Origin of the sequence: Microbacterium gilvum (assembly GCF_039543865.1) — a bacterium.
Taxonomy (GTDB): domain Bacteria; phylum Actinomycetota; class Actinomycetes; order Actinomycetales; family Microbacteriaceae; genus Microbacterium; species Microbacterium gilvum.
This window is the reverse complement of the sequence record NZ_BAABKO010000004.1, coordinates 170,319-226,192: the sequence shown is the minus strand read 5'-3', so window position 1 is coordinate 226,192 and position 55,874 is coordinate 170,319. Positions and strand designations below refer to the sequence as shown.

Annotated in this window: 54 protein-coding genes (2 of these 54 cut by a window edge); 23 read left to right on the top strand and 31 right to left on the bottom strand. The window is 72.1% G+C overall.

Translation table 11 applies throughout. The features are described 5' to 3' along the window. On the top strand, window positions 1-792 hold the 3' portion of the coding sequence (locus tag ABD998_RS12265; RefSeq protein ID WP_345439532.1) for an alcohol dehydrogenase catalytic domain-containing protein. Its footprint begins 231 nt before the window's first position; 792 of the gene's 1,023 nt are visible here — the last part of the coding sequence; the start codon falls outside the window, past its left edge; the stop codon is at window positions 790-792. 4 nt (window positions 793-796) lie between these two features. Here the strand turns inward: ABD998_RS12265 and ABD998_RS12260 are convergent, their stop codons facing one another. The 4 genes from ABD998_RS12260 to ABD998_RS12245 are packed head-to-tail and all read right to left on the bottom strand — an operon-like array spanning window position 797 to window position 3,458. Next, window positions 797-1,441 (bottom strand): GNAT family N-acetyltransferase, encoded by a 645-nt coding sequence (locus tag ABD998_RS12260; protein ID WP_345439530.1) that lies wholly within the window; start codon window positions 1,439-1,441, stop codon window positions 797-799. Between the two features lie 10 nt (window positions 1,442-1,451). Beyond that, a complete protein-coding gene (locus tag ABD998_RS12255) occupies window positions 1,452-2,147 on the bottom strand; it encodes a uracil-DNA glycosylase (RefSeq protein WP_345439879.1) in 696 nt (231 codons plus the stop codon). Between the two features lie 5 nt (window positions 2,148-2,152). After that, window positions 2,153-2,662 (bottom strand): phosphoribosyltransferase, encoded by a 510-nt coding sequence (locus ABD998_RS12250; RefSeq protein ID WP_345439528.1) that lies wholly within the window; start codon window positions 2,660-2,662, stop codon window positions 2,153-2,155. A 13-nt stretch (window positions 2,663-2,675) separates the two neighbouring features. Beyond that, window positions 2,676-3,458: an SDR family oxidoreductase gene (locus tag ABD998_RS12245; RefSeq protein WP_345439526.1), complete on the bottom strand. Its 783-nt coding sequence runs from the start codon at window positions 3,456-3,458 to the stop codon at window positions 2,676-2,678. A gap of 187 nt (window positions 3,459-3,645) precedes the next feature. On the opposite strand from ABD998_RS12245, the gene ABD998_RS12240 reads away from it, so the two are divergent. Further along, window positions 3,646-4,962, top strand: coding sequence for a bifunctional o-acetylhomoserine/o-acetylserine sulfhydrylase (locus ABD998_RS12240; RefSeq protein WP_345439524.1), 1,317 nt, complete (start codon window positions 3,646-3,648; stop codon window positions 4,960-4,962). Window positions 4,963-5,119: 157 nt separating this feature from the next. Next, window positions 5,120-6,325, top strand: a complete 1,206-nt coding sequence (gene metX / locus ABD998_RS12235) for a homoserine O-acetyltransferase MetX (RefSeq protein ID WP_345439522.1) — start codon at window positions 5,120-5,122, stop codon at window positions 6,323-6,325. 30 nt (window positions 6,326-6,355) lie between these two features. On the opposite strand, the gene ABD998_RS12230 is transcribed toward metX, so the two are convergent. Genes ABD998_RS12230 through ABD998_RS12205 form a run of 6 tightly spaced genes read right to left on the bottom strand, consistent with a single transcriptional unit; the run spans window position 6,356 to window position 11,634 of the window. Beyond that, a complete protein-coding gene (locus tag ABD998_RS12230; RefSeq protein WP_345439520.1) occupies window positions 6,356-6,778 on the bottom strand; it encodes an organic hydroperoxide resistance protein in 423 nt (140 codons plus the stop codon). A gap of 53 nt (window positions 6,779-6,831) precedes the next feature. After that, a complete protein-coding gene (gene cds1 / locus ABD998_RS12225) occupies window positions 6,832-7,902 on the bottom strand; it encodes an L-cysteine desulfhydrase Cds1 (RefSeq protein ID WP_345439518.1) in 1,071 nt (356 codons plus the stop codon). A gap of 32 nt (window positions 7,903-7,934) precedes the next feature. Beyond that, a complete protein-coding gene (locus ABD998_RS12220; protein WP_425562982.1) occupies window positions 7,935-9,185 on the bottom strand; it encodes an MFS transporter in 1,251 nt (416 codons plus the stop codon). 55 nt (window positions 9,186-9,240) lie between these two features. After that, on the bottom strand, window positions 9,241-9,564 hold the full coding sequence (locus ABD998_RS12215) for a thiamine-binding protein (protein ID WP_345439514.1): 324 nt from the start codon (window positions 9,562-9,564) through the stop codon (window positions 9,241-9,243). A 29-nt stretch (window positions 9,565-9,593) separates the two neighbouring features. Continuing rightward, window positions 9,594-10,811: a hypothetical protein gene (locus ABD998_RS12210; RefSeq protein ID WP_345439512.1), complete on the bottom strand. Its 1,218-nt coding sequence runs from the start codon at window positions 10,809-10,811 to the stop codon at window positions 9,594-9,596. 10 nt (window positions 10,812-10,821) lie between these two features. Further along, entirely contained in the window at window positions 10,822-11,634 is an 813-nt protein-coding gene (locus ABD998_RS12205) for an ADP-dependent NAD(P)H-hydrate dehydratase (RefSeq protein WP_345439510.1), read from the bottom strand. Between the two features lie 170 nt (window positions 11,635-11,804). On the opposite strand from ABD998_RS12205, the gene ABD998_RS12200 reads away from it, so the two are divergent. From ABD998_RS12200 to ABD998_RS12185, 4 genes are all read left to right on the top strand, one after another. Continuing rightward, complete coding sequence (locus tag ABD998_RS12200; protein WP_345439508.1) at window positions 11,805-12,890, top strand: NADH:flavin oxidoreductase/NADH oxidase; 1,086 nt, start codon at window positions 11,805-11,807, stop codon at window positions 12,888-12,890. Window positions 12,891-12,999: 109 nt separating this feature from the next. Further along, window positions 13,000-14,325, top strand: a complete 1,326-nt coding sequence (locus ABD998_RS12195; protein WP_345439506.1) for a hemolysin family protein — start codon at window positions 13,000-13,002, stop codon at window positions 14,323-14,325. Then, a complete protein-coding gene (locus ABD998_RS12190) occupies window positions 14,322-15,383 on the top strand; it encodes a hemolysin family protein (RefSeq protein ID WP_345439504.1) in 1,062 nt (353 codons plus the stop codon). The genes ABD998_RS12195 and ABD998_RS12190 overlap by 4 nt, the downstream gene beginning before the upstream one ends. Before the next feature lie 273 nt (window positions 15,384-15,656). Next, on the top strand, window positions 15,657-19,331 hold the full coding sequence (locus ABD998_RS12185; RefSeq protein WP_345439502.1) for a multifunctional oxoglutarate decarboxylase/oxoglutarate dehydrogenase thiamine pyrophosphate-binding subunit/dihydrolipoyllysine-residue succinyltransferase subunit: 3,675 nt from the start codon (window positions 15,657-15,659) through the stop codon (window positions 19,329-19,331). Between the two features lie 58 nt (window positions 19,332-19,389). Here the strand turns inward: ABD998_RS12185 and ABD998_RS12180 are convergent, their stop codons facing one another. Genes ABD998_RS12180 through ABD998_RS12160 form a run of 5 tightly spaced genes read right to left on the bottom strand, consistent with a single transcriptional unit; the run spans window position 19,390 to window position 24,615 of the window. Further along, window positions 19,390-20,691: a GNAT family N-acetyltransferase gene (locus ABD998_RS12180; RefSeq protein WP_345439500.1), complete on the bottom strand. Its 1,302-nt coding sequence runs from the start codon at window positions 20,689-20,691 to the stop codon at window positions 19,390-19,392. Window positions 20,692-20,700: 9 nt separating this feature from the next. Continuing rightward, the gene (locus ABD998_RS12175; RefSeq protein WP_345439498.1) at window positions 20,701-21,783 is read right to left on the bottom strand and encodes an ABC transporter ATP-binding protein; all 1,083 of its coding nucleotides are present in this window, start codon (window positions 21,781-21,783) and stop codon (window positions 20,701-20,703) included. After that, entirely contained in the window at window positions 21,780-22,580 is an 801-nt protein-coding gene (locus tag ABD998_RS12170; protein WP_345439496.1) for an ABC transporter permease, read from the bottom strand. The genes ABD998_RS12175 and ABD998_RS12170 overlap by 4 nt, the downstream gene beginning before the upstream one ends. Continuing rightward, window positions 22,577-23,491 carry an ABC transporter permease gene (locus ABD998_RS12165; RefSeq protein WP_345439494.1) on the bottom strand — a complete coding sequence of 305 codons (915 nt, stop codon included), beginning with the start codon at window positions 23,489-23,491 and terminating at the stop codon, window positions 22,577-22,579. Before ABD998_RS12165 ends, ABD998_RS12170 begins: the two co-directional genes overlap by 4 nt. Beyond that, complete coding sequence (locus ABD998_RS12160) at window positions 23,488-24,615, bottom strand: ABC transporter substrate-binding protein (protein ID WP_345439492.1); 1,128 nt, start codon at window positions 24,613-24,615, stop codon at window positions 23,488-23,490. The genes ABD998_RS12165 and ABD998_RS12160 overlap by 4 nt, the downstream gene beginning before the upstream one ends. Before the next feature lie 308 nt (window positions 24,616-24,923). Here ABD998_RS12160 and ABD998_RS12155 point away from each other — a divergent pair, with 308 nt between their 5' ends. Then, entirely contained in the window at window positions 24,924-26,165 is a 1,242-nt protein-coding gene (locus ABD998_RS12155) for an acyl-CoA dehydrogenase family protein (protein ID WP_345439491.1), read from the top strand. Between the two features lie 137 nt (window positions 26,166-26,302). Here the strand turns inward: ABD998_RS12155 and ABD998_RS12150 are convergent, their stop codons facing one another. The 4 genes from ABD998_RS12150 to ABD998_RS12135 are packed head-to-tail and all read right to left on the bottom strand — an operon-like array spanning window position 26,303 to window position 28,639. Beyond that, window positions 26,303-26,551 (bottom strand): hypothetical protein, encoded by a 249-nt coding sequence (locus ABD998_RS12150; protein ID WP_345439489.1) that lies wholly within the window; start codon window positions 26,549-26,551, stop codon window positions 26,303-26,305. After that, on the bottom strand, window positions 26,548-27,735 hold the full coding sequence (locus ABD998_RS12145; protein WP_345439487.1) for an inorganic phosphate transporter: 1,188 nt from the start codon (window positions 27,733-27,735) through the stop codon (window positions 26,548-26,550). The genes ABD998_RS12150 and ABD998_RS12145 overlap by 4 nt, the downstream gene beginning before the upstream one ends. A gap of 56 nt (window positions 27,736-27,791) precedes the next feature. After that, a complete protein-coding gene (locus tag ABD998_RS12140) occupies window positions 27,792-28,043 on the bottom strand; it encodes an anti-sigma factor family protein (protein ID WP_345439485.1) in 252 nt (83 codons plus the stop codon). After that, window positions 28,040-28,639 (bottom strand): sigma-70 family RNA polymerase sigma factor, encoded by a 600-nt coding sequence (locus ABD998_RS12135; RefSeq protein WP_345439483.1) that lies wholly within the window; start codon window positions 28,637-28,639, stop codon window positions 28,040-28,042. The genes ABD998_RS12140 and ABD998_RS12135 overlap by 4 nt, the downstream gene beginning before the upstream one ends. A gap of 106 nt (window positions 28,640-28,745) precedes the next feature. Here ABD998_RS12135 and aroA point away from each other — a divergent pair, with 106 nt between their 5' ends. Beyond that, entirely contained in the window at window positions 28,746-30,095 is a 1,350-nt protein-coding gene (aroA, locus tag ABD998_RS12130; RefSeq protein WP_345439481.1) for a 3-phosphoshikimate 1-carboxyvinyltransferase, read from the top strand. After that, window positions 30,092-31,138, top strand: coding sequence for a ribosome small subunit-dependent GTPase A (gene rsgA / locus ABD998_RS12125; protein ID WP_345439479.1), 1,047 nt, complete (start codon window positions 30,092-30,094; stop codon window positions 31,136-31,138). Before aroA ends, rsgA begins: the two co-directional genes overlap by 4 nt. A gap of 35 nt (window positions 31,139-31,173) precedes the next feature. Here rsgA and ABD998_RS12120 read toward each other — a convergent pair whose 3' ends face one another. Together ABD998_RS12120 and ABD998_RS12115 are read right to left on the bottom strand one after the other, a co-directional pair. Continuing rightward, window positions 31,174-32,388 (bottom strand): SseB family protein, encoded by a 1,215-nt coding sequence (locus ABD998_RS12120; RefSeq protein WP_345439477.1) that lies wholly within the window; start codon window positions 32,386-32,388, stop codon window positions 31,174-31,176. 142 nt (window positions 32,389-32,530) lie between these two features. Then, window positions 32,531-33,721 (bottom strand): MFS transporter, encoded by a 1,191-nt coding sequence (locus ABD998_RS12115; RefSeq protein WP_345439475.1) that lies wholly within the window; start codon window positions 33,719-33,721, stop codon window positions 32,531-32,533. 48 nt (window positions 33,722-33,769) lie between these two features. Here ABD998_RS12115 and ABD998_RS12110 point away from each other — a divergent pair, with 48 nt between their 5' ends. Continuing rightward, window positions 33,770-34,447 (top strand): GntR family transcriptional regulator, encoded by a 678-nt coding sequence (locus tag ABD998_RS12110; protein ID WP_345439473.1) that lies wholly within the window; start codon window positions 33,770-33,772, stop codon window positions 34,445-34,447. A 6-nt stretch (window positions 34,448-34,453) separates the two neighbouring features. On the opposite strand, the gene ABD998_RS12105 is transcribed toward ABD998_RS12110, so the two are convergent. Next, window positions 34,454-36,835, bottom strand: coding sequence for an ATP-dependent helicase (locus ABD998_RS12105; RefSeq protein WP_345439471.1), 2,382 nt, complete (start codon window positions 36,833-36,835; stop codon window positions 34,454-34,456). A gap of 170 nt (window positions 36,836-37,005) precedes the next feature. Here ABD998_RS12105 and ABD998_RS12100 point away from each other — a divergent pair, with 170 nt between their 5' ends. Further along, window positions 37,006-37,662 carry a GntR family transcriptional regulator gene (locus ABD998_RS12100; protein WP_345439469.1) on the top strand — a complete coding sequence of 219 codons (657 nt, stop codon included), beginning with the start codon at window positions 37,006-37,008 and terminating at the stop codon, window positions 37,660-37,662. Window positions 37,663-37,731: 69 nt separating this feature from the next. After that, entirely contained in the window at window positions 37,732-38,388 is a 657-nt protein-coding gene (locus ABD998_RS12095; RefSeq protein WP_345439467.1) for a GntR family transcriptional regulator, read from the top strand. Here the strand turns inward: ABD998_RS12095 and ABD998_RS12090 are convergent. After that, window positions 38,381-39,373 carry a glycerophosphodiester phosphodiesterase family protein gene (locus tag ABD998_RS12090; RefSeq protein WP_345439465.1) on the bottom strand — a complete coding sequence of 331 codons (993 nt, stop codon included), beginning with the start codon at window positions 39,371-39,373 and terminating at the stop codon, window positions 38,381-38,383. The genes ABD998_RS12095 and ABD998_RS12090 overlap by 8 nt on opposite strands. Window positions 39,374-39,488: 115 nt before the next feature. Between ABD998_RS12090 and ABD998_RS12085 the strand changes: the two genes are divergently transcribed. From ABD998_RS12085 to ABD998_RS12060, 6 genes are all read left to right on the top strand, one after another. Then, on the top strand, window positions 39,489-40,424 hold the full coding sequence (locus ABD998_RS12085) for a Bax inhibitor-1/YccA family protein (protein WP_345439462.1): 936 nt from the start codon (window positions 39,489-39,491) through the stop codon (window positions 40,422-40,424). Window positions 40,425-40,769: 345 nt separating this feature from the next. Next, window positions 40,770-41,711 (top strand): phosphodiester glycosidase family protein, encoded by a 942-nt coding sequence (locus ABD998_RS12080; RefSeq protein WP_345439460.1) that lies wholly within the window; start codon window positions 40,770-40,772, stop codon window positions 41,709-41,711. Further along, on the top strand, window positions 41,708-42,778 hold the full coding sequence (locus ABD998_RS12075) for a glycosyltransferase family 2 protein (protein WP_345439458.1): 1,071 nt from the start codon (window positions 41,708-41,710) through the stop codon (window positions 42,776-42,778). Before ABD998_RS12080 ends, ABD998_RS12075 begins: the two co-directional genes overlap by 4 nt. Window positions 42,779-42,839: 61 nt before the next feature. Next, entirely contained in the window at window positions 42,840-43,436 is a 597-nt protein-coding gene (locus ABD998_RS12070) for a DUF4956 domain-containing protein (protein WP_345439456.1), read from the top strand. Next, window positions 43,433-44,212, top strand: coding sequence for a polyphosphate polymerase domain-containing protein (locus ABD998_RS12065; protein WP_345439454.1), 780 nt, complete (start codon window positions 43,433-43,435; stop codon window positions 44,210-44,212). The genes ABD998_RS12070 and ABD998_RS12065 overlap by 4 nt, the downstream gene beginning before the upstream one ends. Before the next feature lie 22 nt (window positions 44,213-44,234). Further along, complete coding sequence (locus ABD998_RS12060) at window positions 44,235-45,809, top strand: carbohydrate-binding domain-containing protein (protein ID WP_345439452.1); 1,575 nt, start codon at window positions 44,235-44,237, stop codon at window positions 45,807-45,809. A 331-nt stretch (window positions 45,810-46,140) separates the two neighbouring features. Here the strand turns inward: ABD998_RS12060 and ABD998_RS12055 are convergent, their stop codons facing one another. After that, the gene (locus tag ABD998_RS12055; RefSeq protein ID WP_345439450.1) at window positions 46,141-47,022 is read right to left on the bottom strand and encodes a formate/nitrite transporter family protein; all 882 of its coding nucleotides are present in this window, start codon (window positions 47,020-47,022) and stop codon (window positions 46,141-46,143) included. Window positions 47,023-47,159: 137 nt separating this feature from the next. Between ABD998_RS12055 and ABD998_RS12050 the strand changes: the two genes are divergently transcribed. From ABD998_RS12050 to ABD998_RS12040, 3 genes are all read left to right on the top strand, one after another. Continuing rightward, window positions 47,160-47,537 (top strand): MmcQ/YjbR family DNA-binding protein, encoded by a 378-nt coding sequence (locus tag ABD998_RS12050; RefSeq protein WP_345439448.1) that lies wholly within the window; start codon window positions 47,160-47,162, stop codon window positions 47,535-47,537. 78 nt (window positions 47,538-47,615) lie between these two features. Then, window positions 47,616-48,230, top strand: a complete 615-nt coding sequence (locus ABD998_RS12045) for a ClpP family protease (protein ID WP_345439446.1) — start codon at window positions 47,616-47,618, stop codon at window positions 48,228-48,230. After that, window positions 48,227-48,814, top strand: a complete 588-nt coding sequence (locus ABD998_RS12040; protein ID WP_345439444.1) for a ClpP family protease — start codon at window positions 48,227-48,229, stop codon at window positions 48,812-48,814. Before ABD998_RS12045 ends, ABD998_RS12040 begins: the two co-directional genes overlap by 4 nt. Before the next feature lie 6 nt (window positions 48,815-48,820). Here ABD998_RS12040 and ABD998_RS12035 read toward each other — a convergent pair whose 3' ends face one another. Next, a complete protein-coding gene (locus ABD998_RS12035) occupies window positions 48,821-49,141 on the bottom strand; it encodes a helix-turn-helix domain-containing protein (protein WP_345439442.1) in 321 nt (106 codons plus the stop codon). Between the two features lie 72 nt (window positions 49,142-49,213). Next, window positions 49,214-50,401, bottom strand: a complete 1,188-nt coding sequence (locus tag ABD998_RS12030; protein WP_345439440.1) for an MFS transporter — start codon at window positions 50,399-50,401, stop codon at window positions 49,214-49,216. 75 nt (window positions 50,402-50,476) lie between these two features. Between ABD998_RS12030 and ABD998_RS12025 the strand changes: the two genes are divergently transcribed. Further along, window positions 50,477-51,025, top strand: coding sequence for a TetR/AcrR family transcriptional regulator (locus ABD998_RS12025; RefSeq protein WP_345439438.1), 549 nt, complete (start codon window positions 50,477-50,479; stop codon window positions 51,023-51,025). 363 nt (window positions 51,026-51,388) lie between these two features. Here the strand turns inward: ABD998_RS12025 and ABD998_RS12020 are convergent, their stop codons facing one another. From ABD998_RS12020 to ABD998_RS12000, 5 genes are all read right to left on the bottom strand, one after another. Then, entirely contained in the window at window positions 51,389-52,666 is a 1,278-nt protein-coding gene (locus tag ABD998_RS12020; protein WP_345439436.1) for an alpha/beta fold hydrolase, read from the bottom strand. 77 nt (window positions 52,667-52,743) lie between these two features. Then, entirely contained in the window at window positions 52,744-54,321 is a 1,578-nt protein-coding gene (gene guaA, locus ABD998_RS12015) for a glutamine-hydrolyzing GMP synthase (protein WP_345439434.1), read from the bottom strand. Continuing rightward, the gene (locus ABD998_RS12010) at window positions 54,318-54,827 is read right to left on the bottom strand and encodes a DUF3817 domain-containing protein (protein WP_345439432.1); all 510 of its coding nucleotides are present in this window, start codon (window positions 54,825-54,827) and stop codon (window positions 54,318-54,320) included. Before ABD998_RS12010 ends, guaA begins: the two co-directional genes overlap by 4 nt. Before the next feature lie 109 nt (window positions 54,828-54,936). After that, window positions 54,937-55,836 carry an SURF1 family cytochrome oxidase biogenesis protein gene (locus ABD998_RS12005; RefSeq protein ID WP_345439430.1) on the bottom strand — a complete coding sequence of 300 codons (900 nt, stop codon included), beginning with the start codon at window positions 55,834-55,836 and terminating at the stop codon, window positions 54,937-54,939. Next, window positions 55,836-55,874, bottom strand: partial view of a GuaB3 family IMP dehydrogenase-related protein gene (locus ABD998_RS12000; RefSeq protein ID WP_345439428.1) — the end only. The gene runs 1,080 nt beyond the window's last position; 39 of the gene's 1,119 nt are visible here — the last part of the coding sequence; its start codon lies off the right edge, out of view; it ends in the stop codon at window positions 55,836-55,838. The genes ABD998_RS12005 and ABD998_RS12000 overlap by 1 nt, the downstream gene beginning before the upstream one ends.

The following is a 55,874-nucleotide window of genomic DNA, read 5'->3' as shown; positions in this document are numbered from 1 at the left end:
GCGCAGGTCGGCGACCGCGTCGTGTGGAGCCCGGCCGTCGGCTGCCGTCGCTGCGACCGATGCCGCGACGGGCGGCCCACGGCGTGCCGCCGACCGCGCCGCGTCGGCCGCGAGCCGTGGAGCGGCCCCTGGTCGCTCTCCGGGACGTTCGCCGCCCACCTCCTCCTCCCTGCGGGCGCCGCCGTCGCGCACGTGCCCGGCGAGCTCTGCGACGCGGTCGCGGCCCCCGCCGGATGCGCGACCGCAACGGCCATGGCCGCGCTCGACACGGCAGGCGACGTGGCCGGGCGCCGCGTGCTCGTCGTGGGCGCGGGGATGCTCGGCCTGACGCTGGCCGCGGCGTGCCGCGTGCTCGGGGCATCCGACGCGACGATCGTGGATCCGGACGCCGCGCGCCGGTCCCTCGCCACGGCGTTCGGCGCGACGGCCGTACGCGCACCCGACGACGCCCTCGACGAGGTCGACCTCGCGTTCGCATGCGCAGGCGCGGATGCCGCGCAGGCCGCGCTGCCCGCCCTCGCACATGCCGGGCGCCTCGTGCTCGTGGGCGACGCCCGCCCCGACGAGGTCCTCGCGGTGCCGACGGCGCTGCTCGCCAGGCGGCGGCTCTCGTTCGCGGGCGTGCACGACGGCGAGCCGGAGCACCTGGCCGCCGCGCTCGACTTCCTCCTCCGCACGCGCGGGCGGTTCCCCTGGGAGCGGCTCGCGGCCCCCGCATTCGGGCTCGACGCCCTCCCGATGCTCCTCGCGCAGCCGCCGATGCTCGCGCCGCGTCAGGCGATCGCACCCTAGGGCGTCAGCCGGCGGCGTCCGCCTCGTCGGCGCCGCCGAACAGGCGGGAGAGCACGCCGGGGCGCTTGCGCGGCTGCAGCTTCTTCTCCATGTAGATCGTGCCGAGCCAGCGCCCGAACTTGAACCCGACGCGGCCTCGTCGCCCCGTCTCGACGAACCCGTAGCGCTCGTGGAGCGCGATCGAGCCCTCCGCGCCCTTGTCGCTGATGACAGCCACCAGCTGACGGATGCCCTTCTCCTCGCAGGCCTCGATGAGCGCGCCCAGCAGCGCCGCCCCGAGGCCCTTCCCCGTGGCGGCGTGGCCGAGGTAGATCGAGTTCTCCACGGTGTGCCGGTACGACGTCTTTCCCGCCCACGGGGAGACGAGGGCGTAGCCGAGCACCTGCCCCGTCGGGGCGACCGCGACGAGGAACGGCAGGCCGAGCCGCTGCAGGTACAGGAACTTGTCCTTCCACTGCTTGTGCGTCCAGCGCTTCTCGTCGAACGTCACGACGGAGTTCGTGACGTAGTGGTTGTAGATCTCGCGGATGTCCTCGATGTCGGCGGCGACGGCAGCGCGGATCTCGTAGCTGAAGGGCCGTTCGGGCTCGGGCGGCCTCCGGAGGTGCCGCGGCAGCGCGCGGCGCTTCTGGTATTCCTCCTCGAGCATGACGCCCAGCCTACGCGGGGACGGTCCAGTCCACGGGGGCCGCTCCCTGTTCGGCGAGCAGGGCGTTCACGCGGGAGAAGGGCCGCGAGCCGAAGAAGCCGCGGCTCGCGGAGAGCGGAGACGGGTGGGGCGATTCGACGACGGGCGCGTCGCCGAGGAGCGGGCGCAGGTTCGCCGCATCCCGCCCCCACAGGATGGCCGCGAGCGGGCCCCCGCGTGCGGCGAGCGCGCGGATGGCCGTCTCCGTCACCCGCTCCCATCCCCAGCCGCGGTGCGACGCCGGCGCGCCCGGCGCCACCGTGAGCACGCGGTTGAGCAGCATGACGCCCTGGTCGCTCCACGCCGACAGGTCGCCGTGCGCGGCGGGCGGGATGCCGAGATCGGCCTCGAGCTCGCGGTAGATGTTCTGGAGGCTGCGCGGCAGGGGGCGCACCGATCGGTCGACGGCGAACGACAGCCCGATCGGATGGCCCGGCGTCGGGTACGGATCCTGCCCCACGATGAGGACGCGCACGTCCGCGAGCGGACGCTGGAAGGCGCGCAGCACGCGCGACCCCGCGGGGAGGTACGACCGGCCGGCCGCGGTCTCGGCGCGCAGCCGGTCGCCGAGCGCCGCGATGTCCGCGGCGACGGGTTCGAGCGCGGCGGCCCATCCGGCGTCGATGAGGCCGGCGTCGGCGAGCTCGACGAGAGACCTCCCGGCCACGTCGGTCACGCCGTGGGGGCCAGGCCGAGGTCCTCCTCGCGGACCGTGCCCTTGTACGACCACGGGAAGTCGATCCACAGATCGGTGTCCTTCCACGCGAAGTCGGGCTGGATGATCGTCGACGGCTTCGTGTAGATCGTCACGGAGCGCACGTCGGCGCCCTTGTCCTGCAGCAGCCTCACGGCGAGCGCCAGCGTGCGCCCGGAGTCGGCGACGTCGTCGACGAGGAGCACGCGCCGTCCGTCGAGGTACTCCATGTCGAGCGCGGGCGGCAGCACCTCCGGCGCGTCGAGGACCGTGCCGATCCCCGTGTAGAACTCGACGTTGATGGCGCCGCAGTTCTTGGCGCCGAGTCCGTACGCGATCGCCCCGGCGGGGAGCAGCCCGCCGCGCGCGATCGCGACCACGACCTCGGGTGCGAACCCGCTGTCGAGGATGCTGCGGGCGAGGTCGCGGGTGGCGGCGCCGAAGCCGTCCCAGGTGAGGGTCTCGCGATCGAGGGGCGCGTCGGTCATCGGTGGTCCTTCGTCAGTTCGAGCGGGTCGCGAGCGGACCGCGGTGGAGGAGGTACTGCGCCGACTGCGCCACGGGGCGCATCGTCACGAGGTCGAGGTTCACGTGCCCCGGCGCGTCCAGCGCGTAGGCGATGACGTCGGCCACGTCGTCGGCCGTGAGCGGGTTCTCCACGCCGGCGTAGACGGCGTCGGCGGCGTCCTGGTCGCCGCCCAGGCGCGTGAGCGTGAACTCCTCGGTGCGCACCATCCCCGGCGCGATCTCGATGACGCGCAGCGGCTCGCCGTTGAGTTCGAGGCGCAGCGCGTTCGCGAGCATCGACTCCCCGGCCTTGGCGGCGTTGTACCCCGCTCCTCCGGGGTACGCGAGCTGGGCCGCCGTGGAGGTGAGGAAGACGAGATCGCCGTGCCCCGCGCCGCCGTCGACGGCGGCGCGCACCTGGGGCAGCAGCGCCTTGACGACGCGCTGGGTGGCGAGCACGTTGACGTCGAACATCCACGTCCAGTCCTCCGCCCTCCCCGTCTCGACGCGATCGGTGCCGCGGGCGCCCCCGGCGATCTGGACGACGGAGTGCAGCGGACCGCCCGCGGCGACGTGGTCGGCGAGGGCGTCGACGTCCTCCTGCCGTGTGAGGTCGGCGGCGAACACGTCCGCTCCGTTCTCCTCCGCGAGGGCGGCGAGCCGGTCGGCGCGGCGCGCGACGCCGACGACGTCCCACCCGCGCGTGCGCAGCGCCCGCACGGTCGCCTCCCCGATCCCCGAGCTCGCTCCCGTCACGACCGCGCGTCTGTTCGCCATCCGTCCAGTATGCCGTCCCCGCCGTGTCGTCGTGTGACGCCCGGTGACGCCCGGGGACAGGCGATATGACGTCGCATGTCCCGTGGATTGCCCGGTCGGACGGGGTTCCGTACTGTCGCTGATGTGCCCGAAGGCGGGCGCCCCGAGACATCGCATCCGACCATCCTTCGACCCGAGGAGCTGCACCATGACCGACACCTGGCGGTTCGAGACCACACAGATCCACGCCGGCGCGCAGCCCGACCCCGTGACGGGCGCCAGGGCCACGCCGATCTACAACACGACGTCGTACGTGTTCAAGGACGCCGACCACGCGCAGAACCTGTTCGCGCTGGCCGAGTTCGGCAACATCTACACGCGCATCCAGAACCCCACCCAGGACGTCGTCGAGCAGCGCGTCGCCGCGCTCGAGGGCGGCACCGGCGCGCTCCTCGTCGCCAGCGGCCAGGCGGCCGAGACGTTCGCCGTGCTCAACATCGCCGAGGCGGGAGACCACATCGTGTCGTCGAGCTCGATCTACGGCGGCACGTACAACCTCTTCAAGTACACGCTCGGCAAGCTCGGGATCGACGTCACGTTCGTCGAGAACCAGGACGACCCCGAGCAGTGGCGCGCCGCCGTGCGCCCCAACACGAAGCTGTTCTTCGCCGAGACGATCGGGAACCCCGCCGTCAACGTGCTCGACATCCAGACGGTCGCCGACATCGCGCACGAGAGCGGTGTGCCGCTCATCGTCGACAACACGATCGCGACGCCGTACCTCATCCGGCCGTTCGAGCACGGAGCCGACATCGTCGTGCACTCGGCGACGAAGTTCCTCGGCGGGCACGGCACCGTCATCGGCGGCGTCATCGTCGACGGCGGCCGCTTCGCGTGGTCGCAGAACGTCGACCGGTTCCCGGGGCTCACCGTCCCCGACCCGTCGTACCACGGCGCCAGCTACACCGCGGCGGTGGGAGACGAGCTGGCCTACATCATCAAGGCGCGCGTGCAGCTGCTGCGCGACCTCGGCTCGTCGATCGCCCCTGCCAGCGCATGGCAGCTCATCCAGGGGATCGAGACGCTGTCGCTGCGCGTCGAGCGCCACGTGCAGAACGCGCAGGAGATCGCGGAGTGGCTCGAGTCGCACCCCGACGTCGCGACCGTGAACTACTCCGGGCTGCCCTCGTCGCCCTGGTACGCGGCAGCCAACCGCTACGCACCCCGGGGCGTCGGCGCCGTGCTGTCGTTCGAGCTGAAGGGGGGCGTCGACGCCGGCCGAACCTTCGTGAACTCGCTGACGCTGTTCAGCCACCTCGCGAACATCGGCGACGTGCGCTCGCTCGTCATCCACCCCGCGTCGACGACCCACTCGCAGCTGACGCCGGAGCAGCAGCTGACGAGCGGCGTGACGCCCGGTCTCGTGCGCCTCTCCGTGGGCCTCGAGAACGTCGAGGACCTGAAGGCCGATCTCGAGCAGGCGCTCGTCGCCGCGCGCGAGGCGTCCGCCGCCGCCCGCGCCTGATCGCCTCACCCGAGATGGCCCGGACCGCACGGTCCGGGCCATCCGCGCGTCCGGGGCGACGCTCCGCCGAGACCGGCCCCGGCGCACGACGACCCGTGTGACGCGCCCGGATGTCACAGTGGCGCGGGCAGTCCGCGCGACACGGGAGAATGGACCGATGGACTGGCAGATCTCCGAGGATACGGTGCCGTCGGCTCCCGTGACGGAGGCCGACGCCCGCTCCATGGCCGGGCGGCCGCGCGCGACGGGCGCCTGGCGCGACGGCGACCCCGCCGGCGACCGCGCCTTCGCGGCGTTCGGTCCGCTCCGGACCGAGGCGGGCGGCGTGCTGCCGGCCTTCCGCATCGCGTACGAGACCTGGGGCGAGCTCTCGCCCGCACGCGACAATGCGATCCTCATCCTGCACGCGCTCACGGGCGACAGCCACGTGCGCGGCGCCGCGGGCCGCGGCCATCCCACGGCGGGATGGTGGGAGGAGCTCGTCGGGCCGGGGCTCGCCATCGACACCGACCGATGGTTCGTCGTCGCCCCGAACGTGCTCGGCGGCTGCCAGGGGTCGACGGGCCCCGCGAGCATCCACGCGGACGGCGAGGCGTGGGGGTCGCGCTTCCCGTACCTCACGATCCGCGATCAGGTCGCCGCGCAGGTGCGCCTCGCCGACGCCCTCGGCGTCGACCGCTGGGCCGCCGTCGTCGGCGGATCGATGGGCGGGATGCACGCGCTGGAATGGGCCGTCGGGCTGCCCGATCGGGTCGCGCGCCTGGCCATCCTGTCGTCGCCGCCCATCAACACCGCCGACCAGATCGCGCTCAACTCGGTGCAGCTCGAGGCGATCCAGATGGACCCGCGGTTCGCGGGCGGCGACTACTACGACGCCGCACCGGGAGAGGGCCCGCACCGCGGTCTCGCCCTCGCGCGCCGGATGGCCCTCCTCAACTACCGCAGCCCCACCGAGCTCAACCAGCGCTTCCAGCGGTCATGGCAGTCTGGCGTGAGCCCGCTGGGCCACGGCGGCCGGTTCGCCGTGGAGTCGTACCTCGACTTCCACGGCAACAAGTTCACGCGCCGGTTCGACGCCAACAGCTACATGCTGCTCGTCGAGGCGATGGACTCGCACGACGTCGGCCGTGATCGCGGCGGCGTCGAGGAGGCGCTCGCGCGCGTCACCGCGACGACGCTCGTGCTCGGGGTCGACAGCGACCGGCTCTTCCCCGTCGACGGCCAGCACCGCATCGCGCGCAGCATCCCGCGCACGCTCGACGGGCAGGAGTCGGTCGTCCTGCACAGCGACTTCGGGCACGACGGCTTCCTCATCGAGACGGAAGCCGTCGCGCACCACCTCCGGCGCCTGCTCGACGCCTGAGACCGCCTGAGACCGCCTGAGACCGGTCTGTCAGTCGTCGACGACGCTCACGCGCACGTCGATGTTGCCGCGCGTCGCGTTGGAGTACGGGCACACCTGGTGCGCGGCGTCGGCGAGCTCCTGGGCCGCGGCCGGGTCGAGCTCGGGGATGACGACCTCGAGGTCGACGGACAGCACGAACCCGCCATCGCCGTTCGAGCCGATGCCCACGCGCGCGCCGACCGAGGTGCCAGCGAGGGAGACCTTCCTCGCGCGTGCGACGGCCTGCAGCGCGGAGTGGAAGCACGCCGCGTATCCGGCGGCGAAGAGCTGCTCCGGGTTGGCGCCGTCGCCGGAGCCTCCCATGGCCTTCGGCACGGCGAGGTCGAAGTCGAGGTCGGTGCCCGCGACGACGACGCGGCCGTCTCGGCCCGCTCCCGTCGCGAGTGCTTCCGTGGTGTAGATCGCTTCCATGCCTTCGAGGCTATGCGCCGCCGCCGGCGCCGCGGCCCGACCTGGACGGATTCTCAGGCGTCCCACTCCCCCGTCGCGAGGAACCGCTCGAGGCGGGCGCGATGGGGGGCGAGGTCGAGCCCCTGCGCCGCGATCCACGCGTCGTCGTAGTAGGTGTGCGCGTACCGGATGCCGCCGTCGCAGATGAGCGTGACGACGCTGCCGGTGCGCCCCTCGGCGCGCATGCGCGCGATGAGCTGGAACGCGCCGACGAGGTTCGTGCCCGTCGATCCGCCCGCCCAGTGCATCGTGCGCTCCCGCAGCAGGCGGATGGCCGCGAGCGACGCCGCGTCGGGGATCGGCAGCACCTCGTCGATGACGCCGGGGATGAACGACGGCTCCACCCGCGGGCGGCCGATGCCCTCGATGCGGCTGGGGAGCCCGGTGACGATGTCGTCGCGTCCGCTCAGCCATCCCTCGTGGTAGGCCGAGTTCTCGGGGTCGACGACGGCGATGCGGGTGGGATGGCGCCGGTAGCGCACGTAGCGCCCGAACGTCGCGCTCGTTCCTCCCGTGCCCGCGCCCACGACGATCCAGCTGGGAACCGGGTACCGCTCGGCGGCGAGCTGCTGGAAGACGCTCTCGGCGATGTTGTTGTTGCCGCGCCAGTCGGTCGCGCGCTCGGCGTAGGTGAACTGGTCGAGGTAGTGGCCGCCCGTCTCGGCCGCCAGCCGCGCCGCTTCGCCGTCCATGTCGCCCGGCGCGTCCACGAAGTGGCAGCGCCCTCCGTAGAACTCGATGAGGGCGATCTTCTCGGCGCTCGTCCGGCGCGGCACGACCGTCACGAAGTCGAGGCCCAGCATGCGGGCGAAGTACGCCTCCGACACGGCCGTCGATCCGCTGGAGGCCTCCACGAGAGTGGTCCCCTCCTCGATGCGGCCGTTCACGAGCCCGTACAGGATGAGCGAGCGCGCGAGCCGGTGCTTGAGCGATCCCGTGGGATGCACCGACTCGTCCTTGAGGTACAGGTCGATCCCCCACTCGGGCGGGAGCGGGAAGACGTGCAGGTGCGTGTCGGCGCTGCGGTTCGCATCCGCCTCGAGCAGGCGGATGGCGTCGCGCACCCAGGCGCATCGGTCGGTCACGCCTCGAGCCTAATTCGCCGCGCCGAGCCGGATCAGGCCGTCGGGATGGGGGAGGTCCCTGTGTCCTCGGACGAGGCGTCCTCGGACGAGAACGCCTCGTCGAACGCGCGCGCGGGCATCCGCCGCTCGACGGCGAACGCCGTCACGGCGATGGCGGCGCCGACGACGGCCAGCACGACGCCCACCCACACGGGCGCGACGTAGCCCCAGCCCGCGGCGATCACGGCGCCTCCGAGCGCCGCGCCGAGGCTGTTGCCGACGTTGAGCGCGGAGTGGTTGAGAGCCGCTCCGATCGCCTGGTGGTCGCGGGCGACGTCGAGCAGGCGCAGCTGCACCGTGGGCGTCGCGGTCGCCGACACCGTCGCGAAGACGAGGAGCGCGACGACGAGCAGCCACGGCACGTGCGAGACGACGCCGACGAGCGCGGACGCCGCGGCGAGCGCGACGAGGCCGTAGACGAGCGTCTTCTTCACGCTGAGGTCGGCGAGGTACCCGCCGAGGAAGTTGCCCACCGTCATGCCGAGCCCGATGGCGACCAGCGCGATCGGGACCATCCGCTCGTCGGCGCCCGACACCTCCGTGACGAGCGTGGCGACGTAGCTGTACACGGCGAAGAACGAGCCGAAGCCGATGGAGCCGATCGCGATCGTGAACCACACCTGCGGGATGCGGAAGACGCGCAGCTCGTTCCGGAACGTGCGGCCGGGGTCGCCCGCCTGCGCGGGCACGAAGAAGGCGATCATCAGCAGCGCCGCGAGGAAGACGGCGCCGACGACGAGATAGGCGGCGCGCCATCCGAGCAGCTGCCCGAGGAGGGTTCCTCCCGGCACGCCGACGAGGTTCGCGATCGAGAGCCCGCCCATGACGACGGCGATCGCCCGCCCGCGCTTCTCGGCGCCGAACAGATCGGCGGCGACGACGGCGGCCATCCCGAAGTAGGCGCCGTGCGGGAGCCCGGAGAGGAACCGCGACAGGCCGACGAGCTCGAAGGTCGGCATGACGACCGTGAGGGCGTTGAAGAGGAGGAGCGCGAGGGCGAGGGCGATGAGCACGCGATGCCGCGGGTACCGCGACACGACGGCCGCGATCGTCGGCGCGCCGACGACGACGCCGAGCGCGTAGAGGCTGATGAGCACGCCCGCCTGCGCGACGGCGTCCTCCGGGCTCGCCGCGTACACGGTCGGGAGCAGATCGCCGGCGATGCCGGGGAGCAGGCCCATCGACACGAACTCGGTCATGCCGATGCCGAAGGCTCCGATGGAGAGCGAGAGGAGCGCCCACATCGCCGCACCCCTCGACGTGGTGGTCGAGGTGGTCACCCGTCGAGTCTAGGGGCGATCAGGAGACCCGATCGCCGCGCTCGTCGATCGCCTTCTCGAGCCGGGCGATCTTGCCGTCGATCTCGCCCTCGTAGCCCGGGCGGATGTCGGCCTTCAGCACGAGCGAGACGCGCGATCCGAACGGCAGGACGGCCTCGGTCGCGCTCTTGACGACGGCCATCACGGTGTCCCAGTCCGGCCCCTCGATCTCCGTGAACATCGAGGTCGTGCGGTGGGCGAGACCCGATGCCCGGACGACGGCGACGGCGGCGGCGACCGCGTCGTGGACGGATCCGTCGGCGCGGCCGTCTCCCGACGGCGCGACGGAGAAGGCGACGAGCATGGCGGTTCCCTTCGTTCGGATGACCCGGGTCAGCGCCCGGAGAGGAGGACGGGGGCACGCCGTCGGACCGGGAGCCGCACGAGGCGCGCGACGACCCATCCGAGCAGCACGACGAGCATCGCGTTGCGGAGCGCGAGCACGATCACGGGGCCGGGATCCGCCGTCATCACCCCCATGTAGAGCAGCGGGTAGACGAGCTGGGTGAGGAGCGCGCATCCGAGCGCCACGAGCGCCGGCCCGCGCGCCGCCGCGCGGTCGACCACGATCCACAGCACGAGCGGCGCGATGAGCCAGTCGTGGAACTGCGGCGACCCCACCTTGTTGAAGACCATGAGGACGAGGACGAGGGAGAGCGCGAGCGGCGGCACGAGCGACCGGTACGACGCACCGGCGCGCGCCTTCCAGAACCCGACCCCCAGCACCGCGAGGACCGCGACGGCGAGCAGGGGCGTCATCGCGCCGATGACGGCGTCGACGTTCGGGCCCGTCACCTGGAAGGTGAGGATCTCGCGGTCGTAGAAGATCCACCAGTCGGGGATGCCGAGCATGGCGCCCCAGAGGTAGGCGGTGCTCACGGGCGCCTCGAGCTGCAGCCCTCGGCCCGTCTGCATCGTGACGAACCCCGCGAGGTGCGCCGCTCCCCCGCTCACGAGCACGAGCGCCACCACGACGCCCGTCGTGACGACCGCTCCCACGGCGACCGCACCGCGCCGCCCGCGGAGCGCGACGAACGCCGTCGCGACGAGCGCGGCCGGCCAGACCTTGACCCAGGCGCCGGCCGTCAGCACCGCCGACGCGACGGCGGGCCGCGTCGCGAGCACGAGCAGTCCCGTGATCGCGATGGGCACGGTGACGGCATCGAGCCGGTACATGCCGACGGGTCCGAGGAGCAGCTGGAAGGCGAGCCAGAACGCCGCGGCGCCGACGCGCGCCCGGGAGCGCCCCCGCCCGAGCAGGATCGCGAACGCGACGGCGTCGAGCGCGGTCACGAGCAGGGCCCATCCGAGGTCGTATCCCCCGATCCCCGCGAGCGCCTGGGCGAGCATCATGGGGGCGAGCGCGAGCTGCGGGTAGACCCACGACTCCGTGACGCCGACGATGCCGTCGCCGGACAGCGCGCGGATGGACCACGGGTCGTACACGAGGTTCACGTCGCCCATCGGCTGGTTCGGCATCCAGAACCCGGCGGCGGCGACCCATGCGTGCACGGCGACGAACCCGGCCCACAGGACGACGCGGTTCGGCACGCGCCCCATCCTACGGAACCCGCGCATGGGCGAACGCGTCAGGCAGCGCCTCCGCGACGTCGAGGGCCGTGATCGGACGCCCGGGTCCGCCGCCTGCCAGGGGCGCCTGCCCCGCGGCGATGCGCCCCGCCGTGCCGTGCAGCCACACCGCCGTGGCGGCGACGGGACCCAACTCCTCCACGTCGAGCTCGCGCCCCTCGACGCGCGCCGCTGCCGCCGCCCCCGCGAGCACCGCGCCGAGCGCGCCGGCGAGGACGTCGCCCGTGCCGGCCGTGGCGAGCCATGGCGTTCCGGCGCGCACCGTCGTCCACCATCCCCCGGGCGTCGCGACGATCGTGGCGGCCCCCTTCAGCACGACGACGCCGCCCAGCGCGACGGCCGTCTCGCGCACCACGAGGACGCGCTCGGCGAACGCGCCGCTCAACCGCGGCGCGAGCGGGTCGTCGTCGACGTCGTCGATCCCGAAGCCCAGCGGGATGCGCACCTCGCGCAGCTCGCCGTCGTGAGGGGTGACGACGAGGGGCACGCGCGCCTGCGCCGCGAGGTCGAGCGCTCCCGCATCGACGACGACCGGCGCGCCGCCGCGCAGCACGGCCTGCAGGCGCGTCGTGAGCGCGTCGTCGCGCGCACGCGCGTCGATGCCGGAGCCGATGACGTGGGCGTCCGCCCTCCCCGCGCCGACGACCGTCTCGGGCCTGCGGGCGAGCACGAGCCCTGCGACCTCGCGGGGGCCGTCCCACCGCACCATCCCGGATCCCGCGCGCCACGCCCCCTCCGCCGAGAGCACGGCGGCACCCGGATACGCGCGCGATCCGGTGTGCAACGCGACGATACCGCGGGAATACTTGTGGTCCGAGGCGGTTGGGACCCGGAGCACGCGCGCCGCGTCGTGCCCCGTCCACTCGTCCGAGTGCGCTGCATGTCCTCCCGGCATGCCGCCACCCTATCCGCGCCGCCGTCGCCTCGGCCCGGCGACCGCCGAAAGGATCCGCCGTGAGCCTGCTCTTCAGCCCCCTCTCGATCCGCGACACGACCATCCCCAACCGGCTGTGGGTGTCGCCCATGTGCATGTACAGCGCGGAGGACGGCGTGCCGGGAGACTGGCATCACGTCCACCTCGCGCAGTTCGCCTCCGGCGGGGCGGGCCTCGTCATGAGCGAGGCGGCCGCGGTCTCCCCCGAGGGGCGCATCTCGCCGCGCGACGCCGGCATCTGGAACGATGCCCAGCGCGACGCGTGGGCGCCCGTCGTCCGGTCGATCCGGGCGAGGGGCGCCGTCGCGGGCATCCAGCTCGCGCACGCGGGGCGCAAGGCATCGACCTGGTGGCCCTTCGCGGACGCGTCGGGGAGCGTGCCGGCGCCGGAGGGCGGCTGGACCACGGTGGCGCCGTCGCCCGTCGCCTACGAGGGCTTCGCCGAGCCGCAGGAGCTCGATGCCGACGGCATCGCGCAGGTCGTCGCCGACTTCCGCGCCGCGGCGCGCCGCGCCGTCGACGCCGGGTTCGAGGTGCTCGAGGTCCACGCCGCCCACGGCTATCTCCTGCACCAGTTCCTCTCGCCGCTGTCGAACCTCCGCGACGACGCGTGGGGCGGCTCGCTCGAGAACCGCGCGCGGCTCGTGCTCGACGTCGTGCGCGCGGTCCGCGCGGAGGTCGGCGAGGCCGTCCCGCTGTTCGTGCGCTTCTCGGCGGTCGACTCCGCCCCGGGCGGACTGGAGGTCGACGACGTCGCGACGGTCGCGGGCTGGGCCGCGGACGCCGGCGCCGACCTCTTCGACGTCTCGGCGAGCGGTCTCGTCGCGCACCAGCGCATCGAGGTGGGCCCCGGGTACCAGGTCCCCTACGCGGAGCGCGTGCGCGAGCGGACGGGCGCCCTCACGGCCGCTGTCGGCATCATCACGAACGGCCGCCAGGCGGAGGAGATCCTCGCGGCGGGCAGCGCCGACGCCGTGTTCGCCGGGCGCGAGTTCCTCCGCGACCCGCACTTCGCCCTGCGGGCAGCAGGCGAGTTGGGCGTGGAGCCCGAGCGCGTCTGGCCGCCGCAGTACATCCGCGGCTACCGCGCCGCCGCGTTCGCCTGAGCCAGCGCATCGGCCCGTGCCGTAGGATGACTCGCACGATGGACGACCCTCCCAGTTGCAGACGTTCGCCCCACAGCCCGCACTCCGAGCCCCTCGGAGGTGATGCGTGATGGATTACGTTCTCATGGGCGTGGGGCTCATCCTGACGATCGGCACCGGCCTGTTCGTCGCGAGCGAGTTCGCCCTCGTGAACCTCGACAGGGCCGACCTCGAGGCGAGGCAGGCGCGCGGGGAGACGCGGCTCGCGCTCACCATCCGAGCGCTCCGCCACACCTCGACGCACCTCTCCAGCGCGCAGCTCGGCATCACCCTGACGACGCTCCTCACGGGGTACACGCTGGAGCCCGCGTTCTCGAACGTGCTGCGCCCCCCGCTCACGTCGTGGGGGGTGCCGGAGGCGGTCGTCGCGCCGGTCTCGACGGTCGTCGCGATGGCGGTCGCGACGATCCTGTCGATGATCCTCGGCGAGCTCGTGCCCAAGAACTTCGCGCTCGCGCTCCCGCTCGCGACCGCCAAGGTCGTCGCACCGTTCCAGATCGCGTTCACGGCCGTGTTCCGCCCCGTCGTCGCGGTGCTCAACGGCAGCGCGAACGGCGTGCTGCGCGCCATGGGCGTCGAGCCCAAGGAGGAGCTGTCGGGTGCCCGCTCGGCGGAGGAGCTGTCGAGCCTCGTGCGGCGGTCGGCCCTCGCGGGTGTGCTCGAGGAGGACACCGCCACCCTGCTCGACCGCAGCCTGACGTTCGCGCGGCACAGCGCCGCCGACGTGATGACCCCGCGCCCCCGCGTGCACGCGATCGCGGCGGACGACTCCGCCGACGCCGTCGTGCAGCTCGCCCGGCAGACGGGGCACAGCCGCTTCCCCGTGTTCGGCGAGTCGATGGACGACATCGTCGGGATCGTGCACCTCAAGGCCGCCGTCGGCGTGCCCCGCACCCGCAGGGCGGACGTCCCGGCGGGTGCGCTCGCGAGCGAGCCGCTCCGCGTGCCGGAGACGGTGCGGCTGGACGCGCTCATCTCCGAGCTGCGCGCCGGCGGCTATCAGATGGCCGTCGTCGTCGACGAGTACGGCGGCACGGCCGGCGTCGTGACGCTCGAGGATCTGGTCGAGGAGATCGTCGGCGAGGTGTCGGACGAGCACGACCGCCGTCTCGCCGGCGTCGTGCGCCACCGCGACTCCCTCACGTTCCCCGGTCAGCTCCGCCCCGACGAGCTGCGCGACCGCGCCGCCGTCGAGGTGCCGGAGGACGACGCCTACGACACCGTCGGCGGATTCATCATGAGCGTGCTCGAGCGCATCCCGCAGACCGGCGACGCCGTGCCCGTCGACGGCGGCGTGCTGCGGGTCGAGCGCATGGACGGGCGCCGTGTCGACCGCGTGCGCTTCACCCCCGATCCGCTCCCCGAGGGCGCCGACGACGAGGAGGACGCCCGATGAGCGACTGGGCGGGGCTCGCGTGGCTCGTCGTGCTGCTGCTCGCGAACGCCTTCTTCGTGGGAGGGGAGTTCGCCGTCATCTCGGCGAAGCGCTCGCAGATCGAGCCCCTCGCCGAGAAGGGCTCGCGCGCCGCGAAGACGGCGCTCTACGCCATGGAGCATGCGACGCTCATGCTCGCGACGTCGCAGCTCGGCATCACGATCTGCTCGCTGCTCATCCTCAACGTCTCCGAGCCGGCGCTGCACCATCTGCTTGCGGAGCCGCTCGCCCTCACGGGGATCCCGGAGGCCGCCGTCGACACGGTCGCGTTCGTCATCGCGCTGGTGTTCGTGTCGTACCTGCACGTCGTGTTCGGCGAGATGGTCGCGAAGAACCTCGCGTTCTCTGTGCCCGACCGCGCCGTGCTGCTGCTCGCGCCGCCGCTGGTGTGGGTGTCGAAGGTGTTCCATCCCGTCATCTGGGTGCTCAACTGGATCGCGAACGCGGTGCTGCGCCTCTTCGGCGTCGAGCCGAAGAACGAGGCCGCCTCGACGTTCACGCTCGAGGAGGTCGCGACGATCGTGACGCAGTCGCGCAGGGAGGGCGTCCTCGACGACGCCGCCGGCACGGTCGCCGCCGCGGTCGAGTTCACCGACAAGAAGGCGAAGGATGTCGCGGTGCCGCTCTCGCAGATCGTGACGCTCCCCGAGCAGGTCACTCCCGACGAGGTCGAGCGCGCCGTCGCCAAGCACGGCTACTCGCGCTACGTCATCGTCGACGACGAGGACGAGCCCGTCGGCTACGTGCACCTCAAGGACATCCTGCGCGCCGCGGAGGGCGACGACGTCGAGGAGAAGGCGGCCCGCCCCATCCCGGCCAAGCGCATCCACCACATGGTGCCCGTCCAGGAGACGACGGACCTCGAGGACGCGCTCGCCATCATGCGCCGCGCCGGCCGGCACCTCGCGCGCGTGCGCGACGGGCACGGCGAGACGACGGCCGTCCTCTTCCTCGAGGACATCATCGAGGAGCTCGTCGGCGAGGTGCACGACGCGACGGAGCGCGGCCGGCGGCGGTGACGACCGGGGGCGCGTACGCCCCGGGCCCACCGGCTGACGGGGAAGGGGCCTTGCCCTCCTCGTCAGCCGGCCGCCGCCCTCGCCCGCCGGGGGTGCGCACGGGCCGGAACGACGAGGGGCGACGGCCGGCTCGAGCCGCTCGGAGCCGGGTCGGAGGCCGCGCGGATTGGGATAGGCTGGTTGCCCGAACGCACGCGCAGAGACCCGTCGCCGCGAGAACGCCTCGGGAGCCGGCGTGCCAACGATTCAGGGACGAAAGTGGGCGATCCTGCCGTGTCAAGCCAGGTGACGGGCGTCGGTGCATCGAGCGAGGGCGAGTTCGGTGCCAACGAGTGGCTCGTCGAAGAGCTCTATGAGCAGTTCAAGGTCGATCGGAACTCCGTCGACAAGGAATGGTGGCCCATCCTGGAGGCGTACGGCTCGAACGCCGGAACGAGCGCCGCTGCGCCAGCCACGACGGCGCAGGCCTCGACGGAGGCGCACCCGCCGACCGCTCCCATCCCCGTGATCGGCCAGCAGCCCGTCGCGCGGACGACGGCCCGGCCGGCCAAGCCCGCCCCGATCCCGGCCGACCAGCCGGTGGCGAAGCCGAGCGCGGCGCAGCCCGCGGAGTCCGAGGAGGACAAGGTCACCGTCCTCAAGGGCATGACCAAGACCCTCGCGAAGAACATGGACGAGTCGCTGACCGTCCCGACCGCGACGAGCGTGCGGACCATCCCCGCGAAGCTGATGATCGACAACCGCATCGTCATCAACAACCACATGGCGCGTGCGCGCGGCGGCAAGGTCAGCTTCACCCACCTCATCGGATGGGCGCTCATCCAGGCGCTCAAGGAGTTCCCCAGCCAGAACGTCTTCTACGCCGAGATCGACGGGAAGCCGTCGGTCGTCGCGCCCGCGCACATCAACCTCGGCATCGCGATCGACCTGCCCAAGCCCGACGGCACGCGCGCCCTCATGGTGCCGAGCATCAAGAAGGCCGACACCCTGACCTTCAACGAGTACCTGTCCTCGTACGAGGACCTCGTCAAGCGGGCGCGCGGCAACAAGCTCACGGCCGCCGACTTCGCCGGCACCACGATCTCGCTCACGAACCCCGGCGGCATCGGCACGGTCCACTCCGTGCCGCGGCTCATGAAGGGACAGGGCGCCATCATCGGCGCCGGCGCCCTCGAGTACCCGGCCGAGTTCCAGGGCGCGAGCCCGAAGACGCTCAACGAGCTCGCGATCGGCAAGACGATCACGCTGACGAGCACGTACGACCACCGCGTCATCCAGGGCGCGGGCTCGGGCGAGTTCCTCAAGAAGGTGCACGAGCTGCTCATCGGGCAGCGCGGCTTCTACGAGGACATCTTCGCGGCGCTGCGCATCCCGTACGCGCCCATCCGCTGGAACCCCGACGTCGCCGTCGACCTGTCCGAGCGCATCGACAAGACCGCGCGCGTGCAGGAGATCATCAACTCGTACCGCGTGCGCGGCCATCTGATGGCCGACGTCGACCCGCTCGAGTACCGACAGCGCGAGCACCACGACCTCGAGATCGAGTCGCACGGCCTCACCTTCTGGGACCTCGACCGCGAGTTCGTCACGAACGGCTTCGGCGGCAAGCGCCAGATGAAGCTGCGCGACGTGCTGGGAGTCCTGCGCGACTCCTACTGCCGCACGACCGGCATCGAGTACATGCACATCGCCGACCACGAGCAGCGCGAGTGGTTCCAGGAGCGCCTCGAGGTCAAGTACGTCAAGCCCGACCACGACGAGCAGCTGCGCATCCTCAGCAAGCTCAACGAGGCCGAGGCGTTCGAGACCTTCCTGCAGACGAAGTACGTGGGCCAGAAGCGCTTCTCGCTGGAGGGCGGCGAGTCGCTGATCCCCCTCCTCGACCGCATCCTGCAGGGCGCGGCCGACGCCGGCCTGGAGGGCGCGGCGATCGGCATGCCGCACCGCGGCCGCCTCAACGTGCTCACGAACATCGCCGGCAAGGCGTACGGCGAGGTGTTCCAGGAGTTCGAGGGCGCGCTGCCGGGCAACAAGCGCGGCTCGGGCGACGTCAAGTACCACCTCGGCACGCAGGGAACCTTCCGCTCCGACGCGGGCGCCGAGCTCGACGTCCTCCTCGCGGCGAACCCCTCGCACCTCGAGACCGTCGACGGCGTGCTCGAAGGCATCGCGCGCGCCAAGCAGGACCGCGGCCCCATCGCCTCGTTCGCGTGGCTGCCGATCCTCGTGCACGGCGACGCCGCGTTCGCCGGGCAGGGTGTCGTCGTGGAGACGCTGCAGATGTCGCAGCTGCGCGGCTACCGCACGGGCGGCACGGTGCACGTCATCGTGAACAACCAGGTGGGCTTCACCACCCTGCCGAACGACTCCCGCACGTCGATCTACGCGAGCGATCCGGCCAAGACCATCCAGGCGCCCATCCTCCATGTGAACGGCGACGACCCCGAGGCCGTCGTGCGCGCCGCGGAGTTCGCGTTCGAGTACCGCGAGCGGTTCCACCGCGACATCGTCATCGACCTCATCTGCTACCGCCGTCGCGGTCACAACGAGGGCGACGACCCCTCGATGACGCAGCCGCTCATGACCGACCTCATCGAGGCGAAGCGCTCCGTGCGCCGCCTCTACACCGAGGCGCTCGTGGGCCGCGGCGACATCACCGAGGAGGAGTACGACCAGGCCAAGGCCGACTTCCAGAACCGCCTCGAGGTCGCCTTCGCCGAGACGCACGCCGCCGAGACGGGCGCGAACCCCGTCGTGACGCCCGACGCCCCCGCCGAGCTCGTCGTCGGAGCGCCCGAGTCGACGGGCGTGCCCGTCGAGGTGGTGCAGCAGATCGGCGACGCGCACGCCAACAAGCCCGACGGCTTCACGGTGCACCAGAAGCTGCAGCAGCTGCTCGACAAGCGCGTGCAGATGAGCCGCGACGGCAAGATCGACTGGGCGTTCGGCGAGCTGCTCGCGTTCGGGTCGCTGCTCCTCGAGGGCACGAACGTGCGCCTCGCCGGGCAGGACTCGCGCCGCGGGACGTTCGTGCAGCGCCACGCAGCGTTCCACGACCGCGTCAACGGGCAGGAGTGGCTGCCGCTCGTCAACCTCTCGGAGAACCAGGGGCGCTTCTGGGTGTACGACTCGCTCCTCAGCGAGTACGCGGCCCTCGCCTTCGAATACGGCTACTCCGTCGAGGCGCCGGAGTCGCTCGTGCTGTGGGAGGCGCAGTTCGGCGACTTCGTGAACGGCGCGCAGTCGGTCATCGACGAGTACGTGTCGGCCGCCGAGCAGAAGTGGGGCCAGGAGTCGGGCGTCGTCATGCTCCTCCCCCACGGCTACGAGGGTCAGGGGCCCGACCACTCGTCGGCGCGCATCGAGCGATTCCTGCAGCTGTGCGCGCAGGACAACATGACCGTCGCGCGTCCCTCCACGCCCGCGTCGTACTTCCACCTTCTTCGCCGCCAGGCGTACGCGCGCCCGCGCAAGCCCCTCATCGTGTTCACCCCGAAGGCGATGCTGCGCCTGCGCGGCGCGACGAGCGAGGTCGCGGACTTCACGAGCGGACGGTTCGAGCCGGTCATCGACGACGGCCGCGCGATCGACAAGAACGCCGTCCGCAAGGTGCTGCTGCACTCCGGCAAGATCCACTGGGATCTGCGCGGCGAGCTCGAGAAGAAGCCCGACGACTCGATCGCCCTCGTGCGCGTGGAGCAGTTCTATCCGATGCCGGTCGCCGAGCTGAAGGCCGTGCTGTCGGAGTACCCGAACGCCGAGGTCGTGTGGGTTCAGGACGAGCCGGAGAACCAGGGCGCCTGGCCGTTCATCTCGCTCGAGATCGCGAACCGCAGCGGCAAGCGCATCTCGGTCGTGTCGCGACCCGCGGCGGCGGCGCCGTCGACGGGCTCCTCGAAGATCCACGCTGTGGAGCAGGCGGACCTCATCGCCCGAGCCCTCGCCTGACGCGCGGCTCGACGGAAGCGGCCGGCCATCCCTCGGGAGGGCCGGCCGCTTCCGTCGGTCAGTACCAGATGCCGAGCACGGGAGGCTGCGCGGGGCGCAGCGCGAGGTCGAGCGCCGCGGCGACCTCGGGCGATCCCGTCACGCGTCCGGCCGCGAGCAGACCCGTCAGCGGCACCCCGCCCAGGTACGCGGCAGACAGCTGCGCGACGTCGAGCCGCAGATCGGGTTCGACCGTCGTGCGCTCCACGTGCGCGCGGCCGTCCGCCCCGATCTCGACCCGCCATGCGCCGCTCGTGAGGTCGAGCGGATCCGTCAGGGCGATCGTCGCGGCCGCCGCGGCCGAGTAGGTGCGCGCCGTGAGCGCACGCGACACGTCGAGGATGCGCAGCCATCCGTGATCGCGGATGGTCTGGACGGCGCCGCGCTCGTCGTGCACGAGCCAGCGCACGGGATCGTCGATCGGCCGCAGCTGCGCCGTCACCTCGCCCACCAGGTCGTGCTGCACGGCGAAGCGCCAGAGCGCCGCCGTCGCATCCGCCGTGTCCGCGAAGAGCATGCGGATGGCGAGCCTGGCTCCGGCGAAATCGCCCTCGCTCTCGAAGACGCGGTACGCCATGGCGCCGCGGACACCGCCGTCGGCGTCGACGACGCGGACGCCGCGCACGTGGTCGCCGTCCTTGTCCTCGATCGTCAGACCCGCCGCCTGCTGCCAGCGGCGGCGCCATCCGGGCAGCTGCCCCGCGCGCTGCGTGCGCGCCCGCTCGTGCACCTCGCCGAGGTCGGCGGCGAGCTGCTCGCGCGATACGAACTCGATGCGCCCCGACGGCTCGTACCCGGCCCAGCCGGCACGGCGCGTGTCGATCGTCCACGAGCTCATGGGCACGGCGGAGCCGAAGCCGTACCGGCCGTAGATCGTCGTCTCGCTGACCGTCAGGCCTGCCATCGCCACGCCTGCCGCCACGGCCGACCGCAGCTCGCCCTCGAGCATGGCTCGCGCGATGCCGCGTCGACGGTGCGTCCCCGCCACCGTCACGCCGCTGATCGCCCACGTGTCGAGCTCTCCGCCGGGAACCGTGAGGGGCGTGATCCACGAGTCGACCGTCGCGACCGGCACGTCGTGCTGCGCCGAGGCCGCGTCGAAGACGCCCGTGAAGCGCCGGTGCCCGAGGGCCTCGCGCTGCTCCTCGGACGACGTCTCGGAGACCTCGGGGCCGAGGAACCCGCGGGAGACGGCCTGGATGGTGCGCCGGAACGCCGCGCTGTCGGCCGCGTCGATCGCGCGGTAGTCGAGCCCCGCGTGGGCGAGCCTGTCGTGGGAGATCCGGTCGGCGGGGATGTCGCGTGCGTCGAGGGTGCTCACCCTCTCACCCTATGCGGGCCGCACGACCACCGGCACGGGGTCGATGGCGAGCGTCACCCGCTGGTCGAACGCCAGGCGCTCGGACGCGGCGTGCTGCACGTGCAGCAGCGCCGCGCCATCCGGCGTCGGCACCCGCACGACCGAGCGGCGCACGCTGCCGAGGAACGTCGACTCGACGACGGTCCCCTGGACGGGGCCGCCCAGTCGCACGTTCTCGGGACGGATGAAGGCCTCGGCCGCGCCGTCTGCGGCCTCCCCGACGACGGGCAGGACGGTGCCGAGCACCGTCGCGAGCCCGCCCGCCACGACGGCGGGCACCACCGACGACAGGCCGACGAACGCCGCGACGTGCGCTGTCGCGGGCCGCAGGTAGAGGTCCTCGGGCGAGCCGACCTGGTCGATGCGTCCGGCGTCCATGACGGCGATGCGGTCGGAGACGGCGAGTGCCTCCTCCTGATCGTGCGTGACGAACACCGTCGTGATGCCCAGACGCAGCTGCAGCCGTCGGATCTCGTCGCGCAGCTGCACGCGCACCTTCGCGTCGAGCGCCGAGAGCGGCTCGTCGAGCAGCAGCACGCGCGGCTCCGTGACGATCGCGCGGGCGAGGGCGACGCGCTGCTGCTGCCCGCCGGAGAGCTGGTGAGGGTACCGGTCGGCGAGGTGCGCGAGGCCGACGAGCGCGAGCGCGTCGGACGCCCGGGAGGCCGCCGCCCGCTTCTCGACGCGTCGGCGCTCGAGCCCGAACGCCGTGTTCTGCCGCACGGTGAGGTGCGGGAAGAGCGAGTACGCCTGGAACACCATCCCGAGGTCGCGCTTGTTCGTCGGCACGGCCGAGACGTCGGCGCCGCCGATCCGCACGACGCCGCCTGTGGCCTGCTCGAGCCCGGCGAGGATGCGCAGCAGGGTCGTCTTGCCGCAGCCCGACGGACCGAGGAGCGAGAGGAACTCCCCCGGGCGCACGTCGAGGTCGACGCCGTGGAGGACGCGCGTCGTGCCGAACTCCTTCACGACGCCCTCGAAGGCGACGGGGACGCCCTCTCCGCGGGCGGAGAGCACGGCGTTCTCCTCGGTCTCGATGGCGTCGAGGGTCATGAGCGGGTCCTTCCGGGGCGGGCGCGGCCGGCGAGGCCGATGACGACGAGCAGGGCGAACGCGAAGACGAGCGAGAGCAGGGAGAGGATGACGGGCGCCCACGGGTCCTGCTTCCCGACGACGACGAGCGCCGTCTGCAGGTTCTGCCGCCCCAGGATGGAGGCGATCGTGTACTCCCCCAGGACGACGGCGATCGAGATGAGCGACGCGGCCAGCAGCCCCTGCCGGAGATTGGGCGCGATGACGCGGAGCATCGTGGTCGCCCATCCCGATCCGAGCGTGCGCGCGGCCTCCGACAGCGTGGGGAGGTCGACGGCGTCGACCGACGCCTGGATGGCGCGGTACGCGAAGGGCAGCACGGTGATGCCGTACGCGAAGGCGAGCGTCCACACGCCCGTGCCGACCGCGCGCCCGATGGACTGGTAGATCGGCGCGAGCCCCACCACGACCACGATCGCGGGGATCGAGATCGGCAGGAGCACGACGAACTCGAAGATCCGCCGCAGACGCGGGAACCGCAGGTTCACGAGCACGACCGTGGGCGCCACGAGCACGAGGACGATGCCGACCGTCACCGCCGCGAGCGCGGCCGAGTTCGCGAGCCCCGTCCATATCGGCCGGTACGTCGACGCCTGCGCGGGGTCGAGCAGCGCCGCCCAGTGCACGGCGGAGTACCCGTCGCCGTCGCGCAGCGAGTACTCGACCATGGAGACGAGGGGGATGGCGAAGACGGCGAGGATGGCGAGGCCGATGGTCCAGCGCACGGCGGCGCGCGGGGCGAAGGACGCCGCGCTCACCGCTGCCACCTCGCCGCTCGGCCCTGGATGGCGGAGTACCCCCACATGCAGACGGAGACGACGACGATCATCCCGAGCGCGAGCGCGCCGGCGAGGTTCTCGCGACCGAGCACCGTCTCGCTCGTGAGCGCGGCACGGATCTGCAGCGGGACGATCTGCGCCCCCTGGCTCGCGAGCGCGGCGGCGGTGGCGTACGACGAGAAGGCGTTCGCGAAGAGCAGCAGCAGGCTCGCGAGGAAGGCGGGCGCGAGCACGGGGATCCCGATCAGCCGCCAGAAGCCGAGGCGCGTTCCGCCCAGCGTGAGGTTGGCCTCCGCCCACGCGGGCTTGAGCGCCGTCATCGCCGGCATGAACGTGATGATCATGAGCGGCACCTGGAAGTATGTGTAGACCGGCACGAGCCCCGGCAGCGCGTAGAGCCAGTTGCCGCCCGCGTGGATGTCGACGCCCGTGGCATCCAGGATGAGCGAGGTCACGAGGCCCTGGGCGCCGAGCGTCGCGATGAAGGCGAACGCGAGCATGACGCCGCCGAACTGCGCGAGCACGCTCGCCGCGGCGTCGACCGCGACCCGCACCCGACCGCCCTCGGGCAGCCCGAGCATGGCGTAGCAGGCGAGGGCGCCGACGACCGACCCGACCAGGGCCGTCAGGGCGGAGAGCCACAGCGAGTTGCCGAAGGTGCGCAGGATGGTCGGCTCGGCGAGACCGGCGAGGTTGTCGAGGGTGAACGCCCCCTCGCCATCCACGAACCCCGTGCCGAGCGCGATCCCGGTCGGGACGAGCAGGAAGACGATGACATAGACGGCGAACGGCACGAGGCCGATCGCGGCGGGATCGAGGCGGCGGCGCGCACGGGCGCGAGGCGCCGGCGGGACGGCCGGAGCCTCGCGCTCGAGCAGGGCGGTCGTCACTCGACGGCCGACGCCCACGACTCGCCGAGCAGCGTGCCGGCGTCGGCCGACTGCTGCTCGGTCGGGACGACCGTCTCGGCCGGCGCCTCGGGGAGCGCCGCGTAGAGCTCCTCGTCGATCGTGCCGGCTGCGGCCATCGCGTCCGCGCGGACGGGACGCGCGCCGCCCTTCAGCCACAGGTTCTGCACCTCGTCGCTGTAGAGGAACTCCTGCCAGAGCCTGGCGGCGGCAGGATGCGGGGCGTCGGCGTTGATGGCCTGGTTGTAGTAGCCCGCGTACCCGGTGCCGTCGAGAACGACCGTCTTCCAGTCCGGGTTCTCCGCGCTGTGCGCGGCGTTGAGGTAGTCCCAGTCGAAGACGACCGGCGTCTCGCCGGACGCCACCGTGGCCGACGTCACGTCGACCTTCAGCAGGTTGCCCGCGGCGTTGAGCTCCGAGAAGAAGTCGATGCCGGGCTGGAAGTCGTCGAGCGTGCCGCCCGACTGCACGGTCGCGAGTCCGACGGCGGCGAACGCGGCGCCCGCCTGCGTCGGATCGCCGTTGATCGCGACGGACCCTGCGAAGTCGGAGCCCAGCAGGTCGTCGAGCGACGTGGGCTCGTCGAACTGCGCGGAGTCGTAGCCGATCGACATGTACCCGCCGTAGTCGCCGACGAAGAGGCCGTCGGGGTGCTTCAGCTCCTCGGGGATGTCGTCCCACGTCTCGACCTGGTACGGGGCGAACGCGTCGGTGTTCTGGAGCGCGACCGTGAGGCCGAGGTCGAACACGTCGGGCGCGGTGTCGAGCCCCGCGTTCGCCTCGGCGGCCTGGATCTCCTCGGCGCTCGAGACGTCGGGCGACTGCTCCTCGATCGCGATCTCGGGGTAGCGCTCGGCGAACAGGTCGAGGATCTCGCCGTAGTTCGCCCAGTCGCGCGGCAGGGCGATGACGTTGAGCGCACCCTCCGCCTTGGCCGCCTCCTCGAGCGCCTCGAACGACCCGAAGTCCTCCAGGCTCGTCGCGGCCGCGGCGTCGACGCCGTCCGAGGCCGCCGCGTCGGACGAGGCGGCGGAGGCGCAGCCCGCGAGGGCGAGGGATGACGCGGCCAGCAGGCCGAGCGAGGCGAACACGTGACGACGTGACATGGGAGATCCTCCGGTGCGGGTGGGACGGCGCGCTCGGGCGACGCGCACGAGCGGCGAAGCTACGCGGGCGCGGTGACGGCCAGGGCCCCGCGCGGTGTCGTGTCGCGAGCGCTCCGGTGTCCGCGGGGTGAACGCCATCCGATCGGTGCCCATCACGATCGCCGATCGTGCCGGCAATCCCGCGTCATCCTCGCGCGCGGCGGCTCGTCCACTGCTTCACTGATCGGCACCCGCCGGCTCATCGGCACCCGCCGGCTCATCGGCGCCCGCCGGCTCATCGGCACCCGCCCGCGAAAGGAGCACTCACGATGACCCTCATCGCCCCCGACCCCACGACGCACCGACACCCCGCCTGGGCCGACACGCCGCGCGACGCCGGCGGATGGATCGCCCGAGCCCGCGAGGTCGCCGCCGTCCTCGCCGACGACGCGCTCGCGCGCGACCGCGCCGGCGCGCCTCCCGCGGCCGAGGTCGCCCTGCTCAAGGAGAGCGGCCTCGTCACCCTGCTCGGGCCCGCCGCGCACGGCGGCGGCGGCCAGACCTGGGAGACCGCCTACCGCGTCATCCGCGAGATCGCGCGCGGCGACGGCTCGATCGGGCAGCTCCTCGGCTACCACTACCTGTGGGCGTGGGCCGTGCGCCTCGTCGGAACGGATGCCCAGATCGCCGCGGTCGAGCAGCTGTACACGGAGGGCCGGCTCCTGTTCGGAGGCGCCGTCAACCCTCGCGACGCCGACCTCGTCGTCACGGAGGACGGCGACGAGCTCGTCTTCTCGGGACGCAAGTCGTTCTCGACGGGCGGCGTCGTCTCCGACCTCACGGTGCTCGAGGGCGTGCTCCAGGGGACGGACACGCACATCTTCGCCATCGTGCCGACCGACCAGGAGGGCATCGTGTTCGCCCGCGACTGGGACAACCTCGGCCAGCGGCTCACGGAGTCGGGGTCGGTCGAGATCCGCGATGTCCGCGTCGACTGGAGCGGCGCGGCCGGCTTCGTCGACAGGGTGTTCCAGCCCCTCGTCTACAACACCCTGAACGTCCCGGCGATCCAGCTCGTGTTCGCGAACTTCTACCTCGGCATCGCCCAGGGCGCCCTCGACCAGGCCGCCGGCTACACCCGTGAGCACAGCAGGGCCTGGCCCTACGGCGGCGACGACAAGGAGCGCGCCGTCGACGAGTGGTACGTGCTGGAGGGCTACGGCCAGATCCAGTCGAAGCTGTGGGCCGACGAAGCGCTCGTCGACGCCGCGGGAGCCGAGATCTCCGCCGCCCTGCACGCGCCGCGGGAGGAGCTCACGCCGGAGCGTCGCGGTCGCATCGCCGCCCGCATCGCCGCCGCGAAGCTGCGCATCGCGGAGGACGGGCTGGAGGCGGCGACGAAGGTGTTCGAGCTGACGGGGGCGCGGGCGACGGCGAACGCCGTCGGGCTCGACATCCATTGGCGGAACCTGCGCACCCACACGCTGCACGACCCGATCCCGTACAAGAAGCGGGAGGTGGGCCAGTACGCCCTGCTCGGCAAGGATCCCGAGCCGACCTGGTACACCTGATCCTCCTCGGACCCGGGGCGCCGGGCGGCCATGCGGCCGCCCGGCGCCCCGGTGCGCGGGTCCAGCCCCGGTGCGCGGGTCCAGCCCCGGTGCGCGGGTCCAGCCCCGGTGCGCGGGATCAGCCCCGGTGCGCGGGATCAGCCGCCGAAGATCGCCTTGCCGAAGACGATGACGACGATGCCGGCGACCGCCGCGACGATGCACAGCGCGAAGCACGTCCAGGCGCCCGCGCGCGCCGGCGCGGGTCCGTGCTCGGGGGCCGCGGCGAGCAGCCGCATGCCGAGGGCGAAGAGGGCCGGGAGACCCGCTCCGAGGAGCAGGCCGACGACGAGCACCTGCAGGACGGACCCGAGGATGCCGGGCAGATCGATCGACACCGCGGTCACCGCCCGACCTTGACGACGCTCGTCACGTTGGCGGTGTCGAGGGTCACGGCGCCGTCGGGCCAGTCGTCGTTGACGTTGCGATGCGAGACCTCGGTCTTCTTCGAGTGCCAGTACATGTAGCCGGAGAGGGCCACGAGCAGCGCGAACACGATGAGCACGCCGACGAGGCCGGGGAACGCGCTGCCGATCCACCAGCACACGCCGCCGACGACGGCCGCCGCGGGCAGCGTGATGACCCAGGCCACGGCCATCCGGCCCGCGAGCTTCCAGCGCACCTCCGCGCCCTTGCGCCCGAGCCCCGTGCCGAGGATCGAGCCCGTCGCGACGTGCGTCGTCGACAGCGGCAGGCCCAGATGGCTCGACGTGAGGATGATGGCCGCACTCGAGGTCTCGGCGGCCATCCCCTGCGGAGCCGACAGCTCGACGAGGCCCTTTCCGAGCGTGCGGATGATGCGCCAGCCGCCGAGGTAGGTGCCGAGCGCGATCGCGAGCGCGCAGGTCAGCTTGACCCAGAACGGCACGTCGTCCTCGGGGCTCACGGCGCCGTAGGCGATGAGGGCGAGGAAGATGACGCCCATCGTCTTCTGCGCGTCGTTCGTGCCGTGGGCGAGCGAGACGAGCGATGCCGATCCGAGCTGGCCCCAGCGGAAGCCGCCCTCGGTCTTCTTCTCGGGCGCCGTCGCCGTAATCCGGTAGACGAGCCACGTGCCCACGCCCGCGATGAGGGCGGCGATGAACGGCGAGAGGATGGCGGGGATCAGCACCTTGCCGATGATCCCGCCCCACACGACGCCGTTCGCGCCGTTGACGACGCCCCATACGAGGGCGGAGCCGACGAGGCCCCCGAAGAGCGCGTGGCTCGACGACGACGGCAGGCCGAAGAGCCACGTCACGAGGTTCCAGATGATGGCGCCGACGAGGCCGCAGAACACGATGAGCATGAGCTCCTCGCCCTGCGCCTGGCTCAGGTCCACGACGTCGCCGCCGACCGTCTTCGCGACCTCGATGGAGAGGAACGCGCCGACGAGGTTCAGCACGGCCGACAGGGCGACGGCGGCCTTCGGCCTCAGAGCTCCCGTCGCGATCGACGTCGCCATGGCGTTCCCGGTGTCGTGGAACCCGTTGGTGAAGTCGAAAGCGAGTGCGGTGACGACCACCAGCAGGAGGACGAAGAGCTCTTCCACACCTTCTATTGTCCACCCGCGCGCGTCGCGCGCGTCACCCCCGGTTCAGCGTCTGTTCAGGAGACGCTGTGCGGCGTCCGGAGCTTCGCGAGGACCTCGTCGCGCAGCGTCTCCGGCGCGACCTCCTCACGGCAGGAGCGCTGGATGGCATCCGTCAGCGTGCGCTCGACGAGGACCTCGTCCTGGCAGCTCGGGCAGCCGTCGATGTGCTCGGCGATGTCGGTGTGACGCGTGTGGCAGAGCTCGATCGCTCCGCGGAGGTACGCCTCCAGATCGCGCCGGGCTTTCTCGCAGCCGCAGTCAGTCATTTCTTCACTCCTGTCTGGGCGGCCTGGATGCCTCGCTCGGCCGCGTAGTCCGCCAGCAGTCCGCGCAGGAGCCGCCGGCCTCGGTGCAGGCGGCTCATGACGGTGCCGATCGGCGTCTTCATGATGTCGGCGATCTCCTGGTAGGCGAACCCCTCGACGTCCGCGAGGTACACCGCCATCCGGAAGTCGTCGGGGATGGACTGCAGGGCGTCCTTCACGACCGATGCGGGCATGTGGTCGATCGCCTCGGCCTCGGCCGAACGGCTGCTCGTCGCCGTGGTCGACTCCGCACCGCCCAGCTGCCAGTCCTCGAGCTCGTCGATGGTGCCCTGGAACGGCTCCCGCTGCTTCTTGCGGTACGTGTTGATGTACGTGTTCGTCAGGATGCGGTACAGCCACGCCTTGAGGTTGGTGCCCTGCGTGAACGACGCCCACGACGCGAACGCCTTGACGAACGTCTCCTGGACGAGGTCGGCGGCGTCCGACGGGTTCCGCGTCATGCGCATCGCGGCGCCGTAGAGCTGGTCCATGAACGGCAGGGCCTGCTCCTCGAACTGCGCGCGCGCATCGGCGGAGGATGATGGTGCGTCGCTCATGAAGAGTGATTCTAGGCCCGCGACCTCCGCGGCCACCTCCGCATGCGCGCGATCCAGCGTGGCGATCATCCGACTCCCTCCGTACCTTTCAGTAGGGTGGAACGCGATGACTGCGCGAGGGTATTCCCCCGACGGCCGTGACGCCGTGACCAGACCTCAGGGCGCCTACGCGGCTCCCGTGTCCGACGGCGCCCTCGAGGCGACCCTGACCATCCCCGGCTCGAAGTCGCTGACGAACCGCGAGCTCGTCCTCGCCGCGATCGCCGACGGGCCGAGCACGCTGCACCGGCCGCTGCACTCGGACGACTCCGCTCGGATGGTCGAGGGCCTGCGCGCGCTCGGCGTGGGCATCGAGGAGGTCGAGGGCGACAGCCCGTTCGGCCCCGACCTGCACGTCACGCCCGCCCTGCCGCTGCGCGGCGGCAGCACGGTCGACTCGGGCCAGGCCGGCACCGTCATGCGCTTCATCGCACCGCTCGCGGGCCTCGCCGACGGCGAGGTCACCGTGACGGCTCACGAGAGCGCACTGCACCGCCCCATGGGCGCGATGATCAAGGCGCTCCGCGACCTCGGACTCGACATCGACGACGGAGGGCACTGGGCGCTCCCCTTCCGCGTGCACGGGCACGGGCACATCCGAGGCGGGGAGATCGACATCGACGCGTCGGCGTCGAGCCAGTTCGTCTCCGGGCTGCTGCTCGCCGCCCCGAGGTTCGACGTCGGGCTCCGCCTGCGTCACGTCGGCGACCGGCTTCCGAGCGTTCCGCACATCGACATGACGATCGAGTGCCTGGCGCGTCGCGGGGTGCTCGTCGAGCGCGCGGGCCACGGCGAGTGGATCGTGCCGGCGGGACCCGTCCGCGCCAAGGACATCGCCATCGAGCCCGATCTGTCGAATGCGGCGCCGTTCCTCGCGGCGGCGATGATCGCGGGCGGTCACGTCACGGTGACGGGATGGCCCCCGCACTCGACCCAGCCGGGCGCGCAGCTCACCGAGATCCTCGCGCACATGGGAGGCCGCGTCAGCCGTCGCGCCGGCGCCCTGACGGTGTCGGCGGGCAGGGCCATCCACGGCGTCGATCTCGATCTCTCGGCCGTGAGCGAGCTCACCCCGACCCTCGTGGGCCTCGCCGCCTACGCCGACGGGCCGTCGACCTTCCGCGGCGTGGCGCACATCCGCGGCCACGAGACCGACCGGCTCGCGGCGCTCGCCGAGAACATCCGCGCCGTCGGCGGCGAGGCCGAGGAGCTGCCGGACGGCATCCGGGTGTTCCCGCGCCCTCTCACGGGCGGCCCGTGGAAGGCGTTCCACGACCACCGGATGGCCACGACGGGTGCGCTCGTCGGGCTGCGCACCCCGGGCGTCGTCGTCGACGACATCGGGACGACGGCGAAGACGCTGCCGGAGTTCGTGCAGCTGTGGGGCCGACTCGTGCACGGGGGCGCTCCGGCGTGAGCTGGCTCGACGACCAGGACGACGACCTCGACGACGCGTACGACGAGTCGGACGTCCGCGTCCGGCCGAATCCGAAGGCGAACCGACCGCGCACGAAGCGGCGTCCCGCGCACGAGGACGCCCGGATCGCGCGCGTCCTCGGAGTCGACCGCGGCCGCTACACCGTGCTCGTCGACGAGGACGGGCCCGACGAGCACGAGGCGACGGCGGCGCGCGCCCGAGAGCTGAGGCGCACGCCCATCGTGACGGGGGACCTCGCACGCGTGGTCGGCGACACCTCGGGAGCCGAGGGGACGCTCGGGCGCATCGTCGGCATCCAGGAGCGCACATCGCTGCTGCGGCGCAGCGCCGACGACACCGACCAGGTCGAGCGGGTGATCGTCGCGAACGCCGACCAGATGCTGGTCGTCGTTGCCGCGGCCGATCCCGAGCCGCGCCCGCGGCTCGTCGACCGCTACCTCGTGGCGGCGCTCGACGCCGGGGTCCGGCCGCTGCTCGTCGTGACGAAGACCGATCTCGCCGACCCGTCGGCGTTCCTCGCGCACTTCGACGGCCTCGCCGATCTGCGGGTGTTCCGCAGCGCGCGCGGCGAGGCGCCCGTCGACGAGATCGGCCGGGCGCTCGTCGGTCATTCGACGGTGTTCGTCGGCCATTCGGGCGTCGGCAAGTCGACGCTCGTGAACGCGCTCGTGCCGGGGGCCGGGCGTGCGACGGGCCATGTCAACGAGGTCACGGGCCGCGGCCGGCACACGTCGTCGTCGACGGTCTCGCTCCGCTATCGCGGGGCGGATGGCGCGGGCTGGGTCATCGACACCCCCGGCGTGCGGTCGTTCGGGCTCGGGCACGTCGATCCCGACAACATCCTGCGCGCGTACCCCGATCTCGACGCGGTCGCCGAGGAGTGCCCGCGCGGCTGCACGCACCTCGCCGACGCGCCGGACTGCGCCCTCAACGACGCCGTGGCCGCGGGCACGCTGCCCGCTGCGCGCGTCGACTCCCTGCAGCGCCTGCTCGAGACGTTCGGCGGCCGCGCGGACTACTGACCGCTCGGGCCGCGGAGGCCCGGCAGCCGGAGCGGCTACTCCGCCAGGGCGAGCACAGGCGCGAGCTCCTCGCGCGTGAGGGTGATGAGCGGGCCGGCGGGGTCGATGAGCAGGCCCCCGAGCTCGGGGTGCTCGCGGAGCATCTTGGCGAGCTTGTCGACCTGGATCGGGAGCGCCTTCTCACCGCGCCCCTGCGCGACGACCTCGAGGGGGTGCGAATGCACCTGCACGAGTCGCGTGCCGTCGGCGAGGCGGGCCTCGGCGATCCCCATCTTCGAGTCGTCCGTCGCGAGCGCGCCCACCGCGACCCAGAGCGGCGGCTGCTCGGCGAGGAGCGCCGCCACCCGATGCGGGGTGTCGGCCTCTCGGGGAGCCGTGATGAGCGCCTTCAGGCGGAACTCGGGGTCCGCCTGCGTGACGGCCTGCTCCACGATGTCGCGCGGCAGCACGACGCGGTGGGGCGCGGAGCTGTTGTCGATGATGATGCCGCCGAAGTCGCCGTCGAGCAGCTGAGTGAGGAGCGAGGCGACGGGCTGCGCGACGGCCGAGGTCGCGGTGTCGCCGTCGGCCTGCACGGCGTCGCGCAGCGCCTTCCCCGAGCTGTACGCGAGCATGAAGTTCTTCTCGCCGACGCGGGCGATGCCGAACGTGACGGGCTTGCCCTCCGAGATCTGCTGGCGAGCGTCTCCCTTCACCCGCAGGAACACGTGCCCCTGCAGCAGCTGGCGCAGCACGCCCATGACCTGCGGCCCGGTCGGCTTCTCGGGCAGCGCCGCGAGCGCATCGCGCAGCAGGGCGTTGTCGCGGAGCCCCGGCACCGACTCGAGCACGGTCGGCGGAGCCGCCGGCGCCTTCGGCAGCTCGGGACGCGCGGGCGGCGACGGCTGCGGAGCGGGTGTGCGGGTCAGCGGCGGCTGCGCGGAGGGAGCGGGCACTCCGGTCGCGGCCGGCTGCGCGGATGCGCCGGGCCGCGTCGTCCCGGTTTGGGTCGTGCCGTGCCGGGTCGTGCCGGGCTGCCCGGATGGCCCCGATGCGTCGGACGCGGTCGGCTGCGACCCCGGGTCGGTCGGAGCCGCGACCTCCGGTCCGGCGGCGCCGACGCCGCGGAAGGCCGAGAACGAGATGTTGACCTGCGGGGCCGCGTCGGCGGCGGCCGCGGGCTCCGCCTGCTCCGCTGTCTCCTCCGCGGCGGGCGCGACGGCCTCATCCTGCGCGGGGTCGGTCTTCTTCTTCCTCGAGAACAGGCCCATGCGCCCAGCCTACGGTGCGGCGGACGGGCGCCCGGCCGCTTCGCACCCACTGGCCAGGTTCGCCGCCGGACATCCCTCACGTGCTGCGGACAGCGCCCCGGCACGAGAACATCCGCACGATGCGAGCGGACGCGGGCGCCCTTCACTCCGCGTGCACGTCGTCCCGCGGGATGAGCGGCAGCGACGCGAGCGGCAGCAGCGCCGTCAGCGCGAAGGCGATCGGGAAGCCGACGGCGGTGATCAGCGCGCCCATCGCGGGGCCGACGGCCGACGCCGCGAGAAATTGACCCGTGTTCTGGATACCGAGAGCCTTGCCCGACCAGCCGGGTCCCGCGGCCTCGGCGACGGAGGTGAACGCGAGGCCGTTGTCGGCGACCGTCACGGTCGAGGCGATGACGAGGACGATCGCGGCCGGGATGCTCCAGGCGACCGCCGCGACGATGGCCAGCACGGCCATCACGACGACGCCGCTCACGGCGACCCACCTCAGCACCCGCACGCGGCTCCCGAGGCGATCGCTGAGCGCCCCCACGGCGATGCGGCCGAAGGCGCCGACGAACTGCGAGACGGCGATGAGCGCGCCGGCAGCGGCCGCGTCCCACGCGAGTCCCGCGACGAGCCAGACCATCCCGAAGGTCGACAGCAGGAACTGCGGCACGACGAGCAGCACCGACACGGCGTGGATGCGCAGGAGGAACCCGCTGCCCCGATACGGATGGACGGCCGCCGGGCGCGCAGCGGCGGCCGCAGGGCGCGGCGGGTTCGCGATGCCGATCGCGCACAGCACCGCGAGCACGCCGGTCGCCGCCGCCGCGACCACGAGCGGTGCGGCCATCCCGCCGAGTTCGGCGAGCCCCGGCACGATGAGCGCAGCCGCGGCGACCCCGAGCGGCTGCGACATCTGCCGGATGCCCATGGCGGTGCCGCGGCGCTCGCGCGGGAACCAGCCCACGACGATGCGCCCGCTCGCGGAGTTCACGCTCGCCGACGCTCCCCCGGCGAACGCGAGGAGCACCCCGAAGGCGACGATGTCGGACATGGCCGACGCCGCGAGAGCGAGAACGGCCGTGAGCGCGAGGCCGCCCGCGATGACCCAGCGCTCGCCGTACCGGTCCGCGAGGTGTCCCCACGCGACGAGAGTCGCCACCATCCCGATCGTCGGCGCGGCCGCGAGGGCGCCCGCTGCCGCGAGCGGGACGCCGCGCTCCAGGTGCAGGAGCGGGATGAGGTATGCGGGAGTGCTGACGAGCATCGTCCCGGCGGCCTGCGCGAGCACGCCGAGGACGAGCATCCGCCAGGCTCTCGTCGGGGTCCGGACGAGGGTGCCGGTCATCGCGCCTCCTAGTGGTGTACCGTCTTGGTATACCACCTCGGAGGTCCCATGCCGCAATCCGACGACCGCGCTGCCTATGCGACCCTGCGCGCTGCCATCCTGTCGTTCGATCTGCTCCCGGGCGAGGCGCTCAGCGAGAGGGGCCTGGAGCCGCTCACGGGCGCGTCGCGGACGCCCGTGCGCGCGGCGCTCATGCGCCTCGAGAACGAGGGCCTCGTCCGGCGGGATGGCCGCGCCTGGCGCGTCTCGCCCATCGACGTCGCCGAGGTGCGCGCCGTGCTCGAGTTCCGGGCGACGGTCGAGGCCGGTGCCGTCGCCCTGGTCGTGGAGCGGGCCGACGGCGAAGGCATCGCGGCGCTGCGCGCGTTCGTCTCGCATCCGGACGAGGACGGGCCCGAGGCGGGCCTCCGCGACGGTGGCGACTTCCACGTCGCGCTCGCGCGGCTCTCCGGGAACCCGTTCTTCGCATCCGCCATGGACGACGCCATGACGCGCCTCAGCCGTACGCGCTGGCTCGAGGTGCGCACCGAGCAGTCGCGTGCCCAGGCCCGCGCCGAGCACCTCGCCATCGTCGACGCCGTCGCCGCACGCGACGCACCACGTGCGGTCGCGCTCGTCTCGGCCCACAGCGCGGGCACGCGCGACCGTCTCGTCGGCTTCCTCGAAGAGGAGCGGCGGCGCCTGCGCGGGCGCGGGATGGCCGTGGTCGACGACGCGTCGGCGTGACCCGCGCTACACCTTGGCGATCGGCGCGACCTTGATGAGCAGCTTCTTCGCACCCGCGGAGTCGAAGCGGACGTGCGCGATGCGCTTGGCGCCCTCGCCCGTGACGGCGTCGACCGTGCCCTCGCCGAAGTCGTCGTGGCGGATGCGGTCTCCGGCGGCGAGCTCGAGATCGCCGTTGTCGCGCACCTTGTTCGTGACGAGACCGGGGAACTTCTCCATCGCGGTCGATTTCGGCTTGAGCCCGCCACCCGCGGGCAGGGGCTTGACGCCCCAGCGGTCTCCGGCGCTCCCGCCGGGTCGGCGGGCGTTGAGCGCGCGGGACTGCAGCCCGCCACGCGAGTTGACGTCGCCGGGCGACTGCTTCCAGTCGATGAGCAGCGACGGGATCTCCTGCAGGAATCGGCTCGGCATCGCGACCGTCACCTCGCCGAACTGCGCACGCGTCATCGCGAGCGACAGGTACAGGCGCTTGCGCGCTCGCGTGATGCCCACGTAGAACAGGCGCCGCTCCTCCTGCGGGCCGCCGGGCTCGTTCGCCGAGATGCGGTGCGGGATGAGGTCCTCCTCGACGCCCGTGAGGAAGACGGCGTCGAACTCCAGTCCCTTCGCCGTGTGCAGGGTCATGAGCGAGACCGCGCCCGACTCGTCGTCGAGATCGTCGGTGTCGGCGACGAGCGCGACCTCCGTGAGGAAGTCGACGATCGTCCCCTCGGGATTGTTGCGCGCGAACTCGCGCGTGACGGCCACGAGCTCGTCGAGGTTCTCCACGCGCGCCTCATCCTGAGGGTCGCGGCTCATCCGGAGCGCATCGGCGTAGCCGCTCTTGTTGAGCAGCACCTGCAGCCCCTCGGTGACGGCCGTCGGCGGCGCGGGCTCTCCCGACGCGGGCAGCAGCACGGCTGTCGCCTCCCGCAGCACCGCGTCGAGGTGCAGGATCGACTTCTGCAGCTTGGGGCCCAGACCCATCTCCGCGGGGTGCGCGAGGGCATCGCGGAACGACATCCCGTTGTCCGCTGCGAACCGCGCGATCGCCGTCTCGGTCACGTCGCCGATGCCCCGTTTCGGCCTGTTGAGGATGCGCCGGACGGCCATCTCGTCCGCGGGGTTCGCCACGGCGACGAGGTAGGCGAGCGCGTCCTTGATCTCGGCGCGGTCGTAGAACTTCGTGCCGCCCATGATCTTGTACGGCACGGCGGCGCGGATGAAGATCTCCTCGAGCGCTCGCGACTGCGAGTTCGTGCGGTAGAAGACGGCCATCTGCTGGTAGTCGACGCCGCTGCGACGGAGGGTCTCGATCTCGTCCGCGACGAACTGCGCCTCATCGTGCTGCGAGTAGCCGGTGAACCCGACGATCTGCTCGCCGGGCCCCTGGTCGCTCCAGAGCTTCTTGTCCTTGCGGTCGAAGTTGTTCCGGATGACCGAGTTCGCGGCGTCGAGGATGTTCTGGCTCGAGCGGTAGTTCTGCTCCAGCAGCACGACCCTGGCTCCGGGGAAGTCGCGCTCGAACTCCGTGATGTTGCGGATGTCCGCCCCGCGGAAGGCGTAGATCGACTGATCCGAGTCGCCGACGACCGTGAGCGAGGCGCCGGGCGCATCCTCGAAGACCATGCCGCCGCCGGCGTCACCCTGGATCGGACGGGTCAGCTCGCGGATGAGCTGGTACTGCGCGTGGTTGGTGTCCTGGTACTCGTCGACGAGGACGTGGCGGAAGCGCTTGCGGTACACGTCCGCGACGTGCGGGAAGGCGCGGAAGAGGAAGACCGTCTGCGCGATGAGGTCGTCGAAGTCGAACGCGTTCGCCTTCTGCAGCTCGCGCTGGTAGTCGCCGAAGATCTCGACGAACTTCCGTTCGGCGGGATCGCTCATGTTCGCGTCGCGCGCGTACGACTCGGCGTCGGCGAGCTCGTTCTTGAGCTTGGAGATGCGCGACTGCACGCCAGCCGGAGTCAGGCCGAGGGAGTCGGCCTCGCGATCGCGCACGAGTCGCTTGAGCAGCGCGCGCGAGTCGCCGGAGTCGTAGATCGTGAATGCCTTCGTGAATCCGAACTGCTCGGCCTCGCGCCGCAGGATGCGGACGCACGCGGAGTGGAACGTCGAGATCCACATGCCCCGCGCGCTGTCGCCGACGATCTGCTCGACGCGCTCGCGCATCTCGCCCGCCGCCTTGTTCGTGAAGGTGATCGCGAGGATCTGGCTCGGCCACGCCTCGCGGCTGCGCAGCAGCGAGGCGATCCGGTGCGTCAGGACGCGCGTCTTCCCCGAGCCGGCGCCCGCGACGATGAGCAGGGCGGGGCCGCGGTACTCGACGGCCTCGCGCTGCGGGGGGTTGAGCCCTCGCAGCAGGTCGTCGTCCGCCGCTGTCGGGAGGGAGAAGAGCGCGTCTGTCATGGCCCCTCGAGTCTAGGCGGGCCCCCTGACACGCGGATGGGCCCGGACTCCCGCAGGGTGTCCCGGGTGACGCCGCGGGTGGTCCCCGAGCACGCGCCGGAGGAACACCGGTCTGATCTCAGGATTCCGGAGTAGTGTGCATCCGTTCGCATCGATCTGGGGAGGTTATGATGCCGAATTTCACGGGAAAGCTCGATCTGTCGCCGGCGCGTCTGGGAGACGCCGTCTACAGCCGCATCGCCGCGGCGATCGTCGAGGGCTCGCTCGCGCCCGGCGAGCGCATCCGAGACGTCGACATCGCCGAGAGCCTGGGGGTCTCGCGCATGCCGGTCCGCGAGGCGCTGCAGCGGCTCGAGCGCGAGGGGCTCATCGAGATGTCCGCGAGCCGGTTCACGCGGGTGACCGAGATCACCGACGACATGGTCGCCGCGTCGATGGAGTTCGCGCGCCACCAGACCGGGATCGCTGCGCGCATCGCGGTGGAGCGCATGTCGCCCGCCGAGCGCGAGGAGGCCGTCGAGCTGCTCGATGGCCTGCGCGCCGCTCTCCTCGACGGCGACCGCGAGGGAGTGCGCGAGCGGTACTTCGCGTGCTTCGCCTTCCTCGTCGACAAGACCGACAACCCCGTCTTCCGCACGGTGACGAGCGATGCGCGGTTCGGCCTGGAGCGCAACATCCGCACGGGTGCCTTCGCCCTGCCGCACACGCCGGGGGTAGAGGCGCTCTTCGCCGAGCTGCGCGCGGCCATCCTGAGCGGCGACGCCGAGGTGTCCGAGCGCGCCATCCTCGACATCTTCGACGCCACCACGGCGACGCCCGCTCCATGACGACGGCGTCGCGGCCGCGCTGGCCGCGACGCCCTCCCTCCGGCTACGGTGGGTCGCGGGAGGGACGCCATGGACCGCAGCACCCACGTCTTCGCGCTCGATGTTCCGCAGTCGGACGCCTTCGCCCACCTGCGCAAGGCCATCCTCACGGGCGCGATCGGTGCACGGTCGCGCATCCGCGACGCCGAGGTGGCTGCGCGGCTCGGCGTCGAGCGCTCCGACGTGCGGCGCGCCCTCGCATCGCTCGAGCGGCTCGGGATGGTCGTCCGCACGCGCACCCGATCCTTCCGCGTCGCGCTCGATGGCGACGACGAGCTCGAGGTCGCAGCCGAGTGCCTCGGCATCGAGTGCGGTGTCGCCATCCGCCTCGGCGTGCCGCGGATGCTCGACGAGGAGCGCGCGCTCGCCTCGGCGCTGTGCCTGGAGGCCGCCGCCGCGTGCCAGGCGGCGCCCCTGTCGATCGCGCTCGTGTACGAGGCGGCCTTGGCGGCTTTCGGCCACCTCGTCGGGGCCGCGGCCAATCCGTATCTGCGCAACTCGTACGAGGCCGCTTGCGCCGCTCTCCTCCAGAGCACGCGCGGCGAGCACCGGCTGCTGAACCCGCCGGCCTTCGTCGCCGCCCGGTTCCGCGAGCTGGCGGCGCACCTCGCCGCGGGGGACGCCCGTGCAGCGGAGCACGCGGCAGGACGCCTCTTCCGGGTCGAGGTCGGCGAGACCGTCAGGTGATCGGGCGGAAGACGTCGACGCCGAGGTCCGGGTGGTCGACGAAGACGCCGTCGACGCCGCTTGCGCGCAGCTCCTCCCACTCGCCCGCGTAGTCGCCGAAGGCGGCCCTCCCGCCCGCGCCGCGGTAGCGGCGATCGAGGAAGGCGTTCTCGGGCCGGCATGTCCACGTGTAGACGAGGAGCCCTTGCTCGTGCGCGTCCCGGACGAGCGCGCCCCTGTCCGCGAGGATCATCCGCTTGTCGACGCTGACACCGTCCACGACGCCGACGAGCGCCGCGAGCCCCTCGGGCGTGGCCGACGCGGCGTATCCGACGGCGGCGTCGCCGTCGCGTGCGATGAGATCCGCCGGCTTCCCCTCCGCTTCGAGCAGGTAGACGTACGTCGCGCGGACTCCCGCCTCGCGCAGCCGGGAGAGAGCGGTCGGCTCGAACGACTCCACGACGAGCGGCGGGCCGCCATCCGCCCAGCCCGTCGCGACGAGGTCGCGCGCCACGAGCGGGACGAGATCGAGGCCAGCGGCGGCGAAGTGGGTGGCGTGCTTGATCTCGAGCACGACGCCGATCTCGGGTCCGTGCTCGAGCGAGGCCTCGCGCACGAGGCCGAGCAGGTCGACGAGCCGCAGGATGGGCTCGGAGCCGTCGAAGGATGCGCTCGACGGGCGGATGTCCGGCAGCCGTTCGCGGGTGCGGAGCGTGGCGAGCTCCTCCCACGTGAAGTCCTCCGTGAACCAGCCGGTCTGCCTGCCGCCGTCGACGACGCGCGTCGTGCGGCGGCCGGCGAACTCGGGATGGTCGGCGACGTCGGTCGTGCCGGAGATCTCGTTCTCGTGCCGCACGACGAGGACACCGTCGCGCGTCGCGACGACATCGGGCTCGACGGCGTCGACCCCCATCGCGAAGGCGAGCCGGTAGGCCGACTCCGAGTGCTCGGGGCGGTAGCCGGAGGCTCCGCGGTGGCCGATGATGAGCGGTGTGCGGCGGGGCATGCACGACAGGCTAGTTCGCCCGGGGTGAACGCCTGGCGAATCACAGGCCCTCCATAGCCTGCCGTGACTAGGGTGGAGGGACCGCGCCGTCCCATCCATCAGAGGAGTGACCATCATGGCCAGCCCCGGTTTCAACAACCCCGTCTTCTCTCAGGATCCCCGCGCGGTCCAGACCTATCCCGGCGGTCCGCAGGCCGCGCAGTACGGAACGCCCACGACGCCACCGGCTGCGGGCGGCTACGCCCAGGCCGGGCAGTTCGCCCACATGGGCGTCGACGCCGCCGCGAACGCCAGCATGGAGGGCATGCTGGCCGCTCCCCCGGCGGGCGCGCGCGAGACCGGGCGCATGACGGTCGAGGACACCGTCTGGAAGACGGTCGGCCTGTTCGCCGTCATGCTCGTCGTCGCGGTGGTCGGCTACCTGTGGACGCTCGCGCCCGCGCTCGCGACCAACAACATCCAGAACGTCACGATGGTGCCGTGGATCGTCGGCGCACTCGGCGGCTTCGTCCTCGGCCTCGTCAACTCGTTCAAGAAGTCGCCGAGCGTTCCGCTCATCTTCGGCTACGCCGTGTTCGAGGGCCTCTTCGTGGGCGGCATCTCGGCGTACTTCGAGGCCGTCTGGCCCGGCATCGTCATGCAGGCGACGCTTGCGACCGTGTCCGTCGTCGGCGTCACGCTCGCGCTCTTCGCGAGCGGCAAGATCCGCGCGTCCGCGCGTGCGACGAAGATCTTCATGATCGCCATGGTCGGATACCTCGTCTTCTCGCTGCTGAACCTCGTGCTCTCGGCGACGGGCCTCATCCAGGGCTCCTTTGGCCTGTACTCGTCGACGATCATGGGCATCCCGCTCGGCCTCATCATCGGCGTGCTCGTCGTCCTCATGGCGGCGTACTCGCTCGTGCTCGACTTCGACATGGTGCAGCAGGGCGTCCGCAACGGCGCCCCCCGCATCTTCGGCTGGCAGGCCGCGTTCGGCATCATGGTCACGGTCGTGTGGCTGTACGTCGAGATCCTGCGCATCATCGCCATCCTGCGAGGCAACGACTGACGTCACCGCGCTGACGAAGGCCGCCCCGGTTCACCGGGGCGGCCTTCGTCGCTCCCGGGTGTAGTGCGCCGTGCGCCTTCGCCGCCACCGTTCGCCAGTGCGGATGTCAGCCAGCGGGTACGCCGTGGAGACTCGCCAGTGCGGATGTCGACCAGCGGGCACGCGCAGCGATTCGCCAGTGCGGATGTTGCTGAGAAAGCGCTTCCACACCGACATCCGCACTGGCGAACGGCGCCGCCACCGACATCCGCACTGGCGAACGGCGCCGGGATCGACCGCGGGATCGACGGCGGGATCAGGAACGCGTCATAGCCGCCCCATAGCGGCTCCCGCGACGCTCGATCCATGACCGATCGACGCTTCCTCACCCGCAGGGCCTTCCTCATCGGCGGGGCCACCGCCGTCGCGGGCGCCGGCGCCGCCGCCTGGTGGGCAGCCGACCGCTTCCTCATCCCCCATGTCGAGGTCGCGGACGTGTCGGAGGCCGAGGAGGCCGCCGGCACCACCGCGACCGATGCCATCGCCACGATCGACGAGGGGGAGCAGAGCGCGACGAGCGCGGCCGCCGCCGTCTCCATCGACACCGTCACGACCGGCTCCGGCAGCGACACCGTCACGTACTTCGTCGCGAGCGTGACGCTCGACGATCCGACGGCGCTGCGCACGGCCTTCGCAAACGACCAGTTCGGCGAGAACGTGACGCAGCTCGTGTCGGAGATGGCGGAGGCGAACGGTGCCGTGTTCGCCGTGAACGGCGACTACTACGGCTTCCGCGACACCGGCATCCAGGTGCGCAACGGCGTCGCGTACCGCGATGCCGGCGCGCGCGAGGGACTCGCCCTCTATCGCGACGGGCACGCGGAGATCTACGACGAGACGGCGACGACCGCTCAGGCGCTCGTCGACGCCGGGGTGTGGACGACGCTGTCATTCGGCCCTGCGCTCGTGAAGGACGGCGCGGCCGTCGACGGCGTCGACGAGGTCGAGGTCGACACGAACGTCGGCAACCACTCCATCCAAGGCCAGCAGCCGCGCACCGCCATCGGCGTCGTCGACGCGACGCACGTCGTGTTCGTGGTCGTCGACGGACGGGAGGAGGGCTACAGCCGCGGAGTCACCCTGCCCGAGCTCGCCGACATCATGGTCGGGCTGGGCGCGCAGACCGCCTACAACCTCGACGGCGGCGGATCGAGCGAGATGTGGTTCGACGGCGCGGTCGTCAACCGGCCGTCGAACGGCGGGGAGCGCGCGACGAGCGACATCCTCTACATCGGCGGCGCATCGTGACCGTCGTCGCCATCCCCGCCTACGAACCCGACCACCGTCTCGTCGACCTCGCCGATGCCATCCGCGAGCGCGACCCCGAGCTCGGCATCGTCGTCGCGGACGACGGCAGCGGGGTCGCGTCCGCTCCGGTGTTCGCGTCGCTGGAGGCCGCGGGGATCACGGTCCTGAGCCACGGCGCGAACAGGGGGAAGGGCGCGGCGCTGCACACGCTGTTCCGGTACGTCCGCACGGCTCATCCCGGCGAGGCGGTCGTCACGGCCGACGCGGACGGGCAGCACGCGCCGGACGACATCGTGCGGATCGCCCGCGAGACGGAGCAGGCGGATGACGCCATCGTCCTCGGCGTCCGCGACTTCGGCGGGCGCGACGTACCTCTGCGCAGCCGGTTCGGCAACGCCGTCTCTGCGCGTCTGTTCGCGCTCGCGATCGGCGAGCGCATCGTCGACACCCAGACGGGTCTGCGAGGGCTGCCGCCCCGCGCGCTCCCATGGGCGACGCGCCTGCCCGGCGACCGATTCGAGTACGAGGCGATCATGCTGTTGAACGCACGGCGTGCCGGCTTCCGCCTCGCGCAGTCGCCCATCGCGACGGTGTACATCGAGGAGAACCGGTCATCGCACTTCCGGCCGCTGCGCGACTCGCTGCGCGTGATGGCCCCGCTCGCCGGCTTCCTCGCGTCCTCGCTCATGGCTGCCGCGATCGACGCCCTGCTGCTGTGGCTGCTCGTCACCACGACGGGATGGCTGCAGGGCTCGATCGTCGCGGCCCGCCTCGTGAGCGCGACGATCAACTTCGCGGTCAACCGGCATTGGGTCTTCGGCCGCGACCGCGAGCGCAAGCCCCTCCGCGTCGAGCTCGCCCGCTACGCCGCGCTCGCGCTTGCGGTCCTCGCCGCCAACGTCGCGCTCATGACGATGCTCGACGCGCTCGGCGTCGGCCTCGTCGCGGCCAAGGTCTGCACCGAGGCGGCGCTGTGGGCAGCGGGCTTCGCCGTGCAACGCGCGTGGGTGTTCACCCACGCGCGCAGCTCCCGCCGCGCGCCCGCGAAACCCTACGTCCTCGCCTAACGGCGGCATAGGGACCCCATAGGGACGGCCCGTTGACTGAGGTGAACGAAAGGTGAACGACATGCCCGATCTCACGATGCTCCTCGTCGACCTGGCGGCCATCACGCTGCTGACGGTCGCCGTCTACTTCCAGCGGCACCGACGGCGCGACCTCGTGGTCGCCTTCTACGGCGTCAACATCGGCGTCTTCGCGGTGTCGTACGTGCTCGCATCGGCAGAGGTGGCCGTCGGACTCGGCCTGGGACTGTTCGGCGTGCTCTCGATCATCCGGCTGCGCTCGAGCGAGATCTCGCAGCGAGAGGTGGCGTACTACTTCGCGGCGCTCGCCATCGGCCTGCTCACGGGGCTCTCGCAGACGTTCAGCGCGATGTCGACCGTGCTCGTCGCGGTCGTCGTGCTGTCTCTCGCCGTCGTCGACCATCCGGCCCTGTTCGCGTCGTACCGGCACCGCACCGTGCAGCTCGACGAGGCCATCGGCGACGAGGACGTTCTGCGCGCCGTGCTCGAGGAGCGCCTGGGTGGCGAGGTCCGCACTCTGTCCGTCCAGCACATCGACTTCGTCAACGACACGACGCTCGTCGATGTGCGCTACCGCGTACGCCGCGGCTCGACGACGACGACCCGCGCGGCGGCCGTCCGAGAGCAGGTGGCGGCGTGAACCTCTCCGACCGCTTCGCCGGACGCTTCGAGACGGTCTCGCTCGCCGAGCTCGTGTCCGAGGCCGAGCTGCTCACGCGCGTCGACCGCAAGTACCTGCTCCGCGCCAATGACGCCGTGCGCGTGCTCGACGGCGTGGACGCGACGGCCCGCGTGCTCGAGATCGACGGCGAGCGCGCCTCGCTCTACGGCACGATGTACTTCGACACCCCCGAGCTGCTGAGCTACCGCCTCGCGGCGCTCGGCCGCCGGCGCCGGTTCAAGCTCCGCTCCCGGCACTACGTCGAGACCGACGCCGCGTTCCTCGAGATGAAGACACGGGGCGCGCGCGGCACGACCGTGAAGGAGCGCATCGAGCAGCCGTCCGACGCCGTCGACCGTCTGACCGACGAGGGCCGCGCGTACGCCGCCGAAGCGGTCGAGTCCCTCGGTCTCGGCGCCGAGGTCGCCGACGAGCTGGAACCGACGCTCCACACCGGCTACCGCCGCACCACGCTCCTCCTTCCCGAGGGCGCACGGGCGACCGTCGACACCGACCTCGAATGGCTCGACGCCTGGGGCGGGCGCATGAGCCGTCCCGATCTCGTCATCGTCGAGACCAAGTCGGCGGCGCGCGCCTCCTCGCTCGACCGACTGCTGTGGCGTGCCGGCATCCGCCCCGTCGGCATCAGCAAGTTCGCCACGGGCCTCGCCGCGATGCGGCCCGAGCTGCCCTCCAACAAGTGGAGCCGCGTGCTCCGCACCCACTTCGACGCGCAACCCGCGCTGGCCGCCTGACCTCGTACGACGGGAGACCCCCATGAACGCACCCCGCACACCCCGCACCCCCCGCCCCTCCGCGCGGGCCCGCGCCGGGCTCGGCCTCGCCTTCGCCCTCGCCGTGGCGACCGTCACCGGCTGCACCGCCGTCGCGGCATCCGAGACGGCGTCCGCCGGCTCGTCCTCCTCCGCGTCCGGAACCTCATCCGAGACGACCAGCACGACGACCGCGGAGACGCCGTCGAGCGTCACCGAGGTCGTCGAGGCGAACTCCGACCAGACCGTCGTGAACGACGACGAGTGGTCCGAGGACGACGCAGCCGACATCGTCCTCTCGGGGACCTCGGCGGAGACGACCGCGACGGGCGTGAGCGTATCGGACGGGACCGTCACGATCACGGAGGCCGGCGTCTACCGGCTGTCGGGGGACCTCGACGGCTCCGTCGTCGTCGCCGCAGCCGACGACGCGCAGGTCGTGCTCATCCTCGACGGCGTGACGATCACGGCCGACGGCGCCCCGGCCATCCAGGTCACGACGGCCGACGACGTCGCGATCTTCCTCGCCGAAGGGTCATCGAACGCGGTATCGTCCACCGGGTCGTACGCGGAGGATGCCGACGCGAACGCGGCCATCTGGGCCGACACCGACCTCACGGTGTCGGGCACGGGTTCGCTCGTCGTCGACGGCTCGGCCGAGGACGGCATCACGAGCAAGGACGACCTCGTCGTGCTCTCGGGCACGATCGACGTCACCGCGGCCGACGACGGGCTCAAGGGCAACGACTCCCTCACGTTGCGCGGCGGCACGATCACCGTCGACGCGGGAGGCGACGGCCTGGCGTCCGACCAGGACGCCGACGACACGCAGGGCTGGGTCCTTGTCGAGGGCGGCACGCTCGACATCACCGCGGGGAGCGACGGCATCGACGGCTTCACCGACGTCGTCGTCACGGGCGGCGACGTCGTCATCTCGTCGGAGGAGGGGATCGAGGCCGGCACCGTCGCGATCGGCGGCGGCACGATCGACATCACGGCGACCGATGACGGCATCAACGGATCGGCGGGCACGTCATCCGACTCGGCATCGTCGGACGACGGGCAGGATGCGTTCGGAGGCGGAGGCGGAGGCGGCGGCATGTCGGACAGCGGCGAGCTGGTGCTCATCGCAGGCGGCACAATCACGGTCGACGCCCAGGGAGACGGCCTGGATTCGAACGGCTCGATGCAGATCACGGGCGGCACCACGGTCGTCTACGGTCCGACCGGGTCGGGCAACGGCGCGCTCGACACCAACGGCGAGTTCACGATCTCGGGCGGCAGCCTCATCGCGCTCGGTTCGTCGGGGATGGCCGAGTCGCCGTCGACGTCGTCCGCGCAGGCGTGGGTGGCTGCCTCCGTCAGCGGCTCGGCGGGCGCCACGGTGGAGATCGTCGCGTCCGACGGCACCGTCCTCGCCTCGACGACGGCGGAGAAGGAGTTCGCGACCGTCGTGTTCTCGAGCGCCGACGTCGTGGCGGGCGAGACCTACACGGTGACGGTCGACGGCACGTCGGCCGTCTCCGCGACGACCGGCCAGGCCCTGTCGGGCGGCATGGGCGGCGGCGGCCGCCGCTGACCCGCCGCATGCCGGCGGCATCGGAGGGTTGGCCGGCGGCTCCGGAGGGTTGGCCGGCGGCTTCGGAGGGTTGGCCGGCGGCTTCGGAGGCGTGGCCGGCGGCTTCGCCAGTGCGGATGTAGGTCGGGAGGCCCGATCTGACCGACATCCGCACTGGCGAATGCGCCTCGGCCCGGGCGAATGCGCGCAACGCCGACATCCGCACTGGCGAATGCGCGCAACGCCGACATCCGCACTGGCGAATGCGCCTCGGCCCGGGCGACGCGCCGTACGCCTCAGCCGTGGCGACGCGCCGCACGCCTCGGCCGTGGCGACGCGCCGCACGCCTCGGTCAGCGCCGCTCGAGCATCCCCTCGGGAACGCGCGTCGGCGACGCGGCGAACCGCTTGCCGTTCGGCTTCACGAGAGCGACGCGCTTGGGCGCCGTGCGGCCGTGCGTGGCGTAGATCGTGAGGCCGACGAAGCTGAGCCCGCCGACGAGGTTGCCGAGCACGGTGGGGATCTCGTTCCAGACGAGATAGTCCCACAACGTGAAGTCCGCGCCGAGCAGCAGTCCCGACGGGAACAGGAACATGTTCACGATCGAGTGCTCGAAGCCCATGTAGAAGAACAGCATGATCGGCAGCCACATCGCGATGACCTTGCTCGCCACGCTGTCCGACATCATGGCGGCCACGACCCCGGTCGAGACCATCCAGTTGCAGAGCACACCGCGCACGAACAGCGTGAGCATGCCGGCGGCGCCGTACTCCGCGTACCCGACCGTGCGGCCGTGGCCGATCTCGGCGATCGCCTGGCCGATCGCATTCGGCTCGGCCGCGAAGCCGTACGTGAACACGATCGCCATGAGCACGGCGACCGTGAACGCGCCGAGGAAGTTCCCGACGAACACGAGCCCCCAGTTGCGCAGCACGCCGCCGCCCGAGACGCCCGGTCGCCTGTCGAGCCACGCGAGCGGGGCGAGCGTGAAGACACCCGTGAGCAGGTCGAAGCCGAGCAGGTAGAGCAGCACGAACCCGGCGGGGAACAGCAGCGCCCCGAGGAGCGGCTGACCGGTGTTCGTCGAGACCGTGACGGCGAAAGCGGCGCCGAGCGCGAGGATGGCTCCGCCCATGAACGCGCGGATGATCGTGTCGCGCGTGGACAGGAGGATCTTCGACTCGCCGGCGTCGATCATTCGCGTGACGAGGTCGGCGGGCTTCACATAGGACATGGCTGCTCCGTGGGTTCGAGGGTCGTGCTCCAGGATGGCGGGAGGCCGTTTCGCGCGGTGCGCCGCGGTGTTACGCCGGGGGACCGAATCGCTCACCGGCGCGGGAGGCGCGGTGTGAGTCCGTCTACTCTGGGATCGTGGACGGACGCGAGCTGCACGACGCGGCGACGGCCGCGGCCCAGGAGCTGCCCGGCATGGCGCTGGAGTACCCGTTCGGCCCCGACTGGGACGTGTTCAAGGTGCGCGGAAAGGTCTTCCTGCTGCAGACCGTCCTGCGGGGCTCCGAGCTCGTCACGGTGAAGGCGCATCCCGACGACGCCGTGGCGCTGCGTGCCGAGTTCCCCGAGATCTCCTCCGGCTACCACATGAACAAGCGGCACTGGATCTCGCTGCGCCCGGGGCCCTCCCTCTCGGAGCCGCTCGTCCGCGAGGTCGTCACCGAGTCGTATCTGCGCGTCGTCGAGACGCTGCCCCGCGCCATCCGCCCCGTCGACCCGGCCAGGTTCGGGCGCTGACAGGCGCATCCGCCGAGGGCGGATCCGCCTGCCGCGGATTCTGAGGCGCGACCCGGATGGCGGGCGCACGCTGGGTGCATGGCAGACGAATCGAAGGTCCCGCAGTTCACCGCCCAGGCACGGCATGAGCTGTTCCACCGGCGCGTGCTCGTGCTCGACGGCGTGCTCGACGACGACAACGGCATGCTCCTCGCCACCCAGCTGCTCGCGCTCGCCGCGGAGGACCCGCACGCCGACATCGCGCTCTGGATCCACTCCCCCGGCGGCTCCGTGCCGTCGATGCTCGCCATCCGCGACGTCATGCGGCTCGTGCCCTGCGACGTGTCGACGCTCGCGGTCGGCCTCGCGTGCAGCGCCGGGCAGTTCCTGCTCTCCGCCGGCACTCCGGGCAAGCGCCGCGCGCTGCCGCACGCGCGCATCCTCCTGCACCAGGGCTCCTCGGGGATCGGCGGCACGGCTGTCGACGTCGCGCTGCAGGCCGACGACCTGCGGCAGCTGCGCGACACGGTGCTCGGGATCATCAGCGCCGACACGGGTCAGCCGCTCGAGCGGGTGTTCGACGACTCGCTGCACGATCACTGGTTCACAGCGCATGAGGCGCTCGCCTACGGTTTCGTCGACGGCATCGTCTCGGGATTCGACGAGGTCATGCCCGCGCACCGATCGCGCATCGGGATCGGAGCGGGCGCATGAGCACGTACACGATCCCCCATGTCATCGCGCGGGATGGCCGCGGCGAGCGCGTGATGGACGTGTACTCGCACCTGCTCGCCGAGCGCGTCGTCTACCTCGGCACGCCGATCGACGCCGGCGTCGCGAACGCGCTCATCGCGCAGCTGCTGCATCTCGAGGCCGTCGCACCCGACCGCGACGTGCAGCTCTACATCAACTGCGAGGGAGGCGACCCGGCGGCGATGCTCGGCGTGTACGACACCGTGCGCCACATCCGGTCCGACGTCGCCACGACGTGCGTCGGGCAGGCGATCGGCGTCGGCGCCGTGCTGCTCGCGGCGGGCGCCGCAGGCAAGCGCGCCGTGCTCCCGCACGCCCGCGTCGTCCTGAACCAGCCCGCCGCACAGGGCCGCGGGGCCATCCCGGATCTCATCCTGCACGCCGACGAGCTCGTGCGGGTCCGCGGAGACATCGAGGGCATCCTGTCGCATCACACGGGTCGCCCCCTCGAGCTGCTGCGGCGCGACACCGACCGCGATCGCGTGCTCACGGCCCGGGCCGCCGTGGAGTACGGGCTCGCCGACACCGTGCTCGCGCCGCGGTGAGCGCGCTCAGGCCGCGAGGGCGAGCGCCTGCACGCGGGCGGGGGCCGACGGTGTCGCCGCCCGCAGGTCGTCGGCGATCCCCGCCGTCAGGTCGAGGAGCGATCCCTCCAGAGCACCGAGGACGGCCGCGACGATCTCGCTCGATGCCTCCTTGAGCCCGCGCTCCACCTCGGAGAGGTACTGCACCGAGACGCCCGCGCGGCGCGCCACGTCCGCGAGCGTCTCGCCGCGCGCGTGCCGCATTCGCCGCAGGCGATCGCCGACGAGATGCCGCCAGAGCGGGTCGGGCAAGGCGATGCGCGGACGGAGCGGAAGCAGTTCGGCCATGCCCTCACGCTAGGTCGCGCGCCGCCGCCCGTACAGGGCCTTCCGCCGAGGGCAGAACGCGACGGCCATCCCTCAGGAGCGCCGCCGACCGAGCACGCCCGACAGCGCGACGATGACGACACCCGCGATCGGCACGATGAGCAGGCTGACGCGCAGCTCGGTCGCGTCGGACACGGCGCCGATCACGAGCGGCGAGATGAGGAAGCCGAGGCGCATGAGCCACGTCACGACGGTGAGCCCCGTCCCCGGACGCAGGCCCGGCAGGTCGTCGGCCGTGTGCATGGCCGCGGGGATGAGCGTCGCCACGCCGAATCCCGCCGCCGCGAAGCCGATGAGCGTCGCCGGCACGGTAGGGAAGGCGAGCGCGACACCCATGCCGACCGCGACGAGGACGCCGCCGGCGAACGCGACGAGCCGCTGCCCGAACCGGTCCGTCAGCGCGTCTCCGACGAGACGTCCGACGAACTGGAACCCGATGAGGGCGATGTACCCCGTCGCGGCGAGAGCGGCGGGGGCGCCGAGCGAGTCGCGCATGTACAGCGTCGCCCACGACGACCCCACGTCCTCCACGATCGTCGCCGCGATCGAGATCGCGGCGAGCCCTGCCATGGCGAGCACGACGCGCGGTGCCGCCCGTCCGACGACCGACACCGCCTCCTCGACCGACGCCTCGCCGGACTCCTCGTCGGGCCCTGGCAGGCACATCCGCAGCGCGACGATCGCCGTCGCCGCGAACAGCGCTCCCGTGATCGCGAGGTGCACGCCGAGCGGCAGGCCGAGCGCGATCGCGCCCGCCGACATGAAGCCGCCCGTGACGGCCCCGAGCGACCAGATCGCATGGAAGCCGTTGATGATCGAGCGCCCATAGCGCTTCTGCACGCGCAGCCCGTGCGCGTTCTGCGCGACGTCGGTGACGGAGTCGAGGAGACCCACAGTGAACAGCGCGAGTGTGAAGACGACGGGCAGCGGCGCGAGCCCGACCCCGAGCATGGCCGCCGCGAGCAGGATGGTGCCCGTCACGGCGAGACGGCCCGAGCCCATCCGGCGGATGAGCGAGCCCGCCGCGAGGCCCGACAGCAGCGCCCCGACCGGCATGGCCGCGATCGAGATGCCGTAGAGGGTGTCGCTGAGGGCCAGCGCCTCCTTGATCTCGGGGAAGCGCGGGATGACGTTGGCGTAGATCGCGCCGTTCGTGAAGAACAGAGCCGACACGGCGACGCGCGCGCGACGCGCTTCGCGGGAGGGGACGGGGGTGCTCACAGTGCTCCTGGTTCGTCCGCGTCGCGGGAGGACACGGATGTGTACGATCGTACGCCATCGACTAGAGTCGCCCCCATGGCCCCACCCCGACGCGATGACCCCGGACGTCGCGATCGCATCATCGACGCGTGCCTCGACGTCATCGCCGAGGTCGGCGTCGCGGGCACCTCGCACCGCCGCGTCGCCGCAGCGGCGGGAGTCCCCCTCGGTTCGATGACCTACCACTTCACCGGCATGGCCGAGCTGCTGCACGAGGCGCTCTCGCGTTTCGCGCGCACGGTCAGCGACGGCTTCGAAGAACGGATGGCCGCGGCTCGCGACCGCGACGAGGCGGTCGACGCCGTCGTGGCGATCATCGCCGACGACCTCTTCGACAGCCGCCGCTCGCTCGTGCTCACGCACGAGATCTACACGCTCGCCGCGCGCGACGAGGCGTTCCGCACGCTCACCGAGGCATGGATGGCACGCAGCCGGGCCGCGCTCGAGCGGCACTTCGACCCCGCCACGACGCGCGTGCTCGACGCGCTCATCGAGGGCGTCACCATCCACCGCGCACTCGATCGCGGCCCGACGTTCGACCGCGCCGCCGTGCGCGACGCCGTGCTGCGCGTCGTCGGGCGCTGACGGCGGACACACCGCAGGAGATCCGGGCCCGGCAACAGCGGCAGCGCCGGAGTTCCCGGGGGCGGCCCCCCTCGCGCCCAGAGAACTCCTGCGTCGTGTCCGGTGCAGCGCTCGACACCCGCCCCGCCCAACCCGCAGCGTGCCCGGCCGCGGCCTGCCCGGCCGCGGCGGGTGCCCGCCGACCGGACCGCACCGGACCGCACCCGCGGACACAGCGCAGGAGATTCCGGCCGCCCGCCAGCAGCGGGCCCGGAAATCCGGGGGCCGCCGCACCCGGCAGCGGTGGAACTCCTGCACTGTGTCCGGCCAGCCGGCGGGCAGCCTCCCAGCCGGCGGGCCGGCTCTCAGCCGGCGGGCCGGCTCTCAGGCGAGCGGCCCGCCCTCCGCGACGACGCGGTCGATGAGGGCGCGCACGATCCGCGAATCCTGGCGCAGCCCGTCGTGCTCGTACTCGTTCGTCACCCACAGGTGCGTGTTCGGCACGCGGCGCACGGTCTCCTCGGCCTGGCCGAAGTCGACATACATGTCGTCGTAGTACATGGCCGCGGCGAGGGGCACCTCGTTCCGCGCGAGGCGCGCGGCGTCGTACAGCCGCGGATGGTCGGCCCGCTCGGCGAGCGCGTGCGCGGCGTCGCGGAAGGGGCGCAGCGACGCGACCTCGTCGTACATCCAGGGGAAGAACATCTCCCCCGTGAACGGCACGGGGGCCTCCGCCGCGGCGAAGCCGCCCAGCTCGGTGCGGACGCGGTGCGCGGCCCATGCCGTCGCGCCGTCGCCGTCGGCGTAGATCTCCTCCTGCAGCAGCGCGTAGAGCGGGTTGCCCCAGTACTGCGTGAGGTCGTCGACGGCGGCGAGGAAGTGGTCGCTCAGGCGCCCTGGCGCCGAGAACGCCTCGTCGAAGAGCCAGTGGACGCGCTCGAAGCCGGGCTTCATCCCGAAGTCGATGCCGATGGTCTGCAGCCGACGGGCCGTGAGGCGGTCGCCGCTCGGGAGCCGGACATCGTCGTTCTCCAGCACGTCGACGACCGCGGCGACGATCTCGGCGTCGTGCGGGTACCGCCGGTAGAACTCCGCCGTCTTCGCCGCGACGCGCGGCAGCGTGCGCCGGTAGACCTCGTCGGCGTCGGGCTCGACCGATGTCAGGCCGCCCGTGACATACGACGCCGCGAGCGCCTCGGGGTGGAACGACAGGTACGTGAGCGTCAGGAAGCCGCCGTAGCTCTGCCCGAGCGTCTGCCAGCGGATGCCGCCGAACACCGTGCGCCGCAGGTGCTCGAGGTCGGCGACGATCTGCTCGGCACGGAAGAACCGGATGTACGCGGCCGCCTCGTCCGCGCCCATCCCCGCGATCGATGCGCGCTCGACACGGGTCGACCGCCCCGTGCCCCGCTGGTCGAGCAGCAGCAGCCGATGGGTCTTCAGCGCCTCGTCGATCCAGTCGGCGCCCGGCAGGGGGCGCGGGCCCTTGCCGCCGGGCCCGCCCTGCAGGTACACGAGCACGGGGGCATCCTGCCGGTCGACGTGCGCCAGCTCGCGCGCGAACACCTCGATGGTGCGGCCGTCGTCGGGCGCTCCCCAGTCGAGAGGGACGACGACGGTGTGGTCGCGGATGACGCGGTCGCGCATGCGGTACGAGGTCATCCGTCCATTCTCTCGCGCCGCACGAGACGGCGAGGGCCGCCGCTGCGAATGCAGCGGCGGCCCTCAGCGCGGCGGGATCACTCCCACTCGATGGTCCCCGGGGGCTTCGACGTGACGTCGAGCACGACCCGGTTGACCTCGCGCACCTCGTTCGTGATGCGGTTGGAGATCTTCGACAGCACGTCGTACGGCAGACGCGTCCAGTCGGCGGTCATGGCGTCCTCGCTCGAGACGGGCCGCAGCACGATCGGATGGCCGTACGTGCGGCCGTCTCCCTGCACGCCGACCGAGCGCACGTCGGCGAGCAGCACGACGGGGCACTGCCAGATGACGCCGTCGAGACCCGCGGCGCTCAGCTCCTCGCGCGCGATGGCGTCGGCGTCACGCAGGATCTCGAGACGGTCAGCGGTGACCTCGCCCACGATGCGGATGCCGAGGCCGGGCCCCGGAAACGGCTGGCGGCCGACGATCGCCTCGGGGAGCCCCAGCTCACGGCCGATCGCGCGCACCTCGTCCTTGAACAGGGTGCGGAGCGGCTCGATGAGGGCGAAGTCGAGGTCGTCGGGCAGGCCGCCGACGTTGTGGTGGCTCTTGATGTTCGCCGTTCCGGCTCCGCCGCCCGACTCCACGACGTCGGGGTAGAGGGTGCCCTGCACGAGGAACTTGATGGGCTCGCCCTCGGCCTTGGCCTCCTCGACGAGCTCGCGCTGCACCTTCTCGAAGGCGCGGATGAACTCGCGGCCGATGATCTTGCGCTTCTGCTCGGGGTCGGTGACGCCCTCGAGATGCCCGAGGAAGGTCTCGGCGGCGTCGACCGTGATGAGGCGCACACCCGTCGACGCGACGTAGTCCTGCTCGACCTGCTCGCGCTCGCCCTTGCGGAGGAGCCCGTGGTCGACGAAGACGGCCGTCAGCTGGTCGCCGATCGCGCGGTGCACGAGGGCGGTCGAGACGGCCGAGTCGACTCCGCCCGAGAGCGCGGAGATGACGCGCGCCGAGCCGACCTGCTCGCGGATGCGGGCGACCTGCTCCTCGATGACGTTGCCGCTGTTCCAGTCGGCGGGAAGACCCGCGGCCCTGTGGAGGAAGTTCTCCAGCACCTTCTGGCCGAAGTCGGAGTGCTTCACCTCGGGGTGCCACTGCACGCCGTAGAAGCAGCGCTCGTCGCTGCCGAACGCCGCCACGGGGGTCGCGGCGGTGGCGGCGAGCACCTGGAAGCCCTCCGGCGCCTTCGAGACCTGGTCGCCGTGGCTCATCCACACGTTCTGCTCGGCGGGCTGGCCGCCGAGGAGCACGCCGCCGTCGCCGACGAGCGCGGCGTCGGTCGCCCCGTACTCGCGCAGGCCGGTGTGCGCGACCTCGCCGCCGAGCGCCTGCGCCATGACCTGGAAGCCGTAGCAGATGCCGAGGGTGGGGATGCCGAGGTCGAAGACCTTCGTGTCGAGGGAGGGCGCACCGGGCTCGTAGACCGACGACGGACCACCCGAGAGGATGATCGCGACCGGGTTCTTCTCAGCGACCTCGGCCGCCGTGATCGTGTGCGGCACGAGCTCGCTGAAGACGCCGGCCTCGCGCACGCGGCGCGCGATGAGCTGGGCGTACTGCGCGCCGAAGTCGACGACGAGGACGGGGCGCGCAGCGGTGTCTGCGCTCATCGGGGGACCTCCTGGGTGGGAGCGGGAGAGGGGTCGGATGCGGCCTTGGCTGCCTTCTTCTCGGCGGCGCTGTCCTCGCGCTGGGCGAGGTAGCGCTTCACGTCGCGGGCGACGTAGTACTCCATGAAGAACGACAGGAACGGCACGACGCCGCCGCCGGCGAGCAGGACGAAGCGCCAGAACGGCCAGCGCATGAGGCTCCACACGCGGAAGCAGGCGAAGAGGTACACGACGTAGAACCATCCGTGCACGATGAGGATGCCGAGCGAGAGGTTCACGCCGTCGCCCGTCGAGACGAGCTCTCCCGTCGGGCTCGGCACGACCTCGCGGAAGGCGAAGACCCCCCGCGAGTCGAGGAAGAACAGCTCGACGGCGAGGGGGGTGTACTTCAGCACCATCTCGGCGCACAGGAGCAGCAGCCCGACGCCCGTGATGACGGAGCAGACCTGGTAGAAGCGGAGCGCCCGGCGGATCTGGGGGAACGTGGCGATCCGCGGTTGTGGCATGCTCCCCATTCTACGGGGCCGTCGGCTGGCGGTTCGCCGGATGGCCGCAGCCGGGATCGCGGATGGCGTCGCCGCGCTCACGCCTCGCCGCGCTCACGCCTCGCCTCGCTCACGCGTCGTCGGGGTCGACGCCCTCGAGCTCCTCGAGCTCGCGCTCCCAGGCGTCCTTCGCGAGGCGGTACCAGAGGTAGAACGAGAACGCCGCGAAGATCGCCCATTCGGCCGCGTAGAACAGGTTGAGCCAGTTCACGGGGCTGCCGATCTCGGGCGCCGGCGATGTGATGGCCGAGAGGCCGGTCTCGACGAGACCCGCGACGGGATCGTCCGACGTGAGGTACTGCCGGTACACGTCGACGGGCTCGCCGTCGATCTCGGTGTCGTGCCACAGCGACAGCAGCGCGGCCGGCGACATCCGCGTCTGGGCGAACGCGTCGTCGCCGGTCGGGAGCGTCGGCCCCTCGTCCGAGATGAGGCGACCGGACAGATCAGTGGGCTCCCAGTCGGCGACGTGCCGCAGGCTCGGCGGGACGTAGCGGGCTTCCGCGGCTTCCTCGAGGGCCGCCGCCGCGGCGTCCGCCTCCTCGCGTGTTGCCGTCCATCCCAGCGCGACGGCGATCGAGCGGGCCTCGGGGTACGCCGCGACGGCGAACTGCCCCGTCACCCAGTAGCCCTCGACGCCCTCGTCGTAGCGCGACGACACGACGATGAAGTCGCCGGGGACCCACTGCCCCTCGAGCGCCACCTTCTGGCCGACGAGCGACTCGTCGAGGTACTCGCCCGGCTGCACGACGTCGTCGAGCGGTCGGACGACCTCGGTCGCCCCCGCCTCGGGCGGGTCGGTGTCGATGGCCCGCGCGAGCTGCCACTGCAGCAGCCACGAGAACACTCCGGCGACCACGAGGCACAGCACGAGCATCGCGATCCACCGGGGTCGCAGCATGACCTCGCGCAGGGTCGGCGGGAAGACCTGCTCGTCGGCGGGAGCGGCGGATGGCGCGGGATCGGCCATCAGTGGACGGGGTTCACCACGACGTCGACGCGCTGGAA

Excerpts from the sequence above, each read along its gene's own strand:
- ABD998_RS12260 (WP_345439530.1), bottom strand. The coding sequence starts at position 1,441 with ATGCTCGAGGAGGAATACCAGAAGCGCCGCGCGCTGCCGCGGCACCTC.
- ABD998_RS12250 (WP_345439528.1), bottom strand. The coding sequence starts at position 2,662 with ATGACCGACGCGCCCCTCGATCGCGAGACCCTCACCTGGGACGGCTTC.
- ABD998_RS12245 (WP_345439526.1), bottom strand. The coding sequence starts at position 3,458 with ATGGCGAACAGACGCGCGGTCGTGACGGGAGCGAGCTCGGGGATCGGG.
- ABD998_RS12240 (WP_345439524.1), top strand. The coding sequence starts at position 3,646 with ATGACCGACACCTGGCGGTTCGAGACCACACAGATCCACGCCGGCGCG.
- metX (WP_345439522.1), top strand. The coding sequence starts at position 5,120 with ATGGACTGGCAGATCTCCGAGGATACGGTGCCGTCGGCTCCCGTGACG.
- ABD998_RS12230 (WP_345439520.1), bottom strand. The coding sequence starts at position 6,778 with ATGGAAGCGATCTACACCACGGAAGCACTCGCGACGGGAGCGGGCCGA.
- ABD998_RS12220 (WP_425562982.1), bottom strand. The coding sequence starts at position 9,185 with ATGTGGGCGCTCCTCTCGCTCTCCATCGGAGCCTTCGGCATCGGCATG.
- ABD998_RS12215 (WP_345439514.1), bottom strand. The coding sequence starts at position 9,564 with ATGCTCGTCGCCTTCTCCGTCGCGCCGTCGGGAGACGGCCGCGCCGAC.
- ABD998_RS12195 (WP_345439506.1), top strand. The coding sequence starts at position 13,000 with ATGGATTACGTTCTCATGGGCGTGGGGCTCATCCTGACGATCGGCACC.
- ABD998_RS12190 (WP_345439504.1), top strand. The coding sequence starts at position 14,322 with ATGAGCGACTGGGCGGGGCTCGCGTGGCTCGTCGTGCTGCTGCTCGCG.
- ABD998_RS12175 (WP_345439498.1), bottom strand. The coding sequence starts at position 21,783 with ATGACCCTCGACGCCATCGAGACCGAGGAGAACGCCGTGCTCTCCGCC.
- ABD998_RS12160 (WP_345439492.1), bottom strand. The coding sequence starts at position 24,615 with ATGTCACGTCGTCACGTGTTCGCCTCGCTCGGCCTGCTGGCCGCGTCA.
- ABD998_RS12155 (WP_345439491.1), top strand. The coding sequence starts at position 24,924 with ATGACCCTCATCGCCCCCGACCCCACGACGCACCGACACCCCGCCTGG.
- ABD998_RS12140 (WP_345439485.1), bottom strand. The coding sequence starts at position 28,043 with ATGACTGACTGCGGCTGCGAGAAAGCCCGGCGCGATCTGGAGGCGTAC.
- ABD998_RS12135 (WP_345439483.1), bottom strand. The coding sequence starts at position 28,639 with ATGAGCGACGCACCATCATCCTCCGCCGATGCGCGCGCGCAGTTCGAG.
- aroA (WP_345439481.1), top strand. The coding sequence starts at position 28,746 with ATGACTGCGCGAGGGTATTCCCCCGACGGCCGTGACGCCGTGACCAGA.
- ABD998_RS12120 (WP_345439477.1), bottom strand. The coding sequence starts at position 32,388 with ATGGGCCTGTTCTCGAGGAAGAAGAAGACCGACCCCGCGCAGGATGAG.
- ABD998_RS12115 (WP_345439475.1), bottom strand. The coding sequence starts at position 33,721 with ATGACCGGCACCCTCGTCCGGACCCCGACGAGAGCCTGGCGGATGCTC.
- ABD998_RS12110 (WP_345439473.1), top strand. The coding sequence starts at position 33,770 with ATGCCGCAATCCGACGACCGCGCTGCCTATGCGACCCTGCGCGCTGCC.
- ABD998_RS12105 (WP_345439471.1), bottom strand. The coding sequence starts at position 36,835 with ATGACAGACGCGCTCTTCTCCCTCCCGACAGCGGCGGACGACGACCTG.
- ABD998_RS12100 (WP_345439469.1), top strand. The coding sequence starts at position 37,006 with ATGCCGAATTTCACGGGAAAGCTCGATCTGTCGCCGGCGCGTCTGGGA.
- ABD998_RS12095 (WP_345439467.1), top strand. The coding sequence starts at position 37,732 with ATGGACCGCAGCACCCACGTCTTCGCGCTCGATGTTCCGCAGTCGGAC.
- ABD998_RS12090 (WP_345439465.1), bottom strand. The coding sequence starts at position 39,373 with ATGCCCCGCCGCACACCGCTCATCATCGGCCACCGCGGAGCCTCCGGC.
- ABD998_RS12085 (WP_345439462.1), top strand. The coding sequence starts at position 39,489 with ATGGCCAGCCCCGGTTTCAACAACCCCGTCTTCTCTCAGGATCCCCGC.
- ABD998_RS12080 (WP_345439460.1), top strand. The coding sequence starts at position 40,770 with ATGACCGATCGACGCTTCCTCACCCGCAGGGCCTTCCTCATCGGCGGG.
- ABD998_RS12070 (WP_345439456.1), top strand. The coding sequence starts at position 42,840 with ATGCCCGATCTCACGATGCTCCTCGTCGACCTGGCGGCCATCACGCTG.
- ABD998_RS12060 (WP_345439452.1), top strand. The coding sequence starts at position 44,235 with ATGAACGCACCCCGCACACCCCGCACCCCCCGCCCCTCCGCGCGGGCC.
- ABD998_RS12055 (WP_345439450.1), bottom strand. The coding sequence starts at position 47,022 with ATGTCCTATGTGAAGCCCGCCGACCTCGTCACGCGAATGATCGACGCC.
- ABD998_RS12045 (WP_345439446.1), top strand. The coding sequence starts at position 47,616 with ATGGCAGACGAATCGAAGGTCCCGCAGTTCACCGCCCAGGCACGGCAT.
- ABD998_RS12040 (WP_345439444.1), top strand. The coding sequence starts at position 48,227 with ATGAGCACGTACACGATCCCCCATGTCATCGCGCGGGATGGCCGCGGC.
- ABD998_RS12035 (WP_345439442.1), bottom strand. The coding sequence starts at position 49,141 with ATGGCCGAACTGCTTCCGCTCCGTCCGCGCATCGCCTTGCCCGACCCG.
- ABD998_RS12025 (WP_345439438.1), top strand. The coding sequence starts at position 50,477 with ATGGCCCCACCCCGACGCGATGACCCCGGACGTCGCGATCGCATCATC.
- ABD998_RS12020 (WP_345439436.1), bottom strand. The coding sequence starts at position 52,666 with ATGACCTCGTACCGCATGCGCGACCGCGTCATCCGCGACCACACCGTC.
- guaA (WP_345439434.1), bottom strand. The coding sequence starts at position 54,321 with ATGAGCGCAGACACCGCTGCGCGCCCCGTCCTCGTCGTCGACTTCGGC.
- ABD998_RS12010 (WP_345439432.1), bottom strand. The coding sequence starts at position 54,827 with ATGCCACAACCGCGGATCGCCACGTTCCCCCAGATCCGCCGGGCGCTC.
- ABD998_RS12005 (WP_345439430.1), bottom strand. The coding sequence starts at position 55,836 with ATGGCCGATCCCGCGCCATCCGCCGCTCCCGCCGACGAGCAGGTCTTC.